The following is a 57,671-nucleotide window of genomic DNA, read 5'->3' on the forward strand; positions in this document are numbered from 1 at the left end:
TTAAACAGATACCATTCCTTATCTTTTGGAGTGCTATTAGTTAAATACCCAGATGGTGGGGGTCTTAACGCAAAACGAAGCTTAGAAAACGCATTGAAATCACAAATATTCGGCTTCACCGGACTTTTTTCTTATTTTTTTATTAAATATTGAGATTTCCTCTTGAATTTTTTTATGAAAACCGCTATAATTATCTTCGATGTCTGGGTGTAGCACAGTTTGGTAGCGCGCGTGAATGGGGTTCACGAGGCCGGAGGTTCGAATCCTCTCACTCAGACCATTTTTTTTATTCAAAATCAGGGATTTTTATAAAATAAGTAAACTAACAGGTGAATAAAATGAGTCAAGCTACACGGGAATGGAAGAGACGGGTCAATAAACGGAGAAAATTGATTATTGGCGTCGTTTTTTTTTAATTGCCGTCATAATCGTTGCAGGTATTTACCGGAATAATCAGCGGATGCTGTTGGAAACCTCTGAGTATACCAATGCCTATAAAACCAATTTTTTCTTTTTTAAAGACATTGATTATATTGAGCTGGATGATTTTTCCGCGGCAGATTTAACCCTGCCCGAGGGGGAAAAGACCAATGGCTATAAAACGCTGACACAGTCTCCAAAGGCAGTGAATCAGAATTTTCTGAAATATCAGACGGATACCATCGATCAGATTATGGCGGACAAGTATTATAACGACTGGCCTTCAGTCATTAATGAAATTACGGCAAATTATGTGGGAATGGCAAAAATCACCACGCAGTTTGGCCAGGCCGACCGGCAGCGAAAGGAATTTCTGGTGGATTCTGTCCAGTTTATGGGTGAAAACCAGGATGAGCTCAACCAGCAAAAAGCTATTTATGAGAGCCTGAACGACGGTCAGCCAAGAGACATTACATTAAGTGGTTTACAGATGATGGGCTCAGGGTATGTTTATACTACCCTCAATGCTATGGAAAAAGTTGTCAGTGAAAGTGCGCTGCCCTATATCAACACGAATTTTCTGAAAACTGCCAGTAAAATTGACAAAGAAAACCAGACCGCGCTCAAAATCATTAATAACGATCATATCTTTACGGCCTTTTCGATTCCTAAAAGCGAGGCGGTGGAAGGTGAAGAGGAAGCGCTTGCCAACAAGGAAGAATATATGGGAACCCGCGGCGCAGAAAAGAACACAGAATATTATAAATTTCTGGTCAAACGGGTTGATCAGCTCCGTTATTATCCAACCCTTTCCTTTGAAAGCGGACAGAATACTTACAAGGGCTATCTGGTTGATGTTATTGATGACGGCGATAACAAAATAATCGTCATGCTCGTCAAGGATTATGTCAATGTTTTTGCCAATGAAATCATGATTAATACCGACGTTAATATTGAGCGGTTCAGTTGTTTTCAGGTGCCCCAGAGCGCTATTATCAAAAAAGACGGCGCTACCTATGTAAAAACCCTTGAAAAAGGCTATTTTGAGGAACTGACTCCTGTAACAGTATATAAGTATGATAAAGGTATGGCTGTTTTAAAGCTGGATGACGAAAATAATAGGGCGTTGTCCTCTGGCACGACCATTAAGGTTTATCCATAAATTATCAGAGAAAGAAGTGAAATAAAATGGCAGATAGTGTCATTGCAGAAAATATTGCGGCAATTAAAAAAGATATTCCGGAAAATGTAACGCTGGTGGGGGTGACTAAACACCGCAGTGTGGAAGAAACCCAGGCAGTTGTTGACGCCGGCGTTTATGATCTTGGAGAAAATAAAGTTCAGGAATTTCTGGCTAAGGTCGATGAGATCAAAGGGCCGGTGCGCTGGCATTTCATTGGGCATCTGCAGCGCAATAAGGTTAAGTACCTGATGGGAAAGGTCAGCCTGATTCACTCGGTTCATTCTATTGAACTTTTAAAAACCATTGAAAAGGAAAGCGCCAAGCACGATGTTAAAACAAATGTCTTAATCCAGTTTAACCTTGCGGAAGAGGACAGTAAATCTGGTTTTATGGCTGAGGAATACAAGCTGGTTATGGAAAAAGCCGGAAATTGCCCGCATCTCGAGATACAGGGACTTATGTGTATTGGACCGATGACAAAAAAATCTGATGAAATTCATAAAGTTTTTAAGCATTTAAAAGAATTATATGATACAATAGAAAAAGAATACCATGGAGAAAATATTAAAATGCAATATCTATCTATGGGAATGACGGATGATTACCCCATCGCCATAGAAGAAGGGGCTACGATTGTAAGGATCGGAAGAAAAATATTTAATCGTTAGGAGAAACAGCATGGCAAACGAAAAATTCAAAGATAAAATCATAAAGGTTTTCGGTATGGAAATGGATGACGATGATCAATACTACGATGATGAATACTATGATGACGAAGTAGAAGAAGTCGTTGAAGAGCCGAGAAACACTTATGCGCCGCAGCCAAAGAAAACAGCGTCTGCCCCGAAACGTACAGGTCTTGTGGGTATTGGCGATGGTCCCGAAGTTTTGGTTTTAGATCCTGAACGTTTTGAAGACGCGCCTGGGATCGTCAATAAAATCAAAGCAGATAAGACGGTTGTTGTCAATCTTAAAAATACAGAATACGAAGATGGCCAGAAAATTTTTGATTTCCTTAACGGAGCAGTTTTCGCTCTGGAGGGCTCCATCAACCGTATAGCCGATAATGTTTTTATCCTTGCGCCAAAACAGGTTTCTGTTTCTACAAGCATGGAAAAAGACGAGAGTGACACAATTACCCCTATTTTAAATTGGGATGATGATAAATAGGAATGATCGAAAGTATTTTAATTGTCGCCGGTCATTATCTTGTCGAATTGATCACGCTCCTGATTGTAGCGAATATTCTGATGAGCTGGTTTAATCCCAGCCCAGATAATCCGATCGTAAAACTGATTTATGGCTTGACCGAGCCGATGTTATCACCACTGCGTCGTTTTGCAGTTATTGGCCCCATTGATTTTTCTGGAATTGCGGCCGTGGTGCTGCTTCAGTTTATCATTTATCCTTTGTATCAAATGCTGATTAAAGCGATTTTTTAGCTTGTGACCGTCTGCCGCCATGGACAGACGGTTTCATTTAAAGTTCGATGGAAAACGAATACATAAAAATCTTCTATTATACATGAAAGGAGGTGAACAAAATATGCGCTCAGGGCAATATGCTTTGTATCATGGAGAAACCTTTAAGTGTCAGGAGATCATGCCGGATACATTTAAATTAATCGTGGAAGGTAATAAGGCACCGCCGGGTTTCAGGCAGAGCAGCTATGGTAATTTTACCAAAATGGTCCGTTATGAAGATTTAGAAAAAGTAATGCAGATTAAAACAATGGTCGTTTACCGGAACGAAAATCTGACACTGCTGGACGAAGATGAGGGAAAGCTTACCGTCATGACAGCAGATAAACGTGTTGGCTTTCGTTTAGGAATGGCAGAGAATGAAAGGGGAGAATTCATTCTTGAGTTGTCAAAATCAGAACCCTATGAGATCCTCGAGTATATGGAGTGAGCTAAAGGAAGAAGGTTTAATATGAAAAGCCGGTGATAGAACGCCGGTTTTTTTGTTGTGCGTTTTAGCTTGTGAACATTTGCGTTTTTAGCTATAATAAAAAAGATTGTTTATAAATTCTTTGGGGGCAGACATTTGGAACAGCGGGTACAAAACCTGACAAAAGGAAATATTTATAAGACGCTGGCAGTTTTTGCGCTGCCTTATCTCATGGCCAATTTTATCCAGGCGCTTTATGGCGCGGTGGACATAATGGTTGTCGGCTGGTTTAACGACGCAGCCGTGGTTGCGTCTGAAAATGGGCGCGGCGGGAGCTGCCCTGGCGACAGCTGGTTCACAGGGGGTCAGTATGATTCTGGCAATTGTTTATCTGAACCGGAGAAGCTTTATTTTTGAGTTTAAAAGAGACAACTTCAGGATCTACAGAGATAAGGCAGTACTGCTTTTAAAGGTTGGAATACCGGTATCGCTGCAGGAGACTTTGCTGCAGATTTCCTTTTTATTTATTACAGCCATCATCAATACGATGGGTGTTGTTGCAGCTGCCGCAGTTGGTATTGCGGGAAAATTTGATGCTTTTGCCATGCTTCCAGCCAGCGCATTTTCGGGTGCCATTGCTGCCATTGCAGCTCAAAATATTGGAGCGGGACAGCCTGATCGCGCGAAGAAATCTCTTTTTGCCAGTATTATTTTGTCACTGGACTGTTCAATCCCGTTTTTTATCTGGGCTCAGGTTTCTCCAACGTCAATTTTGCAGATTTTTAGGGCAGAGCCGGCCGTTATTGCAGCTGGAACAGCGTATCTGAGAACCTTTAGTATTGATTTTATGCTTGTGGCGTTTGGTTTCTGTTTTCTGGGATTTTTTAACGGCTGTGGACGAACGGCTTTTTCAATGGTGAACGGTGTGGCCGCGTCTTTGTTTGTTCGTTTGCCGCTGGCATGGATTTTGAGTGTGACGCTGTCCGGCAGTCTGACGGCAATTGGCCTGGCGGCACCGGCGGCCACATTGGTTTCAGTTGTGGCAGAGATCGTTTATTTAAAGCTGGGGCATTGGAAAACCCCGGTGGTGTGAGGTGTAGAAATGGACAAAAAAGATGAGTTTTTGCTGGCCAGGGTGGAGGATGCCTGTCAGAATAATTACGCTCCCCAGTTTTTCGATTTTCAGGATGAAGCCATGCAGTTGAAGATGGAAAACATCCTAAAGCATTCTGGAGAGCCCTATCTTTTCTGGGGTGGAATGGAGAACGCTGGAAGAAAAATGCTGTGCATCTACCCGGATTACTTAGATGCCGGCGCCCTCGAATGGCCCATGCTGGCGGTTCTTTTTCCGAAGGAATTTCCAATGGATCACCGTAATGTGCTTGGAGAGCTGATGCATCTGGGTATTACGCGTGAATGTGTGGGGGATATTAATATGAACGATAAGGAGGTTCAGGTGATCTTTGCAGAGCGCCTGAGAGACTTCATTACCTTGAATTTTACAAAGGTGAAGGGCAGAAGCATCAAGCCTGAGATACTGGAGCCGGATCAGATCAAAACCTTTGAGCTGCGGTTTAAACGGCTGGAGCTGGTGGCGGCCTCAGACCGTCTGGACGGTGTTATCAACAAAATATGGGGCTTCTCGCGGCAGGATAGTATTACCTACATTAAGCAGCGCCGTGTCCGGGTCAATTATGAGGAGATCACCAAAAACGATTATCGGATCAGAACTGGGGATATTATTTCCCTCAGAGGTAAGGGAAAAGCAGTGGTTACGGAGCTCGGTGGTGTCACCAAAAAAGGAAACCTGCGCCTGATCGTTGATAAATATATTTAGAAGAAATTGAGGAATGATTAAATGGAAATTAAAGAGTACCATGTCCCAGAAAAAAGCGCGGGTGTGCGTCTGGATGCTTATTGTGCTGAACAGGAGCCGGATTTTTCCAGGGGATATATCAAAAATTTACTGGCCGAAGGCGCTGTAAAGGTGGATGGAAGCCAGAAAAAAGCCAGCTATAAGCTGAAAGGCAAAGAGATCATTACCATGGAGGTTCCTGAGCCGGTGGAGAGTGCCATTGAGCCGGAGAATATTCCTTTAGAGATTATTTATGAGGATGATGATGTGATTGTGGTTAACAAGCCAAAGGGGATGGTGGTGCATCCTGCCCCGGGCAGCCCATCCGGCACGCTGGTCAATGCACTGATGTATCATACCGGTGCCTTGTCAAATATCAACGGTGTTTTCCGTCCGGGGATCATCCACCGAATTGATAAGGATACCTCCGGTCTTTTAATGGTGGCAAAAAATAATGCAGCGCATCAGAATCTGACAGAGCAGCTGAAGGCGCACGCCATTACCCGTCAGTATAAGGCGCTGGTAAAAGGGATTATGGAAAATAATCGCGGCACCATTGATATGCCCATTGGCAGGCATCCAAAGGATCGAATTCGTATGGCGGTGGTTAAGGAAAATTCCAAGGAGGCGGTTACGCATTTCGAGACCCTTAAGCGCTATGCTGAAGGCTATACACTGATGCAGTTTCGGCTGGAAACCGGCAGAACGCACCAGATTCGCGTGCATATGCAGGCCATTGGCTATCCCATTGCCGGTGATCCCCTGTATAAAGGTGATAAAAAAAATCCCTTCAAAACAGAGGGGCAGTGCCTTCATGCCGAGCTGTTAGGCTTCAAACACCCACGCACCGGCGAATATATGGAGTTTTCAGCGCCCTTACCCGAAGCCTTTCAGGCGATTCTGGACGGGTTGAAGGAAATTGAGTAAAAGCTTTGGTTCTTAAAAAATATAAAATCTGAAAAATAAAGCCGTGCATTTTCATGTGACACATATGACAATGCGCGGGCAGTGTTAGCGGTCTGTTTCATTTTTAAGCAGACCGCTTTTGTTTTCTATAATACAACATGATAGTAAAATAAATAAACTATATTGAAAAATGCTTACTAGCCCCCCTTATTTTTTATGTCACATGACGCTGCGCTTTGACGTATGTGTCGTATGAAAGCTAGAGATGGTAAGATGCTTTTAACGCGCCTTATAAACTATATTTGCTCATTGCTGTTCAAAACCTGCTGGATTGCGGCGATTTTATCCTGATTGGGTGTAACATACATTGTGTTTTGGTTGGTGAAAATAACCATGCCCGGTTTTGATTTTTTGGGCTTTTTTAAATATTTGAACTCAACGTAGTCCACCGGGACATTCTCGGAGTTTTTGGCCTTGCTGTGCCAGGCTGCCAGCATTCCTGCCTCAAGAAGGGTATCCTCTGTGATGAAGCGTCCATTGGCTACGACCAGAACATGTGAGCCAGGAATATCTTTGACATGAAGCCAGCAGTCTTCGTCTACGCCCAGGCGTGTAGAAATATAATCATTCTGATAATTGTTTTTTCCAACATAGATGTCGAAGCCCTCAGAGGATATAAAGTGCAGTGGCTTGGAAGCTGCGATCTTTTTCTTTGCCTCCTTGGAGGTCAGGCCCTTCTTGTTAAATTCAGAATGCATGAATTCGTGGCGGATTTCGTCTAGCTCATTGAGCTCTGTAGACTGATCCAGGCCGCCTGTCAGGCTTTCGAGATAATAAACTTGTTCCTCGGTTGTTTTTATCTGTTCCGCCAGCTGGATTTGGGCCCGTTTGCCCTTATTGTATTTTTTATAGAAGCGCTGGGCATTTTGGGAAGGTGTTTCATTGACCTTGAGATGAACCCTGACAGTTTTCATTTCCGGGTCGGTATAATCTACCAGCGAAACCTCCTCCATGCCTTTTTCAATCATATAAATATTGGCGGTAATCAGGTCGCCGTAGAGCTTGTTCTTCTCATTTTTTTTGGAATTGTCCATATCCTGATGCAGGTTCTGGAGTTTTTTGTAATTTTTTTTCAGCAGTGTGTCCAGCTGATGCCTCAGATTGGCGCTTTTGGCCTTAAAACGGATTTTTTTATCCTTGATATAGTAGAAGGCCTCCAGCATTTTTGAGACGTTTGTATAGGCAGTGCATTCGTTATCCGTCATATGGTGGAGGTTGACCGTTGAAAAATCGATGATTTCACGCCGGAAGTAGTAAATACCGCAGTCGGGCCCCTTCTCAATTTCATCCATGACTTCGCTGAAAGCCTGATATAAATAGCCGAGCTGCTTTTTTGAAAATTCTTTGAGCTTGAGCTCGGGGTTAAGGCCTGCTCTGAAACAGAATTCCCGGGCGATAATGGGGCTCAGGCCCAGAAAACACTGTACCCAGAAGCGCTCGGTAACCGTTTCGGAGTTTTCTGCCACCATTTTATAATAACGATCCTCTGTCAGGGATAAAAAATTCTGGCGTCCGCTTTCGGGCGGATAAATATAGACCTTGCCAGGCAGAATCTGGCGGTAGCGGTTGGAACCGGAGCCCACCTTTTTCATGGAGTCGAGAATGATATCCTCACCCTCCTGCCTTTCGCCGGAGACGTCTGTTTTATCATCAATTAAAATAACGTTGCTGTTTCGGCCCATGATCTCGACTACCAGCTTTTTGATGACCACATCGTTGAATTCATTTTTGCCAGAAATACTGAACTCGATCACCCGGTCGGTTTCGTGCTGCACAATGTCTACAATGATGCCATTGAGAAGATGCTTTCTGAGCACCATGCAGAAGCTGGGGGGCGTGCCTGGGTTTTCCTTAAGCTTTTCGGCCAGATAGACGCGCGGATTATTCGCGTTGGCTGAGATCAAAAGGTTATAGTTTTCCTTTTCCCTGTTAATGGTCATACGGATTTCATCGCTCTCGGGCTGGTATATTTTGCGGATACGGCCGCCAACGATCGTCTCCTGTAATTCCTTTATTAAATGTTTGGTAGTAATGCCGTCAAATGCCATTGGTTTAATTCCCTTCATCTATTTTGGAGATTTTGAATTCTTTATTTAATCTTTTCAAATTATTCTAGCATTTCCTGTTGTTTTTTGGAAGTTTTTTGGATATGATAGAAGATAAATAATTCAAAATGGAAAGATAGGCTTAAGAATGAATTTTACAAAAATGCAGGGTGCCGGAAATGACTTTATCGTCATTAACAATATGGACAATTCCATCCAGCTTCCGGCACAGTTAATAGAGGCGATGTGCAGGCCGCACTTTGGAATCGGCGCAGATGGTTTGATTTTGGTTGAGCCTTCAGAGTCCTGTGATGTGCGAATGAATTATTACAACCAGGACGGCTCCATCGCGGAAATGTGTGGCAACGGCGTCCGCTGCCTCGCCAAATACGCCGCCGATGCGGGGATTGTGGATGCTTCGAAGCCTTTTGAGGTTGAAACCAGAGCCGGGAAAATCGGTGTCCAGGTTTTAGAATCCTATCGGGGGGTATCAACCATCAAAGTAAGCATGGGCAGTGTCAGCTTTGAGACAAAGGATATCCCGGTCATTTCAGATAAAGCGACACTCCTTGGCGAGAAGATCACCTATAAGAATCAGGAGCTTACCTATGGCTGCGCGTCTATGGGAAATCCGCATATGGCTGTTTTAGTTGAAAATGTGGACAGCTTCCCCATCGAGGAGGTTGGTCCTTACTTTGAGAAGCACGCCATGTTTCCCAACAAATGTAATATCAGCTTCGCGGAGGTGATCAGCCGCGACAGTATTGCCATGGATACATGGGAACGCGGCGTTGGCCGTACACTGGCCTGCGGTACTGGTACCTGTGCGACCGTTGCGGTGCTGCACCGCATGGGCCTGGTTGGCAGTAAGGTTCACGCCTGCTTATCTGGCGGGGACCTGGTGATTGAGCTTGACGGAAACGCTGTTTTTATGACAGGGCCGGCAAAGGTTGTTTTTACGGGTGCTTATGAAATGCAGGTTCCCAATGAAGAAGAAGCGTTATTTGCAGCTTTAAGAGAATTGTAAGCCTGAAAAGAACGGAGGCAACAAAAATGAAAAGTATGACAGGTTTTGGCCGCAAGGATTACAGAGACGAGGCATTGGAGATATCGATTGAAATAAAAACCATTAACCATCGTTTCAGAGATTTTTTTCTGAAGCTGCCGCGGTCGCTAAATCCTATTGAGGAAAACATCCGAAAGGCCATCAGTGAAAAGATCGCGCGCGGACGCATTGAGGTTTTTATCAAATATAACGAGATCGACGCCCAGAATAAGCGGATTGTGTTTAACCGCGATCTGGCTAAAGCGTATATCAATGTTCTGAATGAAATTAAAACGCTGGACTCCATGATCGACGATGATCTGAGCCCCGGGCTGATCGCCAAATTTCCGGATGTTGTAAGTCTTGAGGATGAGGGCGTAGACTACGAAGCGGTTTGGCGTAAAATGGCTCCTGTGCTGAATGAAGCGCTGGAACAGGTAGACACCAGCCGGAACCGCGAAGGGGAAGCCCTCAAAAAGGATGTTGCGGCCCGCTGCACCGCCATCGAAAAGGCTGTTTCAGCCATTGAGGCTAAAAGCCCCGAGATGTTGAAAAAATATCAGGAGGAGCTTCGTGCAAAAGTAGAAGCTTACACTGATTCCATGGAAGTGGATGAAAAGCGCGTTTTAACCGAGGTAGCCATTATGGCGGATAAGCTGGATATCAGCGAGGAACTGACACGGCTTAAAAGCCACACCGGGCGGCTTAAGGAGATTCTCGGAGAAGAGGATGAGCCGGTAGGCCGTAAGCTGGATTTTCTGGTTCAGGAACTAAACCGTGAAATTAATACTATCGGTTCAAAGGCCAACGACATCGGCATCGCCAATCTGGTAGTAGATGTTAAAAGTGAAATTGAAAAAATCCGCGAGCAGATACAGAATATCGAATAATTTTAAAAAATGTCAGCAAATTGGAGGAGTTTAAGTGAATATGAGCAATGAAGAAAAATTTTTTGAACGGGAAAAAGGAATTCTGATTGTTATCTCAGGGCCTTCCTGTGCCGGTAAGGGTACGGTGTGTAAAATTGTGCGTGAAAACCGCCCGGAGATACGGCTTTCCGTTTCCGAGACCACCCGTTCACCCAGAAATTATGAAGTGCCGGGGAAGGATTACTTCTTTGTCACCAAAGAAGCGTTCGAACAGCGTATTGAGCAGGGGAAATATCTGGAATACGCAACGGTATATGATAATTATTACGGAACTCCAAAGGATTATGTTGAAAATTTGCTCGAAGAAGGGTATGATGTTATATTGGAGATCGATATTCAGGGCGCCGCGAAGGTTCGGGAAAACTACAAGGAAGGTATTTATATCTTTATAGCGCCCCCGTCCATGAAGGAGCTGCGCAGAAGAATTGAAATGCGTGGAACAGAAAGTGCGGAGCAGATGGAAATGCGCCTGAGCTGTGCCTATGATGAGATGACCAACGCGGATGATTACAGCTATATTGTCATTAATCAGGATAAAAATGTGGCGGCGCATCAGGTCGAATCCATTATCACTGCTGAAAAATGCAGAACTGAACGTCTGAAAAACAAAGTAAATGATATTCTAGGGAGGTAGAAATGAAACCAAATATTACAGATAATTATACAAGTAAAGGGATGCGCTACCCAGCCATCAACGATTTAATTTCCAAAGCGAGCAATAAATATGAGCTGGTGCTGGCGACTGCTAAAAGAGCAAGAGAGATCATTGACGGTGACGAACCCCTGGTCAAGATTACCATTGATAATCCAGTTTCCATTGCCACTGCCGAAATCGCACAGGATCTTGTGCGTCCCGTACAGCCTGTGGAAGCCTCAGAAGTTGACGATGTTTTTGAAGATGCTGTTTTCCCGGAAGATGATCTTTTCAGCGAAGCGGAGACAACGGCTGACATGGCTGAAGATTTATAGGAACAGTTGTGAAATTTGCTGAGATTTATTTAAATCAGACCAATAAGCGAATTGATCATCCTTACGATTATAAAATACCGGAAAGGTTTGAGTCGGTCATTGTTCCCGGAGTGCGCGTCGCCGTAACCTTCGGGAACGGAAACCGTCAGCTTGAGGGCTTTGTGGTCCGTGTAAAAGAGGAAACCGCTTATCCGGATAAAATCAAAGAACTTGAAGCAGTTATTGATGAAAGCCCGATTTTAACAAAGGAACAGATCGCTTTATGTCTCTGGATGAAAAGCACCTACTGCGCTTTGTTTTATGAGGGCCTTTATCATTTTACAAACCCTGTGAAGGTTGTTAAACGGCTGGTAGTTTCAGCGGAAGATCCCCACGAGAACCGGATCGCCTTTGAGCCCTACGAGTCCATTGAAAAAGTCTACCGGCTTGTGCGAAAGGAACCGGTCCGCGGACCGGTTCAGAAAAAGATCCTTGAGCTGCTTGAGACAAGAGACTTCACCAGAAGAGAACTCTGTGAGCTTTTGGGAGCGGTTGGCAGCAGTCTTCGTACCCTGGAGAAAAAGGGACTGGTTATAGCTTATGAACGGGATACAAGCTGCGCAGTATCCGATGGAAAAGCAATGCCGGAAAAAATTGCACTCTCTGAGAGTAGTAAATTTTTATACCACCAGTTTTTGGAAAAACGGCAAAAGGGCCGCCCATGCTTTATTTTTGAGGAAAATTCAGATACCAGACTCATGCTTTACTGTAAAGCGGTAGAGGAATGCCTGAACAGTGGAAAGACTGCCCTGATGCTTTTCCCGGAAATTGGGCTTTCCCTTGAGATGCGGGCCCTGCTTTATCGATATTTTGGTAATGCTGTGGCAGTTTGTCATGGGAAGCTCAGTCAGAAGGAGCGATACCAGATTTTTAAACGGGTGAGCTGTGGCGAGATAAAAGTACTGGTGGGCTCGAGAGCCGCTTTGTTTATGCCTTTCAGAAAGCTTGGGCTCATCGTTGTCGATGAAGAGCGCGATCCATCTTATTACGCGGCTGCCATGCCCCGGTATAACACCATTACCATTGCCCAGAAATACGCAGCCCTCTGCGGCGCAGATTTGATTGTCAGTGACGAGATTCCGTCTGTTGCCGCCGTAAAAAACACAGAGAGCGGGGAGTGGACAGGAATCTATAATGCGCCCTGCTTTGTAAGAAAAAAGCCCGTGCCTGTTATCGTTGATATGCAGAGCGAAATGAAGTCGGGAAATTTTGATTTTATGAGCTGCCGCCTCAGGGAGAGTCTTGAAAAAACACTGGCCGAAAAAAAGACGGCTATGCTGCTGATCAATAAGCGGGGCTACGCCTCCTATGTGTTTTGCAGAAGCTGCGGTTATGTGGAAAAGTGTCCTGCCTGTGGGGTCAGTCTAAAATACTACGCGGGAAGCGATGTTTTAAAATGTCATTATTGCGGGTATACTAAAAAAAGAAACACGGTCTGTCCCGAATGCGGAGAGAAAAAAATCAAGGCGCTGGGGCTGGGCATTGATCAGGTTTATGAGCTGCTCAAAAATCGTTACCCAGACTGTAATATTTTAAAGCTGGACGGTGAGACCATTGCCTCTTATGATGATTTCAAAAGGGTCAATCAAGAGCTGGCGGAAAAACACTGGGATATTATTCTGGGTACGCGGATGCTGCTGAGAAATTTTAATTTTCAAAATATTGGATTAGCCGCGGCGCTGCTCATCGATGGCGACTTAAACCACGGGGATTACAGCTCATCGGAAAACGCCTATCAGCTTTACAGGCGCTTTTTCAACCGTATGACCGAGAATACGCCGTGCCTGATCCAGACCTATGAGCCGGATAATATAACGAACGAGGCGCTGGCCTCGGAAAATCCTTCGGATTTCTATCGACAGGAATTTGAATATCGGCGTCTCATGGGCTATCCGCCCGAAAAGCACCTTGTTCTGTTCAGTCTGTTTCATTCGGATGAAGTACAGGTGGCGGATGACAGCCGGGAGTTTTTTCGTTCGTTGCAAAAAGCCTGCGGATCTGGAGCGGATGTGGAAATATTTGAGCCCTTTTTATCTGGCGTGATTCGTGGAAATGGTCAGATTCGCTGGAAAATTTTGTTAAAAGCAAAGGATTTGGATGCCTTTAAACATATTATTGAAGAAATAACGGCGGCAGGAGAAATTGAGCGGTTGGCCTCAAAGGTGTCGATCGAGATTGATCCCCCTGCTACCTTGTAGAAAGGAGAATATAATGGCTATAAGAAAAATGCGGGTAAACGACGATCCGATTCTCAGAAAAAAGACCCGCGAGATTACGGAAATAAATGATCGGATCATTGAACTGCAAAAAGATATGCTGGATACAATGTATGCTGAGGAAGGTGTTGGACTGGCGGCGCCTCAGGTCGGGGTGCTGAAACAACTGATTGTGATTGATATCGGTGAAGGCCCGGTAACCTTGATTAATCCGGAGATTACAAAGCAGGAAGGCTCAGTTGTTGAGGAAGAAGCCTGTTTAAGCTTTCCGGACCGCTCCGGCAAAGTGGAACGGCCGGAATTCGTTACAGTTGAATATACCGATTTAAGCGGTAATCGCTATGAAATGGAATGCCAGGGGCTGATGGCCCGGGCTGTGTGCCATGAGGTTGATCATCTGAATGGCATAGTGTTTCTGGATAGGGTAATTAAATGACAAAATTACGCGTAGTATTGATGGGAACCACCGATTTTGCGGTTCCCGCCCTCAATAAGCTGGTGGAGGCCGGACATGATGTGGCGGCTGTGGTCGCTCAGCCTGACCGGCCAAACCAGCGGGGAAAAAAGATAAAATTTCTGCCGGTGAAGCAGCGCGCGCTGGAGCTGGGAATACCGGTCCTGCAGCCTGAAAAGATTAAAACGCCGGAAGCGGTCGAAGCACTGCGCTCGCTGAAAGCAGATGTCTTTGTGGTAGCTGCCTATGGTCAGATACTGTCTGAGGAGATCCTGTTTATGCCTCCTTTAGGCTCTGTGAACATTCACGGCTCACTGCTGCCCAAATACCGGGGCGCCGCTCCGGTGCATCACGCTATTCTCGACGGAGAAACAGAGTCGGGCGTCACCATCATGAAGATGGATATTGGCATGGATACAGGCGATATGCTCGCAAAGGTGAGTGTGCCCATCGATGCGAAAACGACCGTCGGTTTTCTTCATGACCTTTTGGCGGAAAAAGGAGCAGAGCTGTTGATCAACACGCTGGAATCTCTCGAAAACGGTACGGCGGTCCCTGAAAAACAGGACGAAGCCCAGGCAACCTATGCAGATAAGGTTGAAAAGACTACCGGAAAGCTTGACTGGAATCAAACGAGCTTTAAAATTCTACGGCGCATTAACGGTACCGATCCTTTCCCTGGCGCTTATACTGAATTAAACGGTGAAAAGATAAAATGCTTTGAGCCGGAAAGCTTAGACTATTCTGGAGAAGAACTTCCTGGAACAGTCCTGCGGGCAGATACAAAGCATGGATTAGTTGTAAAAACAGGTGACGGTGCACTGGCGGTTGGAGAAATTCAGATGCCGGGTAAGAAAAGAATGCCGTCAAAGGTTTATTTCAATGGAAATAGTATCGCTCCGGGCTCGCGGTTTGAATAGATTAAGCTTGATTTTAGAGAGCTTTTGTATAATGGATCACAAATAATTAAAATTGTGAGGAAAATAAAATGTTTTTAAGTTATTACAGTTCAATGCTGATTTTGATACCTGGGCTTATATTAGCGGCCTATGCGCAGTATCAGGTCAGCAGTGCCTATAAAACCTACAGCCGTGTGCGGACCAGGAACGGTCTGACCGGGGCCGAAGCAGCGCGGAAGCTGCTGGATATCAACGGACTTAGCAATGTCGGGATTGAGAGCATTGGCGGAGACCTGACAGACCACTATGACCCCAGACACAAGGTTATGCGCTTGTCTGGCGGTGTAGGCAGCCAGGACAGCATTGCGGCTGTCGGCGTCGCGGCGCATGAAACCGGCCACGCCATTCAGGACAAGGAGGGTTACTTCCCTCTGCGCTTCCGCAATGCCATCGTACCAGTCTGCAATTTCGCCTCAAATGCTGCGTGGCCTTTGTTTTTCATCGGCCTGATTTTTGGCAGAGGCAGTACTGGCTTTGGTGTGACACTGATGAACATTGGGATTATTTTGTTCTGTGTTTCACTCGTGTTTTATATTATCACACTGCCGGTAGAATTTAATGCGAGCCGGAGGGCCGTCGCGGCTCTGGAAGAGTATCAGCTCATTGCTCCAGGTGAAGAACAGGGCGTTAAAAAAGTACTTCGGGCGGCAGCGTTAACCTATGTTGCCAGTACCCTTATGGCTTTTTTAAACCTGCTGCGTCTGCTAGCGCTCCGGAACAGGAACTAGCCGCCTATGAGAATTCGTGAACAAGCCGTAAAAACGCTTCTCAGAGTCGGCAGGGAGGGCGCTTATTCCAATCTGGAAACTAAAAAGGTGCTTGGAGAAAATTATTATAAAGAAGAGGACCGTGGACTTTATCTTAATATTGTCTACGGGACTCTCCAAAATAAGCTGTATCTGGATTACCTTTTAAAAAAGCATATTAAAAAGGATCTGAATAAGCTGGACCCCGAGGTGTTGGAAATACTCCGGGTTGCGGTTTATCAGATTTATTTTTTGGATAAAATTCCGGCTTATGCTGCGGTCAATGAATCCGTTGAGATAGCTGGAAGGCTTAAGCCGAAGGCCAGAGGGTTTATCAACGGAGTGCTCAGAAACATACTCCGGAACAAGGCTGAGGATGAGACTTTTGATTTTTCTTCCTTCAGCAATGAGAAGGAGGCGCTGTCCATCCGTTATTCTATACCAGTCTGGATCATCCATAAATATTATGAAACCTTCGGTGCCAAAAAGGCGGAGGAAATTATTCCTCTGCTCAATGAAAAGCCTCCTTTTACCATAAGAGTAAACACGCTTAAAATTGACAGAGATACTCTGGAAGGAAAACTTTCAGATCAGGGGATTTGCTGTGAAAAGGGAGCGCTTGACGGTGATGCTCTCCATTTAAGCTGTCTGGGGAGCTTTGAGAATCAGGTGCAGCGTGACCCGCTGTTTACAGCTGGCTATTTTGTGGTTCAGGATCAGGGGGCTATGAAGGCCGCGCGGCTTTTGGGGCCTGAAAAGAAGGACCGTGTATTGGATATGTGTGCTGCGCCGGGGGGAAAAACGACCCATTTGAGCCAGTTAATGGAAAATGAAGGCGCTGTTGTCGCCCGCGATATTTTTGACAGCCGTCTAAGGCTGATCGAGGAAACCGCTGGCCGCCTGGGCATTCGTAATATTGAAACACAGAAAACAGACGGTTGTATTTTCAGACAAGAGGATCAGGAAGTTTTTGACAAGATATTGCTGGACGCGCCTTGCTCAGGCCTTGGCATCATCCGCAGAAAGCCTGAGATACGTTATACCATCACGAAAAAAGTCCGGAAAGAGCTGATCCGGATTCAGAGACAGCTTCTGGATCATGCGGTACAATACCTGAAGCCAGGTGGGACACTGGTCTACTGTACCTGTACGGTCAACAGCGATGAAAATGAAAAGCAGATTGAGCGGGTGCTGAAGGAGTACCCCTTTATGAGCATAGAAGCCGTCTCAGAAGAGGGGATCGGTCTTCATACCAGCCCCCTTGATGATGGCTGTGACTGCTTTTTTATGGCAAAATTGAAAAAAGATTGTTAATTTTGTTAGAATTTGTGTTATAATAAGTAAAAGTGTATTGACTCAATTAGAATCCGGCTTTATGCCGGATTTTTAATTGGATAGAAAGGTAATCCATTTTCTGATGGAAAATATATTTGGAAAAACATTAAATGAGTGTAAAAAGCTGATGGAAGAAGCCGGAGAGCCGTCCTTTAGAGGGAAACAGCTCTATCAATGGCTGTATGAAAAGAAGGCGGCGCATCTTGACGATTGCACGAATCTTTCGAAAGGCCTTCGGGAAAAGCTGAAAACCCGGTATGCTATCGAACATGGAAGCATTGAAAAAATACAGAAAGACCCTGTGGATGAAACCCGAAAATATCTGATCCGTCTGCCGGACGGCAACAGCATTGAGACAGTGCTGATGTCCTATCATCACGGGTATTCCCTGTGCGTTTCCAGTCAGGTCGGCTGCAGGATGGGCTGCGCGTTCTGCGCTTCCACAAGAGGCGGGAAAATCCGAGACCTTGAGGCAGGCGAGATTCTGGATCAAATTTATCTGACAGAGCAGGAAGCAGGAATCCGAGTTTCCAATGTTGTGATCATGGGGATTGGCGAGCCGCTGGATAATTACGAGAATATACTGAAATTTATAAACATCGCAAACGAGGGCTGGGGAATCGGACAGCGCAAAATCACCTTGTCTACCTGTGGCCTTGTCCCAAAGATTGAAGCGCTGGCAGAACTGGACCTTCAAATCAACCTTGCCATTTCACTGCATTCGCCTTTCCAGGAACGCCGGGAAACATTGATGCCTGTGGCAAAAAAATACCGGATTGAAGAACTTCTTAAGGTTTGTAACAATTATTTTACAAAAACAAAGAGAAGAATCACATTTGAATACGCATTGATCGAAGGATTTAATGACCGGCCCGAAGATGTAGCTGAGCTTGCTGAAATACTGGGAAAAATGCCTTGTCACATCAACTTAATCGGCCTGAATCCGGTTACGGAAAGTGTGTACAGGGGAAGCCAAAATGTAAATTTTTTTAGCAATGAGTTGAAAAAACGCGGTATTACTTGTACAATTAGAAGGAAAATAGGCGATAATATCGACGCGGCCTGTGGACAGCTGCGCCAGAAAGCAGACGGGATGAAGAGGTGATGAGATGAAGTGCGCGTATTCTTCAAACATAGGTGCCAAACGAAAAGTGAATCAGGACGCTTGTCTGGCAGCTACCATTGAAAACAGTGGAAGAAAATACTATGTCTTCGCAGTAGCCGATGGTCTTGGCGGTCACCGTTCCGGTGAAATCGCCAGTCAGATGGCTGTTGATTATATAAAAGAAAAGCTGTCAGATGTCGAAAATTATTTTGACTATGACGAAATGTACCATTTTGTCAATGCGATCAATCACGAGATTATTGATGTGAGCCGAAATTGTGAAGAGTGTCTTGGTATGGCGACGACTCTCACCATGTGCATATTGGATGGTAGCCGTTTAGGCGTTATTCATGTGGGCGACAGCCGGGCTTACCGCATTAACAAAGAAGGAATGGAGCAGTTAACAAAGGACCACTCATTGGTTCAGGTGCTGGTGGATGAGGGGAAAATCACTTCGGTGGAAGCTAGTGTCCATCCTCAGAAAAACGTCATTACCCGCGCGCTCGGAACAGACGATATTGTTCAGCCGGATCTGTATGATTATCAGGTAACCACGGAGGATGTCATTTTGATTTGCTCCGACGGTCTTTACAATATGGTTGACGAAGGGGCTATTCGGGAAATTGTCTTAACGCATTCTCTGGAAGACGCGACCAAGGAATTGATTAACTTAGCAAACCACAACGGTGGCAATGATAACATTACCGTTGTACTGTTTAACCCAAAGGAAGAGGTAACTGCCAATGATTAGTAAGGTCTTGAACAATCGCTACGAGATAATTGAATTGATCGGGCGCGGAGGCATGGCCTATGTTTACAAAGCAAAGGACCGTAAGCTTAACCGTTATGTAGCGGTTAAGGTTTTGCGTGAAGAGTACACAGAAAACGAACAATTCATCAAGAAATTTGACCGCGAGTCTCAGGCGGCTGCGGGTCTTTCCCATCCAAATATTGTCTCAGTTTACGATGTGGGTGTGGAAGGTGATATCTATTATATCATTATGGAGTATGTGGATGGCATTACCCTGAAGCAGTACTTGAATAAAAAAGGACATCTCGATTATAAAGAAGCTACCCGTTTTATCATTGATGTGGCGGCAGCGCTTAAATGTGCTCATGAGCATAAAATTATTCACAGGGATATAAAACCCCACAACATTCTTTTAACTCGCGATTTGGTGCCAAAGGTTGCGGATTTTGGTATTGCAAGAGCCATCACCAGCTCTACGGTAACCATGACCAACCAGACCATGGGCTCTGTTCATTATATTTCACCCGAACAGGCGAGAGGCGGCTTTGTGGATGAGCGTTCCGATCTTTATTCCCTCGGCATCATGTATTATGAGCTACTGACCGGACAGCTTCCTTTTGATGAGGAAAATACCGTTACCATTGCTATTAAGCATATTCAGGAGGAGCTGGTGCCTCCGAAGGAAATCATGCCGGATATACCGGCCAGTGTCAATGATATTGTGGTTAAGCTGACTCATAAAAAGCCTGAAGACCGCTATCAGAATATGGATGAGCTGATCGATGACCTTGAGAAAATTATGGTGGACGCGAATGCGGCAGTAGGTGATAACGGTGCTGCAGTCAGCGATGAAACACAGATTATCGGCGATGAAGGGCTTTTTAAAATTGAGCCGGTTACAGGTCCGATCGAAAGCGGTTATCATGAAGATGATGAGGAAGAAGAAGACGATCTGGTCCAGGCCCAGCGGAAGAAAAAGAAAAAAATTATAGCTTTTTCCATTGCTGGCGGTATTTTGGCGATTATCCTGATCGTTATCTTGGTGAATACATTGACGACAAAGGCGGTTATGGTTCCAAACGTTAAGAACATGACCCAGGAACAGGCAACGCAGGAGCTGGAAAAGGCAGGATTAAAGCTGGAGGTTGAAAACCAGGTATACAGCTCAGATGTTGAATCTGGCAAAATCGTTTCTCAAAATCCTGAAGAGGGAAGAGAAATGAAAAAAGGACAGACTGTCAAGGTAACAGTGAGCAAGGGAACTCAAAATGTTACGGTGCCAAAGGTCATCGGGCTGAGTGAGGCAGAAGCCACCGCGGCCATCGACAAACTGAAGCTGGTTAAGAATGTTAAGCGTGAGTACAACAGCGATGTTGCCACAGGCATTGTCTATTCGGTTGATCCTGGCGAAGGAGTCAGTGTTGCCGAAGGCACCAGCATTACCCTTTATGTCAGCAAGGGACAGGATCTCGTGACGGTTCCTGGAATCGTGGGGATGAGTGAGTCCGCCGCAGAGGCGCAGATTGAGGACAGCGGACTGAGCGTAGGCAGGGTAACGACCAGTGAAAGCGACACTGTGAGCGCTGGTCTCGTCATCAGCCAGTCACCGACAGAGGGAACTCAAACTGAGCGGGGCACGTCAATCAATTTTGTGGTCAGCAGCGGTAAGCCGACGCCGAGCCCAACTCCGACGCCGAGTCCAACTCCGACACCAACGCCAAAACCAGATCCTTCAACAGAGCCTGGAGAACAGTAAGTGATGCCGCATGAAACAAAATAGAATCTCAGGAAGAATTATCAAAGGAATCGGAGGGTTTTACTATGTAAGACCCAACGGTTCCACTTCTTTATTAGAATGTAAAGCCCGCGGCATTTTCAGACACCAGAAAATCAAGCCCATGGTCGGTGATTTTGTAGAGGTGGTCGAAAATGACAGGGACGAACTGGCAATTGATGAAATAAAACCAAGAAAAAACGAATTTGTACGCCCGCCTGTATCCAATGTAGACGTGGCGTTAATTGTGTTTGCCGGAGAAAATCCAAGCCCAAACCTTTTGCTTTTAGATAAACTGCTGATTGCCTCAGAAATGAAAGAGGTTGAACCAGTCATCTGTATTACAAAAACAGACCTTGTGGAGGCAGATGAGCTGCAGAGGATTATGGATATTTACGCGAAAACGCCTTATAAATGCTTTGCTTTTGATCAGGAAGACAACGATGCCCTGCGGGCGATTGAAAGCCAAATAGAGGGAAAAACGGCCTTTCTCGCTGGTCCGTCAGGAGTAGGTAAATCAACGTTGGCCAACAGGTTGTGTGAGGCAGGTGTCATGGAAACAGGAGAACTCAGCCAGAAGCTTAACCGCGGCAAGCATACGACACGTCATGTTGAACTGCTGGATTTAAAGGCCGGCGGATATTTGCTGGATACTCCGGGATTTTCATCCCTCAAGCTCGATGGCGAAATTGAGAAGGAGGATCTTCGGTTTTATTTTCCGGAGTTTGAGGAGGGCTCCTGCCGATTTGCGAGCTGCTTGCATCAGAGTGAGCCTGGGTGCGCAGTGAAAGAGCAGCTTGGAAAGGGTGAAATCAGCCCAGTGCGTTATGAGCATTACAGTTATCTTTTGGATGAAATAAAAAATAAGAGAAGTGACTATTAGAATGAAAGCAGTTGTTTTTACAAACGGGCAGTATGAAAATTTAGCTTTTTATAAAAATTATCTGGAGAACCAGGAGAATTTCCAGGTGATTTGTGCCGACGGCGGCGCAAACGCCGCTCATTCCCTGGGCATAACGCCACAACTGCTAGTTGGCGATATGGATTCGATCCATGCAGAGCTGCTTGCAGATTATTCAGAAAGGGGTGTGGTTATAGAACCCCATTCTACACATAAAGACGAAACGGATACTGAGCTGGCTATTGAGTACTGCGTAAAAAAAGGCTTTGATACTGTGGTAATCCTCGGCGCTCTGGGAAGCCGGTTTGATCACAGCTTTGGAAATCTTTATTTACTGAACCGTCTTTTAAAAGAAGGAATTCAGGGTGAGATTGTCAATGAAAGCAATCGGATTTTTCTGGTAAAAGACAGTGCTGTCCTGGATGTGCCGGTGGGAACGACCGTCTCAGTTCTGGCATTTACTGATCAGGCCAGCGGAATTAACCTTAAAGGATTTGAGTATCCGGTAAAAAATGGTGTGATGGCGCATTTTGCTCCAGGGTATGGCATCAGTAATGTAACAGTGGAAAAATGTCCTGAAATATCGGTAGAGCAGGGAATTTTGATGGTTGATATTATAAATGAGTAAAATAAAAACGTGCAAGTATTATACCTGCACGTTTTTATAAGTTAAAACGAGAACTATGCTCTTTCAACTTTACCGGAACGTAAACATCTGGTGCAAACATTAACTCTTTGTGGAGTACCATCAAGTACAATTTTAACTTTTTGTAAATTAGGTTTCCATACTCTTTTATTATGTTTATTAGAGTGAGTGACATTGTTGCCAGACACAACGCTTTTTTTACATACAAAACATTCTTTAGCCATTTGTCCAACCTCCCTTGCGCTATTCTTCTACTAAAACAGAGGTTATTATATCACAAAATTTAAAAATAATGCAATAAGAATTTTGACTTTCTTGAAATATTTATGTAAAATAGATATGATATAGTTGAGTAAAGAAGATAAAGGAGTATTTACCAATGAAAATAGAAAATGAATTAGGATATATTGATATCTCGCGTAAAGCGATTGCGGATATTGCCGGAAACGCTGCTATGGGATGCTACGGCTTAGTCGGTATGGCACATCAGCGCGGTAAGGACGGTTTGATTGAAATAATGTCGGGAGAGCAGGCCAGTAAGGGCGTCGGCGTCAAGATCGATGACGACGGAAAGCTGATTATCGATCTGTACGTGATCGTAGAGCAGGCAATAAAGATTTCTGTGGTGGCTGAAAATATTATTTCAGCTGTAAAATATAGCGTTGAAAAACAAACTTCACTGAAGGTAAAACGCATCAGTGTTAATGTCGTAAGCGTAAGAGTGTAGGTGGAGGAAGGCATGAAGACCCAAATTATTGATGGAAATTTGCTAAAAAAAATGTTCGAGTATGGTGCGAAAAATCTCGAAATCTATAAAAAAACAGTAGATGAGCTTAATGTGTTCCCAGTACCGGATGGCGATACAGGAACCAATATGTCTTTAACTTTCTCACATTCGGTAAGCGAGCTGGAAAAAATGACGGGCGTCAGCCTTTATAGTGTGGCAAAGACCGCATCCAGCGGTGCTTTGATCGGTGCGCGCGGCAACTCAGGCGTTATCCTGTCTCAGTTGCTCCGCGGCTTAGCCGAAGGTTGTAAAGATAAAGAAGAATTGGATATCAAGGGCCTTGGAATGGCGATTCGCGCCGCCGCAGACGCTGCTTATAAAGCTGTCATGAAGCCTACTGAAGGTACAATTCTGACAGTTGCGCGTGAAATGGCCGAATTTGCCATGGACAATTACGACCGTTACGATAATCTGGACGATTATCTTGAAAACATCATTTCCTATGGCAAAAAATCGTTGGCGAAAACACCAGAATTGCTGCCGGTATTAAAGGAAGCTGGTGTGGTAGACGCCGGTGGACAAGGCTTGATTTTTATTATGGAAGGCGCCTATAAAGGAATGACCAATCAGGAGCTGAGCCAGGAGGTGCATCTGAATATCAGCGACCGCGAGCGTTTTGTCGACGATTCAAATATGCGGCCTGAGGACATTACCTTTGGCTATTGTACGGAATTCATCGTTAAGGACGCTGCCGAAGCGGACGATAATGAGCTGCGTGAATATTTAAATACGATCGGGGACTGTGTGCTCGTCATTAAAGATGACGACATCATCAAAGTGCATGTGCACACTGACCACCCAGGCAAGGCTTTTGAAAAAGGTCTGACCTATGGCGCTCTGATCCGTATGAAGGTTGATAATATGCGTGAAATGCTCGGCGCACCTGAAGGGGAAGCCGAAGACAGTGAGCCAGCTAAGCCTTATGGTTTTGTAGCCGTATCCCCGGGAGCGGGCCTTACCAATTTGTTTAAGGATCTGGGGATTACCCGTGTGATTTCCGGTGGACAGACCATGAATCCAAGCACCCAGGATTTTCTGGATGAAATAGAAAAGACCAATGCGGAAGAAATTTTCCTTTTCCCGAATAACAGCAATATTATCATGGCTGCCAATCAGGCACAGGCCATTTCAGAAAAGCATGTGCATGTTATTCCAACCAAGACAATTCCACAGTGTGTCACAGCAATGTTGACTTTCCAGCCCGAGGTTGACTGGGAAGAAAATGAAAAAAACATGCTGGAAGTCATTCCGACGGTTAAAACCGGAGAGGTTACCTTTGCGGTTCGGGATACAAAGATTAATGGCCTGAAGATTGCCAAAAATGATATTATCGGTATTTTCGGCGGCGAAATCGTCGTGAAGGGCGATGAAGTAGCTGCGGTGACCAAAGAACTTCTGGATAAAATGGTTGACGAGGACAGCGAGCTGGTTTCTGTTTATTACGGCTCAGATGTGGCTGAGGACGATGCGGAAGCGCTGGTTGAAGATCTGGAAGAAAAATTTGAAGACTGCGATGTAGAAATTAACGAAGGCGGACAGCCGCTGTATTATTACATTGTGTCGGTAGAGTAAATTTAGAGGGGATAAGATGAAAGCATCGGATTCAATTAGAAACATATCGGGTATCGGTCCCAAAAGGGCTGAAGCTTTTGGAGAACACGGTATTACAACAATTGAAGAGCTGCTTGATTTTTATCCCCGAAAGTATCTGAATCGAAAAATAATGGGCTCGTTTCAAACAGAAACTGAGGAGTCTGTAACCATAAAGGCTGTTGCGGCGAAAAGAGGAACACTGCGGCGTATCCGGAAAAATATGTCTCTTTTTGTGCTGCCGGTTGTTGAAACGCTTGAAAATGGCGAACCGGTAAAAGGCGAGATCGTCTGGTTTAACCAGCCCTATCTCAGAGATATTTTTTCCGAAAATGAAACCTATTATTTTTTCGGAAAGGTTGTCATAAAGAATAATCGGCGTCAAATGTATAATCCCCAGTTTGCTCACGAGAGCAAGCTAGAGGATTTCTTTATTCTTACCCCTGTTTATCCCAAGATTGAGGGCGTTCCAGGGGAATCGCTAAAAAAATATATGGCTGCTGTTTTTAAGCAGCAGATGCTCATAAAAGACGATTTGCCAAAGCGTTACCAGAAAAAGTATCACTTGCTATCAAAAGAGCAGGCCCTTAAAAAAATACATTTTCCGGATACACCCGAGGATGTGGCTGAAGGAAAGGGACGGATAAAGTTTGAGGAAGCGCTGAAGATCAACATTGGCATTATGAACAGCCGGGCCTTAAACGGTGTGTCAAAGATTTGTCTTGACAATTTTGAGGTGCTCAGGCGTTTCACAAAAGGCCTGCCCTTTGAACTGACAGCCAGCCAGCTGAAGGTACTTGATGATATTGCGGACGATATGAAAAAGGGAATCGTTATGAACCGACTGGTTCAGGGGGATGTAGGCTCTGGAAAAACGATCATTGCGGTTGCATGCGCTTATCTCATGGCACTCAATGGTTACCAGACCGCATATATGGCGCCGACAGAGATACTGGCTAACCAGCACGCCGCGAATTTTAAACAGTATCTTGAACCCTACGGCATTCGTGTTGAGCTTCTGACGGGCTCACAGAAAGCAAAAGAACGAAACGCGGTGCTGGCGACCATTGCCAGCGGTGAGGCGCAAGTGATCATCGGTACGCATGCACTTATACAGGACAGCGTGGCCTATTATAATCTGGGCTTGGTCATCACCGATGAGCAGCACCGTTTTGGGGTTAAGCAGCGCGGGAGGCTCAGTCTAAAGGGAGAAACACCACACACACTGGTCATGAGCGCTACCCCAATTCCCAGAACACTGGCGTTAATTCTTTATGGCGATTTGGATGTTTCCTACATTGACGAACTGCCAAAAGGACGAAAAAAAATTAAGACCTATTTTTATAATGAGAAATCTTATCCGAAGATTTTGAATTTTATGGCAGATGAAATGAACAAGGGACGGCAGGCTTTTGTCATTTGCCCGTTCATTGAAGAGTCAGAGGAAATGAGTGAGGTTAAGGACATTCAAAGCGTATTTTCAGAGGTAAAACAGTTTTACGGAAGCCGTTACCGCATAGCCTGTCTTTACAGTCGTATGCCTGCTGAAGACAAAAAGCAGATCATTGATGCCTTTAACAGCTGTGAAATTGACCTTCTGGTCGCTACCAGTATTATTGAAGTTGGGATCGACGTGCCCAATGTTTCAGTGATCACGATTCTCAGCGCAGACCGTTTTGGTCTGTCCCAGCTCCATCAGCTCCGGGGGCGTGTGGGGCGGGGAATGCATCAATCCTATTGCTTTTTAGTCTCTAATTCCAGAAACGAACAGACCATTGAGCGGATGCGCGTGATTGTCAACAACCACAGTGGCAAGAAGATCGCAGATGAAGATTACCGTCTGCGCGGGCCGGGCGATTATTTTGGATTGAAGCAGCACGGATTCCCCGAATTCAAAGCGTTAAATCCTTATGAGGATTTTGATCTTATAAGTGAAACCAAAAGAGTGGCAACAGAAATTTACAATTCCAGCGATAAAGAGACAATGGCCTACAGGGCTCGGATTATTGAAACATTCTACAAAAATTTATCGGAAATTTCTATGAATTAGAGGGAGAATGAAATGCGTGTAATAGCAGGAGAAAAAAGAGGAACAAACCTTGTATCCATCTGCGGCGACTTTATAAGACCGACGACAGATAAGGTTAAGGGGGCTGTCTTTAACAGTATTCAGGTAGAACTGAGGGAAGCCCAGGTTTTTGTTGATCTTTTTGGCGGGAGCGGCGCCATGGGGATAGAAGCTCTCAGCCGCGGGGTTCCGCAGGCCTATTTTTTTGATATTTCCAGAGACAGCATTGGTATTATTAAGAAAAATTTAAAATTGACTGGTTTCGAAAGCAGAGCAATTGTAAAAAAATGTTCAGCAGAAGAAGGAATTGGTTTTTTATGCAAAAATTCAGTAAAATGTGATATGATGTACATGGATCCACCGTATAAGGATGGAATTAGCATGATTTCGATCGTGGAAAAAATCTGTGAGAAAAAAATCTTGAATTCTGATGGAATTATAATGATGGAACACGAAAAATCTGTTATAATGCCAATAACGATTAAATCATTTGCAAAATATAAAGAAAAAAAGTATGGAACGACATTAGTCAGTTTTTATAGTTGGGAGAATTTTGGTCAATGAGAAGTGCTGTGTATCCCGGAAGCTTTGACCCGGTTACCTTTGGTCATCTGGACATTATAGAAAGAGCCTCAAAGCATTTTGATAAGGTCATTGTGTGCGTAATGGTAAATTATAAAAAGAATTACCTGTTTTCCAGTGAGGAAAGGTGTGCGATGATCCGAGAGAGTGTGGCCCATTTGGAAAACGTAGAGGTTGATGTTTCGTCCTCTCTGCTGGTGGACTATGCAAAATCAAAAGGAGCCCAGGTAATCCTGAAGGGCCTTCGGACAGTACAGGACTTTGAATTTGAGCTGCAGATGGCCCTGACAAATAAAAAACTGGACAGTGATGTTGAAACTTTTTTTATGGTGACAAACAATCAATATTCCTACTTGAGCTCAAGCGTCGTGCGGGAGCTTATGGAATTCGATGGGGATGTGTCAGATTTCATACCTCCACATGTTGAAAAAGCGATACGGATAAAATATGGGAAGGATGCTAGAGAATGAAGGTTTTAGAACTGCTAACTGAATTGGAAGAACTTGTGGAAAAGGGAAATACCCTGCCATTTTCGTCAAAGGCTTTGGTCAGTCCCGAAGAAATAATGGAAATCATCGATGAAATACGGGAGGAACTGCCGGCAGAGCTGGTACAGGCCCGGGAAATAGTAGAGCAGAAGAAAAAAATAATGGTCGAAGCAGAAGGAGATGCAGAGCGGATCAAAAATGAAGCTGAGAAAAAGTTGAAGGAAATGATTGATACCAACGAAATTACCAGAACCGCCACGGCTCAGGCAGAAACGATCATAAAAAATGCTCAGGCAAGCGCTAAAGAGTTGCGTATTGGGACACAGCATTATTCGGATAAAATACTCTACAACCTCCAGGTACAGCTGAAAGAGCTGAACGATAAAATCGAAGCGAACCGAAAAGAAATTAAAGAAATTAAGTAATGGCTGAATAGGACTTTTTAAGTCCTATTTTTTGCAATAAGATAAATCTGTATACAAAATTTTAAAAAAGGAATAAGTGGAAAGTAAAGTGATCGAAATAGGAAAAATGCAGCATTTGACGGTTGACCGTCAGACATCAGTAGGTTTATATTTAACAGCAGGCGATAGTAGTGATAAAAAGAAGGACAGTGTTCTGCTGCCGCAAAAGGAAGCGCCTGAAAACTGTAAGGTTGGTGATGAAATTGAGGCGTTTGTTTACCGGGATTCCCAGGATCGTCTCATCGCGACGACAAGAAAGCCCAAAATTATGCTGGGCGAGTTTGCGCCTTTAAGGGTGGTGGACATCACTAAGGTCGGCGCCTTTTTGGACTGGGGCCTGGAGAAAGATCTCTTGCTGCCTTACCATGAGCAGATTACAAGAGTGCAGAAGGGGCGCGAATACCTTGTGAATCTTTATATTGACAAGAGCAACCGTCTGTGTGCGACCATGAAGGTTTATCCGCTGCTAAAGGCTCAGTCACCCTATAAGGACGGCGATTGGGTTGAAGGGTATATTTATCAGATCAATCCAGAGCTTGGAGCATTTGTCGCTGTAGACAACGCCTATCACGGCATGATCCTGAAAAAAGAAATGACCTCCGATTTTCACTGTGGCGATAAAATCAAGGCCAGAGTCACAGAGATTCGTAAGGATGGCAAGCTGGTTTTAAGCCCCAATAAAAAAGCTTATAAAGAAATACCGAAGGATGCGTTTTTAATTCTGGATAAGTTGAAGAAAAACGGCGGCATGCTGCCGTATAATGACAAAACGAATCCTTCAATCATCAGCAAGGAGTTTAAGATGAGCAAAAGCTCCTTTAAACGCGCATTGGGCAAGCTGATGAAAGAAAAGAAAATAAAACAGACGGCCAACGGCATCGAGCTGACTGGCAAATAAAGAGGTAAGGAATGTCTCAGGTAGCTTTAATTCAATGTGATTCCTATGACACAGAAGCTGTTTATAAAGCTCTAAAGAAGGGCGTATCAGCACTGGGGGGGATCGAGCGTTTTGTCCGCCCCGAGGAAAAGATTTTACTGAAGCCTAATCTGCTTCGCGGTAAGAAAAAGGAAAGTGCCGTAACGACTCATCCGGCAGTGTTTGAAGCAGTGGTTCGCATTCTGGAAGAGGCGGCGTGTAAGCATCTCTGCTATGGCGATTCTCCGGGAATCGGAAATCCTGAAAAGGTTGCAGAGGAAGCAGGAATCAAGGAAGTGGCCGACCGGCATGACATCTCACTTTTGGAGTTTTCAAAGGGAGAATCAGTCGCTTATCCTGAAGGGGTGACGACCAAGAAATTTGAACTGGCTGAGGGTGTCTTGGAAAGCGATGCCATTATCAGCATCTGTAAGATGAAAACTCACGGTCTCACACGGATTACCGGTGCGGTAAAAAACCAGCTTGGTTGTGTTTATGGATTTAATAAGGGAGCGTGCCACGCGCGTTATCCTGACAGCCTGCAATTTGGAAAAATGCTGGTCGATTTGAACCTCTGCATAAAGCCCCGTCTTTTTGTCATGGATGGGATTATCGCCATGGAGGGGAATGGCCCGGCGTCAGGCACACCCGTTGCCATGAATTTGCTGCTGGTTTCAGATGATCCTGTCGCTCTGGATGCTACCTTTGCCCGTTTGGTGGACCTGGAGCCGTCTTATGTGCCAACAATTGTTTCTGGTGAAGAGATGGGACTTGGCACAGGTGACGCTGGTAGAATTGAGATCCTCGGCGAAAAGCTGGAGGACCACGTCAACCGGAACTTTAATGTTGAGCGGATTCCAGTCCGGTCCGAGGTGAACAGCACCATTGGCCAGTTGTCTAAAATCAGAGGGTTGATTACCAGAAAACCCGTTATCATTGAGGAGCGCTGTGTGCGCTGTGGTATCTGTGTCGCGTCCTGTCCTCTGGAGGATAAAGCGCTGACCTGGAAGGAAACACACAAGGGCCGTGTGCCGCATTACAATTATCATAAATGCATTCGGTGCTACTGTTGTCAGGAAATGTGTCCTAAGAAGGCGATTACCGTTAAAACGCCGCTCTTAGGTAAATTGTTGATATATCGTTAAATTTTTATCTTTTAAAATAGTCTTGACAGTTTATTTTAAAAATAATATCATAGACTGAATTACTAAATTATACTAAAGTAAAGGGAGTGATTCCACTGTTAGCGGCAAAATTAATTTTAAAGTGTTTGGAGAAAGAGAATGTGGAGGTTGTCTTCGGTTATCCGGGCGGTGCGCTGCTGCCCTTATACGAAGCATTTCGTGAATCACCCATCCAGCATGTGCTGGTCCGGAATGAACAGGCAGGACCCCATTACGCCAGCGGTTATTCAAGAGAGTCTGGCAAGGTAGGTGTCTGCCTGGCAACCTCTGGTCCGGGGGCAACCAATATGGTCACTGGAATCGCTACCGCTTATTTAGACTCTATTCCGCTTGTTGCCATTACAGGACAGGTTAACAGAGATCTTATTGGAACGGATGCTTTTCAGGAAGCGGATATTACCGGTGCCACTGAACCATTTACAAAACATTCTTATCTGGTTCAGGACGCGGCAGATATTCCGCGGATTATAAGAGAAGCATTTCACATTGCCTCCACAGGCCGGCCAGGTCCTGTTTTGATTGATATTCCAAGAGATGTGCAGAATACGAATCTCAAAAGTATCAAATATTGTGAGAAGGTAGAAATACGGGGATATAAGCCAACCTACGAGGGACATACGGGTCAGATACGGAGAGCGATCAGAAAGATGAAAGCAGCTAAGCGTCCGATCATTTATGCCGGCGGTGGCGTGGTTTTAAGCTATGCCGAAAAAGAACTCCTTACCTTTGCAGAACAAAATGGGATTCCTGTTATCACTACACTGATGGGGATTGGGTGCTTTCCGGAAGACAATCCGTTGTACTGCGGGATTGCCGGCAGCCATGGCTTTGAGTATTCGAATAAAATTTTAGAGGCAGCAGATCTCTGTATCTGCGTAGGCGCCCGGATGTCTGACAGGGGAACCAATAACCTGATGGATATGATCAATGATATGGAGCTCATCCACATTGATATTGACCCTGCAGAAATCGGGAAAAACATTGATGATACCAATGTACCCATTGTAGGCGATGCACGTACGGTTTTACTGGATCTGATCCAGAAGGATTTGAAAAAGGATACCAGGGACTGGTTGAAAACCATTGAGATTATCAAGGAAAATCATCCGCTTTTGTATGATACACATCTGGAACTGGGCCTGGTGAATCCCAAGCTTCTGTTTGAAAAGTTAGGGGAGATTGCTTCGGATAATGCGACCGTCGTTGCAGATGTCGGGCTGAATCAAATTTGGTCTGCGCTGTATTTTAAGGTTTGCAAGGACCGGCATTATTTTACTTCAGGCGGCTTGGGGACTATGGGATACAGCATTCCAGCGGCCGGTGGCGTTGCCTTTGCGACACGGGAAAACCCGAAACAGATCTTTGCAATTTGCGGCGATGGCAGCTTTCAGATGTCCATGGGCGAGCTGGGGGTTATCGCAGAACATAACCTGAATATCAACATTATTATGATCAATAACCACAAGCTTGGAATGGTGCGTCAGCTTCAGCATGATAATTACGGAAAAAATCATTACAGTGGGACAGACATTAATTTCAGCATTGATTTTATGAAGTTGGCTGAGGCATATGGCATTAAAGGGTATCAGGCGAGCACCAATGCAGAGGCCGAAGCGGCCTTGAATGACGCCATTGCCCACAACGGGCCGACTCTGATTGAATGTCAGGTTCATGAAGACTTTATAAAGATTTAGGAGAGAAGCCATGGAAAACTATTGTTTATCCCTCTTAGTTGAAAATAACTTTGGGGTTTTAAGCCGTATTGCAGGGCTTTTTGCAAGGCGCGGCTATAATATTGACAGCCTGACTGTCGGCACAACAGAGGATGCTCAGGTGTCTCGCATTACCATAACGGTTACGGGCGATGAGCATATTCTTGCCCAGATAAAAAAACAGCTAAACAAACTTATCGACGTTATCAAGGTCATTGAGCTTAAACCGGAGGATTCAATTCGCAGGGAACTAGTGTTTATTAAGGTCAAAGCCAACGACGAAACCCGCTCCAACATTGTAGAAATTTCTAATTTATTCAGAGCCAATGTTGTAGATGTGGCACGCGAAAGCCTGGTACTTGAAATCACCGGTACCCGGGATAAGGTCGATGCGTTTTTTAATATGATTGAGCCATATGGAATTTTGGAATTTGTGCGCTCCGGCGATACTGGCCTTCAAAGAGGCCACCGGATGATTTAGGTGCTGCAGGGAATGAATTCAAAAAATAGAGGAGCATGCTTTATTTTACTGGCCGTCACGCTAATGAGCACAGGCGGCCTTTTGATTAAAAGCATTGAAGCGAGTGCAATTAGCATTGCTTTTGCAAGAAGTTTGATTGCAGGGTGTGTTTTTCTGCCGTTTATAAAATGGAAAGAAATCAAGTTTAGCAAAAATTATATCGGGCTTATTATTTCCTATACCTATCTAACCATCAGCTTTGTCATTGCCACTAAGCTGACAACTGCCGCCAATGCGATTATATTGCAGTGTACAGCGCCTTTGTGGCTGTATCTGGCTTATCTTATCGGCGGTAAAAAGAAGCTGGTCGCGTGGGAGTTTATTCCAAGGGTTACGATTCTGGCCGGTATTATTATTATTTTTTGCGACCCGTTGAATGCCTCGGGAAATGCGACTGCCATGGCAGGAAACCTTTTGGCCTTGTCGGCAGGTATTGCTTACGCGCTCGAACAGTATTTTATGGAGAAAAAGTATCCGATGAATGATATCACTATCATTGGATTTATCAATTTTATCATGGCTGGAGTAATGCTTGTGTTTATGCACAGCCAGATATCTTTTTCAGGCATCCCCACGGTAAACTGGTTATACCTTGTATTGCTCGGAGTCTTTCAAATTGGTATTTCTTACCTGTTTTTTCTCAAAGGGGTCCGGTTGGTATCTGCGTTTGAAGCGTCGATTCTATCGCTGCTGGAGCCAATACTTAACCCTGTTTTCGTCTTTTTCTTTGTGGGTGAGGTCCCGAGCTTTTATACGATTTGTGGCTTTGCGGCTATTTTGTGTGGGATTATACTGACCCTTATTCCCAGTAAAAAGGCAGCTGCAGCAACTCAGACAGGAGAAACCATTGAGATGAAGAACGAAAGAAAAATTTATTAGAATAAAAGTGAAAAAATTCGCAAGAAAGACTTGCAAATTTTAGAAATAGTAGTATAATAAAATCAATAAGGATTTATATTATAGAATAAGAAAATATTACCGCAAAACATTCCCGTTTTATCCTTAAAGCGGGAAAATTTCTTTAAAAAAATTGGATACATTGTGCAAGTGGAAGAAGTTGAGGAAGCCTGTTAAGTCAGGAAGAAAAAAGTAAGGAGTAATTATGAATCACGAACACCATCATGACCATCTCTGCGGCTGCGGCTGTCAGGATGAACCAAAATTTCCAGAATTAGATGCAGTTCTGGATGAGTATGCCAATGTAGCAGGGAGCCTGATTACCATCCTGCAGAAGGCGCAGGAAACCTACGGCTATCTCTCTCCGGATTTAATGCTGTATATTTCTCGTGAAACAGACATTCCAGTAGCGAAAATATACGGTGTTGCAACTTTTTATGCCCAGTTCCGTATGAATCCTGTCGGTAAGCATTTGATCATGCTCTGCCAGGGAACGGCCTGTCATGTTAATGGGTCTTCGATGATCGAGGAAGCTGTTGTCGAGCATCTCGGTATCAAAGAAGGGGAGACCACTGAGGACGGTCTTTTTACTTTAGAGAACGTCGCATGTCTGGGTTGCTGCTCTTTATCGCCGGTTATGATGATCGACGGTGAAACCTATGGTCAGCTCACAAAGGATAAAGTGGTTAACATCTTAACAGAACTGAAGGAACAGGAGGCGTAGGCGATGAAAAACTATAAAGTGATCATTGGGCAGGGAAGCTGCGGTATCGCTGCTGGCGCCGCAAAGGTGGAGGAAGCCTTTAAAGATCAGATGGCTGCAAAGAATCTGAGCATTGATCTCGAAAAAACCGGTTGTATCGGCACCTGTTATCTGGAGCCCATCGTGGATGTGGTCGATCCTTCTGGCAATAAGATTACTTATGTCAATGTAAACACCGGTGATGTCGAACGCATTGTAGATGAACATATTCTTGGACAGAAAAATATTACAGATCTGGAAATGGCAGCGCAGGATAAGGAAATGATCGCTAAACAAAAGCGTGTGGTGCTCCAGAACTGCGGCGTGATCGATCCGGAACGCATTGAGGATTATCTGGCTGTTGACGGTTATAAAGCAGCTGAAAAAGCGATTAATGAAATGACACCAGAAGAAATCATCGACACTGTTAAGGTGGCTGGACTGGCCGGCCGAGGCGGAGCAGGTTTCCCTACATGGTTTAAATGGAACGAAGCCCACAAGGCAAAAGGGGATGTCAAGTATTTAGTCTGTAACGCAGACGAAGGAGACCCTGGCGCTTTTATGGACCGGTCTGTGCTCGAAAGCGACCCCCACGCGCTCATTGAAGGAATGATCATTGCCGCTAAGGCCATTGGCGCCGCACAGGGTGTTGTCTATGTCCGTGCCGAGTATCCGCTGGCCATCAAGCGTCTTGAAAATGCCATCGGACAGGCTCGGGAAAAAGGGTATTTGGGCAAAAGCATTTTTGGCTCAGACTTCAGCTTTGATCTGAGAATTAAAGCAGGTGCCGGTGCTTTTGTCTGTGGTGAGGAAACCGCCTTAATCGCATCGCTTGAAGGTGAACGCGGAATGCCTCGTCTCAAACCGCCATTCCCGGCACAGAAAGGCTACTGGGCAAAGCCAACCAATATTAATAACGTTGAAACCTACGCAAATGTGCCGTGGATTTTCAGAAACTCCGGTGAAACCTATGGACAGCTCGGAAATGAAAACTCTAAGGGGACAAAAGTGTTTGCCTTAACCGGTAAAATCAAAAAAGGCGGTCTGGTGGAAATCCCAATGGGTTTAACTCTTCGTGATGTCATTTATGATATCGGCGGCGGGATTAAAAATGACAAGGCTTTTAAGGCTGTTCAGATGGGCGGGCCATCCGGCGGATGTGTTCCAGCTGAGCTGGTGGACACAGTTATCGACTACCCTTCTATTACTAAAACCGGCGCGATTATGGGCTCCGGTGGGATGGTTGTCATGGATGAGACCACCTGTATGGTTGATATGGCACGTTTCTTTCTGGATTTTACCCGCAAAGAATCCTGTGGTAAATGCAACTACTGTCGTATCGGAACCATGCGTATGCTTGAAATTCTGACACGTATCACAGAAGGCAATGGACGCGACGGCGATATCGAGCTTCTCGAAGAGCTCTGTCTCAAAGTTAAGGAAGGTTCTATGTGTGGCCTTGGCCAGACAGCGCCAAATCCGGTTCTTACCACGCTGCGTTATTTCAGAAACGAGTATGAAGATCATATTTACAGACATAAATGTACAGCTCACAGCTGTAAGGCCTTGATTACCTACAGCATTGATGAAGAAAAATGTGTCGGCTGTACCCGTTGCGCCAGGAACTGTCCTGTTGAGGCCATTTCGGGCGCGCCTAAGAAGGTTCACGTTATCGATCAGGAAAAATGTATTAAGTGCGGCAAATGTGCCAGCGTTTGTAAGTTCGATGCAGTAACTGTGGATTAGGAAGGAGAGAGGGACATGAAGAAATTAAGAATTAACATTAACGGAAAAGAAGTAACGGGTTTTGCGGAACAGACTATTTTAGACGTTGCCCGCGAAAACGGTATTGATATCCCGACTCTTTGCTATGATGAACGCACCGAAGTTTATGGCTCCTGTGGCCTCTGTATGGTAGAGGTGGAAGGCAATCCAAAACTGCTGAAGGCCTGCGCAACCCCCATCGCTGAGGGAATGGTCATCACGACCACATCTGACAGAGTGCTGGAATCCAGAAAAACAAACCTGGAGCTTCTGTTATCAAAGCATATCGGAGATTGTGTGGCACCCTGCCAGCTGGAATGTCCGGGACAGACAGACTGTCAGGGATACGTCGGCCTTATAGCCAACGGAGAATATGAGGAAGCCATTAAGCTGATCAAGGACCGTCTGCCTTTGCCTGCGTCTATCGGACGCGTCTGCCCACACCCCTGCGAAAAAGCCTGCCGCCGCGGTTTAGTGGATGAGCCTGTTTCCATTTTGTGGCTCAAGCGCTTTGTGGCGGATCTGGATATTGACAAGGGAATGTTTATGCCTGAAATTGCGCCGGATACTCACAAAAGTATCGGTGTTATCGGCGGCGGCCCCGGCGGCCTGACCGCAGCTTATTTTCTGAGAAAAGCGGGACATGCGGTCACTATTTACGAAGCGATGCCTAAAGCTGGTGGGATGCTACGCTATGGGATTCCTGAATACCGTCTGCCCAAAACCGTTCTGGACGAGGAAATTAAACTGATCGAAGATATGGGCGTTACCATTAAGACGGGTGTGCGCATTGGCGAGGATCTACCTTTTGAGAGCCTGAGAAAACAACACGACGCCATGTATGTTGCCATTGGCGCCTGGACCAGCAGCGGACTGCGCTGTGAGGGCGTTGACGCGGACGGCGTCATTGGCGGGATTGAGCTGCTTAGACAAATTGTCAACAATGAACCAACAAACCTGGGTGACAGGGTCGTCATTGTCGGCGGTGGAAATACTGCCATGGATGCCTGCAGAAGCGCTGTGCGTTTAGGTGCAAAGGAAGTCTACAACGTGTACCGCCGTACAGTAGCAGAAATGCCTGCTGAACAGGAAGAGATCGAGGAAGCGCAGGAAGAGGGCGTTATCTTTAAGAACCTGTGCAATCCAATTGAAATTATCAAGGATGAAAACGGCCATGTCAAGCAGATGCTGCTCCAGAAAATGGAGCTGGGTGAACCAGACGCCAGCGGCCGCCGACGCCCTGTTCCCATTGAAGGGGAAACGGAACTGATTGATGTGGATACGGTTATTCTGGCCATTGGCCAGGGGATTAACCCGGAAGGTATGGATGGGCTTGAGCTGACAAAGTTCAATACAATTATTGCAGACGAAGAAACCTTTACGACGAACCTTGAAGGCGTTTTTGCAGGCGGGGACTGCGCCAATGACGGCGCTTCCATTGCCATCCGCGCCATCGGAGAAGCTAAAAAGGCTGTCGGCTTCATTAACGAGTATCTGCAGGGACGTGAGATCCGCTACCGTAAGCCTTACTATGTGACCAGAGATGATATCGACGCAGATTACCTGGAAGGCAAAAAGAAATATAAACGGCCTCCAATGGCACATCTGACACCAGAGGAACGCAAAAATACCTTTGAAGAAATTGTCAAGGGCTACACGCCTGAGCAGGCGAAGGAAGAAGCCTCACGCTGTCTGGAATGTGGCTGTCACGATTACTTCGAATGTAAGCTGGTAGATTACGCTAACCAGTATGAAGTGGTGCCTGAACGCTTTGACGGTGAAAATGAAGAGCTGATTTTTGAGGACGATCATCCGTTTATTGTACGCAACCCCAATAAATGTATTCTCTGCGGACGCTGTGTACGTGCCTGTGATGAGGTGGTTGGTGTGACCGCCCTCGGCCTGATGAATCGAGGCTTTGATACGGTTGTGGTACCGGCCCTTGGAGGGAAACTGGCTGATTCCGGCTGTATTTCCTGTGGAACCTGTATTTCCGTATGCCCCACCGGTGCGCTGGGAGAACGGGCAAGAGGCTTCAAAAATGTACCGACCGATACGAAAAAGACACTGACAACCTGTGGATACTGTAGCGCTGGCTGTCAGATGGTGGTTGAAACCATGGGAGACACCATTGTGAAAGCAGTACCAACGGACATCAACGCTGCGAATAATGAGGGCGTGATGTGTGGCCGAGGCCGTTTTGGAACAAACCAGGTTCAGCTGGGCGACCGCCTGACCAAACCGTTAGTCCGTAATGCCAAAGGACAGCTGGAAGAAACAGACTGGTACGACGCTTTTGTCGCCATTGCCAAAAAAGCACAGACCATTTCTGCAAGAAATGGGACAGAAGCTTTAAAAGTCGCTGTTTCACCCAAATATACTACTGAAGAGATTGCCACGATCAAAAAGCTGGCAGACAGTCTGAGGGCAGAAACCTTCTCCTTCAGCAATACCGTGCACGGCGAAAATGACGTGCTGCCATGCAGTGGAGAAATCCACAGTATGGATGAAGTCCTTTCGGCAGACGCTATACTGGTTCTGGGATGCCTTCGGACAAACAATCCTGTTCTGCGTTATAAGCTCAGCCAGGCTTCTAAGCGCGGTGCTTCTATCTTCTTTATCAATGCTGCGGAAGATGGGATGAACCGCATCGGAGATGAGTTCACAACCGAATATGACGATTTGGATTTCCTGGGTGAAATCACAAAATATGTTCTTGAGAACCGTAAGGCAGCAGACACGCCTGATGGTTTAGAGGCTTTGAAGGATTCTCTGGCAGCGCTTGAGATCAGTGAAGAATCTGAAATGATCGGGAATGCACTGGTGAACGCAAAACATCCGATAGTGATCCTTGGCGGCAAGTATATCACAGAAGAGGCCTCTGCCTTGGCAGCAGATATCGCGGTTCTTTTAGGAAAGAGCGATGGACCAAGACGTGGTGTTTTCAGAGTTGAGCAAAAAAACAACAGCAAAGCGCTCAGCCTGTTAGGCGTTACTCAAACACCTGAAGTGCTGGACAATGCAAAAGGGATTATGATTTTTGGCGAAGACCCCAATGCGGATTTATCCGGCTATGATTTTATCATGGTTCAGGATACGCACCTGACTTTAGCGGCCCAGAAGGCAGACGTTGTTCTTCCGGCATTGGCTTTCCCTGAAATTGCAGGAACCTTTATCAATACCGAAGGCAGACTGCAGCGTGTCACACCCGCTGTCGGACGCCCGTTGCCTTATACCAACATTGGTATGGTGGTAGAAATCGGAAAAATCCTGGGTGAAAAACTGGGTTCTACCTGTACCGGTATGATCCGCAGAGTCCTTCAGACAGAGATCCCTGAACTGATGGATGTTGAAATTGGCGACCAGATCCAAAGCCGCAGATGTGAAAGCTCAGCCCATCTGGTACCAATGAAAAAGGATGGTTTCCTGTTTGAAGAAATCCCATATACGGACTTCCTGATGAATGAAATCACCGATGAAATTAAAAAGGTAACACGCAAATAAAAAAAGAGCTTCCTGTTTCAGGAAGCTCTTCGTATTTTTTGAGACCGTTTCTGGGGCCTGCGTCTGTACTTTGAATTAAGATCCTTTGCAAAGATCAAGCGAAGCGCCATCAGGATCATTATCAGTGTTAGAGGGGCATATAAAAGCTTTTCAATGGGATTGTCAGACATGAAGTTGCCGACGATATTCAGCAGATAATAGAGACTCATGATCCAAAGAATGCTGTCAGCGCTTTTCCGTAAGCCTTTTATGGGAAGATAATTTAGCTTAAGCAGTATGCCAAAGACAAAAAGTAGAATGAAGAAAATAGCAATCCATTCGGAAATAACGACGGACGCTTTATCAGTGATGGTGGTGTCCCAGATAATATCAGGTGATACCATTCCAAATAATACCAAAATATGAATAATCAGCAAAACCAAAAGGGCAATCAGCAAAACATTTCCAATTCCCCGTGAGTTAATCTTAAGTTTCATCAGATACCCCTTTATTATTTGAGAATTTGTGGTTACTCTCTAGTTTAATATAAATAGAGACGAAAAGCAAAAGCTTTTTTCAATTTGTGCAAAAGTCTTTCACTTGATATTATTCCCAATAGAAGATATAATACGCTAAGGAAAGTGAGGAATTAATGAAAAAGAAAAAATATCTGGCACTTTTTTTGGCCGCCATATCGGTTGCGCTCCTGTTTACCGGTTGCAACAAGGGAAAATATGGTGAGGACACTAAGGTGAAATCAGAAGAAATTACCCATTCATTGGTACAGGCGCTGGCTGAGGGAGCATACGAGAAGGCAGCTGATGATTTTTTGTATACGACCAAAGCAAAGGAAGAAATGGACGCTCAGGCACTCGAAAGGCTCTGGGAAAAATTGTCTGATGGAAAAGGTGATTTCAGAGAGATAGCTGGTCTTGAGGACGATAACTGGGATAAGGACTTGAAAATTACAGTGACGTGTTCCTTTGAAAAGGGAACGGCAGAGCTTGTGGTGGCGTTTGACCGTACGGTAAAAATAAAATCAATCTATCCCGGCTGAGAGTGAAAAAAACGGATATATTAGTCTGAGATATGAATAATTTTTAAGCACAGGGGTATACCTTTTACTAAGATATTCGATGATTTATGAACCGTTAAGGAGAACAATGATGAGAAAGAATGAAAATAATAAAAATATTGCTGTTATTTATTGGAGCAATAGTGAAAATACAGAGATTATGGCCGAAAAAATATCCAATGGAATCGACGAGACTGGGCAGAAAGCAGATCTTTACAATGTAAGCCAGTTCCCGATTGAACGGATTGAGGATTATGATAAAGTAGCCCTCGGGTGCCCGTCAATGGATGGTGAAGCCCTTGAAAAGAATACCTTCGAACCATTTTTTGAGGAAATTGAGTCCAGGCTCAAAGGAAAAAAGGTAGCGCTTTTTGGCTCCTATGGATGGGGAAACGGCGAATGGATGCGCGACTGGGAAGACCGGATTGGGCATACTGGAGCACGCCTGTTTGATGAAGGACTGATGATCAAAGAGTTCCCGGACGATGCCGGCCGCCATGCCTGCGTTGAGTTTGGAAAGGCTTTTGCAAGCTTTTAATAAAAAAGACAGGAAAATCAATTCCTGTCTTTTTTAAGTTCGGTTTTTTGAGCCGGATGGCATTGGCTGGCATGAGCGCATCCGCTGCAGCCACAGCCACATCCTGTCTGCCCGCTTCGGGCTTTTTTTATCTGGTTATAGATAATCAGCGCCATTGGAATAAAGACAATGGCAGCAATAATAAAGGTTGATAAATTCATATCGTCACTTCCTTATCGATTGGATTAAAAAAGTAAGTTTCATTTAACTTATGATTATAGTTTAAACGCTCCAACATATTTTGTCAAGGGGCAGGAAGGGATTTAAGCTAAGATTGATTTTGACAAGCAGTGAACAGTAGGCTATAATAAAGTGCAGAAGCAGCAAATTATTTGCGGACGCATGAAATTAAAGAGGTTGTTATGGATAAATTTGAGTCTTCAAGAAGTCTGATGAAGTGGATATCGGTGACAAACCATTTTACAGGAATGGCTTTGGACAGAGAATTGACCAGGATGGGGCTTAGCTCAAGCCAGCATTTTTTTGTGATAAAAATCTGCGAGGGGCCCGGGGGTCACTCAGGATAAGCTGCAGTCCCTGATTTATTTAAACCCCAGTAATATTACCAGGGGCATCGCGCAGCTGACCCAAAAAGGCTTTATAACCAAGGAGACAAACAGCCGCGACAAACGGACCAGCTGTCTGTACCCTACAGAAAAGGCAGAAGCCTGTTATCAGAAAATAAAAGCGATACAGGAAAACTGGATGAAGGTTCTGACCAGGGATTTTACAGATGAGGAGCGTGCGTTCCTATGTGCACTGACGGAAAGAACAGCGAAAAACGCTTTGGATTTTTTTAACGATGCGCAAGCATAGACGAAAGGCAATAGGATGGAAGAAATAAAACGTATTACAATCTATTTAGGACTGGAGGAGTATCCTCTGGAGTTTATAACACTGGCGTCCATGTCGCCGGATGAAGCAGATCTTATCACAGAAATGGGCGAAGGGTTTTTTAAAGATATTAACCCCGAAATGATAGATGAATATGTGATGGAGGACAAGTTGAACCGTTTCTATGATGAGGTGAGGTTGAGGACAGAGGTAGAGCTTTTCTGTCCCTTGTTTGAGAAAGAAACCATCGCGAATATTGAGCGATTGATCGAGACATATGAGGGTTAAAAAAAGACGGATATTTCCGTCTTTTTTATTGTGGACTATTGTAGTTGCCCTTGCCAGAGTGCTTAGCACAATAAAGAGCTTTATCGGCATGTTGCATGATCTCTGCGTAAGAGGTGCCATCGCCGGGATACTAGGCGATGCTAATGCTCAGTGAAATGGGTATGTTAGGACCGGCAACGGTAATATTGCAGCGCATCTCAGCCTTTTGCCTTATGACCTCCAGAGTTGGCAGATCCTTGATCCAAACGAAAAATTCGTCGCCGCCAAAGCGGGCAATAATATCGGTTTCCCGGAAGCAATGAAGAAGTATCTGAGCCAAAGAAAAGAGGACGTCATCACCGGTCTGATGTTCATAAGTGTTATTGATACCTGTGTTAACGCCGCAGAAAATAGCGATGGTGTCAAGCTTGCTGAAATAATTGTCGATGAGGCTGTTAGTCAGAATAATACCCTGGTCAGTGGATTTTTCATGTCAGCTTTTTAAGATATTTCGGATGTTGTTTTGATACAGGATGAAGCTGGCAACAGATAGTAAAATGAGTACGACCACGATAGCAATCAGTATTATATTGAAAGACGTCCTTTTCTTATTCATAATCCTTATCATCCCTTAATCGCAAAGGTTATCGACAAAAGCTGAAATGGTAAACAATAGCATACCATCTGGTCAGACCGCTTTTTTAGTGTTATTATTATGTATTATAAGATAAAAAACAAAAAAGAAATACTGAATTTGAAAGGTTTGCTAAAAATGGTTAAATTGATTTCGGCAGATATGGACGGTACGCTTTTAGACAGCAATAAAGAGCTTTCGCCAGAGCTTTTCCCACTGATCGAGTCGCTCGCAGAACAGGGCGTCCGCTTTGTGGCAGCCAGCGGCAGACAGTATTATAATCTGGAGCATATTTTTGAGCCGGTAAAAGACAAGATGATCTTTATCGCTGAGAATGGCTCGGTGGTTTTTGAGAATGATATGAATATCTTTGCCAGTGTCATTGCTAAAGAAAGGGTTCGGGAAATCGTTAAAGCGATACGTCAGATACCGGGCACCAGCCCTGTAATCTGTGGGTTGAAGAGTGCTTACGCTGAAAGTGATGAGCCGGAGCTCCTGAAAAATGCAGAGATGTACTACCACCATTATGACATAATGGAGGATATTCTGACAGCGGAGGATGACATCTGTAAAATTGCTGTTTATGACTATGTGAATGCAGAAACAAATAGTCATGCTCCTCTTTTGGAGGCATTTGGCGGACAGATGGAGATCGCTGTTTCGGGCGAGCACTGGGTGGATCTTTCTAACCCTGGCTGTAATAAAGGAACAGCCATCAACAAGATTCAGGAAAAATATGGGATTAGCTATGAGGAAACCATGCTCTTTGGAGATTACCTTAATGATTATGAGATGATGAAAACCGGAAGATACAGCTATGCCATGGAAAATGCCCACCCTCAGCTTAAGGAAATCTGCAGCTATACGGCAAAATCCAACGATGAAAACGGCGTAGTGGAAGCAATAAGAGCATATTTTAAGTAAAAAAGCCTGTGGCAGACGTTTTGAAAAGAGACGTACTGCCCTTTTTTATTGCAGCAAACCGTAGAAATTGGAAGAAAAATAATATAAAATGATTGCTTAAAAAGGAATAAAGACGTATAATAATGCATAAGGAAAACTAAATAAACAAATGCGGCATCCGGAAAGTGTTGGGAGCACTGTCCGGCTTGCGCAGGGTGACACTACCACCATACACAACGTCCCGTGGGGGCCGTACCGCATACTGATTATTATAGGCTATTTTTCTTCCAAAAACAAGAGAAGACCTATATTTTTTGGTAGGCTTATTTGTGTAAGCATTTTTTCGCTTTGATGACTTTTGGCTGTGTATGGGTGTCGTGCCCCTGCACGGCTTTTTTTATGATGTTTCCTGAGTTTTCGCCACCTGGTCAGCTACTGATTCGGCCGGGTGGTATTTTTTAGAAAGGCTCTCCGGGGTGGAGAGCAGGTAAGGGGGTGGACAGTATGCGTCGGAGTATATTAATTGTTGATGATATAAAACAAAACAGGGAAATTTTGGGAATGATGTTTCAGGACACCTTCGAGATTTTGGAAGCTGAAAATGGATATGAGGCCATGTGCTGTATGCGTGAAAACCGGGATGTGCTGGCAGCAGTGTTGCTGGATGTGATGATGCCGGTGATGGATGGCTTTGAGGTTCTTAAGCATATGCAGGACGAAGCCCTGACAGAGGCGCTACCCGTGGTGCTCATAACCGCAGAGGAGCCTGGAACAGCAGCGCGCAGGGGCTATGCGCTCGGCGCGCTGGACATTTTGACAAAACCCTTTGATCCTGTTGTAATAAAAAGACGGGTAAAGAACATTATTGAGCTGGGAAGCCGTAAGGAGGAATATATAAAGCTGAAAAACGAGGCGGAAAATGATGCTCTGACAGGGATTTTTAACCGAAAGGCCATGGAGGACAGGGTTGGGGAGCTGTTAAACAATCCAGAAACCCGGTGCGGGGCCCTCTGCTTTATCGATGTCGACAATTTTAAGACCATCAATGACAGCTTCGGACACCTGTACGGCGATGAAGTACTGAAGCAGATGGCTGAAAATTTAAAAAGCTGCGCTCTGCCAGGGGATGTGGTAGGTCGGATTGGCGGGGATGAGTTCATGATATTTTTTAGAAATTATCCTTCCGAGGAGCGTCTGGAACAGAAAATCACTGGTATCTGTGAGAATTTCAGGCGTTATACAGCCGAGCGACCGATTACCGGAAGTATCGGAGTGGCGCGGTATCCGGAGGACGGAGACTGCTATGGCGTCCTTTTCTGCAAAGCAGACCAAGCCCTCTATCACCTGAAACGTTCAGGAAAGGATGGGTACCAATTTTATAATGAAGACTGTACCAGCCTGCCCTTTCAGTCGATGCTGACCCGGGTCAAAGGCGAATAGAAATAAAAGAATCGGATAAAAAGCACAAAGCATTATATGTACAAAGCTTTGTGTTTTTTTGTTGGAGAAACAAAAAAATTTTGATTTAGTAGTATTTCGGCCATGAGAGAATGGCTATTTTGGTTTAGATTTGTTATAATTGGTGATATCTGTAAAATAATAATGAGCAAAGGGGATTTTCGATTGCCTTTAGGCAGCGAAGAGGCACCTGATAGATTCAAGGAGGAAATATGTTAGATATTAAATTACTGCGTACCGATCCAGAGCTTGTGAAGGAAAACATCCGAAAAAAGTTTCAGGATGAAAAACTGGTTTTGGTGGATGAAGTTGTCGAAATGGACAGAAAGTACCGTGACTCCAAAACTGAGGGAGATACCTTGAGAGCACAACGTAACACCATCAGCAAGCAAATCGGCGGCTTTATGTCCAAAGGACAGAAGGATGAAGCTGAAAAGGCAAAGGCACAGGTTGTAGAAATCAATAAGCAGCTGGAGGATCTGGAAGCTTTGGAGGCAAAGCTTGAAGGAGAAATCCGGGAAAGAATGCTGGTGATCCCAAATATCATTGATCCCTCTGTGCCAATTGGACGTGATGACAGCGAAAATGTAGAGGTCGAGCGTTTTGGGGAACCTGTGGTACCGGAATACGAAGTGCCCTACCATATTGACATTATGGAAAAATTCAACGGTGTAGATCTTGACAGCGCCCGCAAGACCAGCGGCAATGGCTTTTATTATCTGAGCGGCGACATTGCAAGACTGCACTCGGGTATTTTATCCTATGCCCGTGACTTTATGATCGACCGTGGATTTACCTACTACATCCCGCCGTTCATGATCCGCAGCGATGTGGTCACTGGAGTTATGAGCTTCTCTGAAATGGAGAATATGATGTATAAAATCGAGGGTGAGGATCTCTATTTGATCGGCACCAGCGAGCACTCCATGATCGGTAAATTCATCGATACCATTTTAGATGAAAACCAGCTGCCGCAGACCCTTACGAGCTATTCACCATGCTTTAGAAAGGAAGTTGGCTCACATGGGATTGAAGAGCGCGGCGTTTACCGTATCCACCAGTTTGAAAAACAGGAAATGATCGTGGTGTGCGAGCCTGAAGACAGCATGATGTGGTTTGAGAGACTGTATACCAATACAGTTGATTTCTTCCGTTCGCTGGACATTCCTGTACGTACGCTGGAATGCTGTTCGGGAGATCTGGCAGACCTGAAGGTTAAGAGCATTGACGTTGAGGCGTGGTCGCCGCGACAGCAGAAATACTTTGAAGTGGGCAGTTGCTCTAATCTTGGTGACGCGCAGGCACGGCGCTTGGGTATCCGTGTCCGCAGCAAGGAAAAGGGAAAATACTTTGCCCATACGCTGAACAATACGGTGGTTGCGCCGCCGCGTATGCTCATCGCATTCCTTGAAAATAATATTAACGAGGACGGCACCATTAATATTCCAGAACCGCTGCGGATGTATATGGGCGGTAAGGAAAAAATCCAATAGAATTAGATGGGAGGTGTGTTGCAAAAATACATCTCCTTTTATGATTTTTTTATAAGCCGATTGGGTAGATACAATGGTATCAATCTACGAAAGAGGAACCCGAAATGAAGCTAGCAAAAGAATACCAGGGCCACTATATGGATGTAATCTACAGTGACGAACGGATACAGGGCATTATCAACGAGACCGGCGAGGTGGTGGATGGCCTGACGGTCGGCGAGGTCATTGAAAAGTTTAAAAGCCAGGTGAAAGCAAAGAATCAGAGCTTTGCAGAATTTTAACAAAATTTTTAGGCTGTCTGGCTTGAATCTTAATGTGGAGGTGGTGTAAAATGTGCTTGTTTCCAAGAACATCGCCTCTTTTTTAGTAAATTAAGAGCGCTTAGCATTTTCCCCAAACGAACATCCCGGCTGCACCCCGGGATGTTTTTTGCATAAAAAAAGTCCGGCTGTGCCGGACTCGGTCAATCATTCGGAAATGGATGAGGCTGTCGCTTCAATAGCTTCTTCTGCTTTATCTCTCAGGCTTTCGCCGTCGGATGCTTTTTCAGCGCCTTTGTTTTTCAGCAGGCTGAAGATGAGAACAGCTGCGCCGATGGCGGCAGCTACGCGTAATATACGTACCATGGTTAATTCCTCCTTTATTTATGCTGTGGTCAGCTTTCTTTTCTTCCTAAACCAAGAATAAGGGATACAATGACAACGAGGATGATCGCTCCGATAATAGACGGGAAAACCGCCATACCGGCAACGTGTGGTCCCCAGTTGCCTAAAAGTAATTCGCCGAGATATGAACCGATGATCCCGGCAACGATATTGCCGACCCAGCCGGCTGGCAGTCTTCTGCTTGTTATAGCTCCGGCGATGGCACCGATGATGCCGCCGATAATTAAAACCCAAATGAGGTGGAACATAATTGTCACTCCTTTATAGTAATTTTATACATATATATACCTCTGCGCAGAATTTCTAAACATTTTATAGTTTTTTTATTTAAGCGCTAAAAAGGAATGGGAAAAATTTAAAATCTGCTTGCAATAATGTATTTTCGTGTTAAAATAGTATGTAACTAATTTGCAGACGATAGTCTTTATATTAAGGACAATCTAAATTGACAAACTTAGGAGAAAATATGAATACCTTTATGAATAGCCTAGCCAGTACGGCTTGGACCATTGTTCCGATCATCTTAATTCTGTTTTTGATGGCCGGAATTATGTTTGTTTTTTACTTTAAAGCGAAGATGGAAGAAATGATGACCTATGTGAAGAGCATCGCCATCTCGTTAGAAAAACTGTCTAACCGGCAAAATGATAACCAATATTTAAAATAAACAGAAAAAGAGCGTATGTGGAGGAGAAAGAATGAATTTTGAACACGTGAAAAGAGAAGACCCGGAGATCTATGAGTTTATGGAAAAAGAGCTCAAAAGGCAGCAAAGCCATATTGAGCTCATTGCTTCCGAAAACTTTGTTTCAGAGGCTGTGATGGAGGCCATGGGCAGCCATCTGACCAATAAATATGCCGAGGGCGTACCTGGCGCCCGCTATTATGGCGGCTGTGTGTATGTGGACGAGGTAGAACGGATCGCGAGAGAGCGGGCGAAAGCGCTGTTTGGCGCAGACCACGCCAATGTCCAGCCCCATTCCGGGGCTCAGGCCAATACGGCTGTGTACTTTGCCGTGCTGGAGCCTGGAGATCTGGTGCTAGGGATGCGTTTGGACCAAGGGGGGCATCTGACCCACGGCAGCAAGGTAAATCTTTCAGGAAAATATTTTAATTTTATATCCTACGGTGTCAGCCCAGATTCGGAAACCATCGACTATGAAGAGCTGGAGCGGCTGATCGTGGAAAAGAAACCAAAGCTGGTGGTAGTAGGAGCCAGCTCTTATCCAAGAGCCATTGACTTTGAACGTATTTCAAAGGTCTGTAAGGCCAATGATGCGCTGATGATGGTGGATATGGCGCACATCGCAGGGCTGGTGGCAGCGGGACTGCACCAGAACCCGGTACCCTACGCGGACTTTGTCACCACCACAACCCATAAAACACTGCGCGGCCCAAGGGGCGGCCTCATTTTGTGCAAGGCGGCCTTTGCGGAAAAAATTGACAAGGCTGTTTTCCCCGGTATACAGGGAGGGCCGTTGATGCACATTATTGCAGGAAAAGCAGTGGCCTTCAAAGAAGCCGCCAGTCCGGAATTCACAGAATACCAGAAGCAGATCATAAAGAATGCCAAGGCACTGTGCGATGCGCTCACCGAAAAAGGCTTCCGGATCGTGTCTGGCGGGACCGATAACCATTTGCTGTTAGTAGACGTCAGCGCTGTCGGCCTGACGGGCAAGGAGGCTGATGATATTCTGGGCAGTGTCAACATTACCGCCAATAAAAACGCTATCCCTTACGATAAGCAGAAACCGACTGTGACAAGCGGCGTGCGTGTGGGGACCCCGGCTGTCACTACCCGCGGCATGAAGGAAGAGGATATGTCGGTTATCGCAGACGCCTTCGAGGCAGCGCTGATCAAAAAAGACCTGGAGCTGGCAAAAGAAAAGGTAGCTTATCTGACCAGTAAATATCCTTTGTACGAATAAAAGAGAATTTATCAAGATGCTGTCCAACAGCATCTTTTTTTGTTATAATGGTCTGAGTATGACTAAGGAGTGATTCCCGGGATGAAGGAAATAATACAGAAGATCGATGAAGTCTATAAACGGTACGATTATGTTGAGAACAAGGGTGAGTTGCTACTTTTTCTCATTAAAATATTGACCCTGAAATTTTTGGTGGATAACGGTCGTGTGGTCCTAGACCGAAAAAACGCTCAAAAGCTGCGAACAGACTTTACCGTTGGCGGCATCATGCGGGTGTGGAGCCGCGGCGTCTCAAACTCCCATCACTGGACCGATGAGGGAAAACTGACACTCAGCGGGTTGATCTGGGAGGATGTGAAGCGTTTTATCGAGGATACCGACAGTTTTGAAAATAAGAACGCCAGCGTCATCGGGGAGCTGTACGAGGAGTGCCTGCACCGCAGCCATAAAAAGAGCCAGGGAATTTTTTACACGCCGGATGTTCTGGCAGAGTATATGGTTTCGCTTTGTGTGAGCGTTGTGAAGAAAGAAAAGATTCTAGACCCGGCCTGCGGCAGCGGATCGCTCCTCAGCGCTGCCTATGACTATATCCTGAAGAACACCAAGGATCTTGAAAAGGAGGCTGTGCACAAGCGGCTGCTCCAGAAATCATTATGTGGTGTGGATAAGGATCCTCTGGCTGTACTGGTAACCCGGATCACATTGGCGTTAAAGGGACCGAAATACTGCTATCCGGCAGGTATCATGGTGGGAGACTGTCTGGATAAGTCCACGGCTGACTTTAAGGACAGCTCCTTTGATGTGGTGATCGGCAACCCGCCCTACGTCGGGCACAAGGAAATTGACTCGGATTATATGAAGCGCTTAAAAGCCCTGTACAGCGATGTTTATCAGAACAAGGGGGATTTATCCTATTGCTTTTTTAAACGTGGATATGAGCTTCTGAAAGATAAAGGAAGGCTTCTATTCCTGACTTCCAGGTATTTTATGGAAGCCTACAATGCGCGGGCTCTCCGGCAGTTTATCCGCGAGCATTTTATGATCAGGCGGCTCATTGATTTTAATGGCCTGCGTGTTATAAGCGGCATTGGCATCGATCCGGCGCTGAGCCTTCTGATAAAGGGCAGGGCCCCTGCGCGGCATGCGGCACGGGTTTCCCGGTTTTTTGTACAGAAGGGTAAGCTGCGGGAAACGCCAGTTTACATTGAAGATCTGGAAAGCGGCCAGCCAAAGCTTCATGAGGACTTTGAGACGCGCCAGAGCCAGATGGATGACGCTTTGTGGCGGCTTTACGGCCCCATGACAAAAACGATCGTGGAAAAAATTGAGAAGCGCGCGCCCTTTACCTTGGAAAACCTGGTGGACAGCTTCCAGGGGATCATCACCGGCAATGATAAAGCCTTTATCTTTGACGACAATGAGCTGGATGCGTATAATTTCAATCTACAGTTTCTGCATCCCTGGATAAAAAACCGGAACGTGCACGCCTTTGAGATTACTCCGCCGGGAAAACAGATATTGTATACCAATGAGATTGACGCCATCGAGCGACATCCTTATGAGGAGGTCTACCTGAAGCAGTTCAGAGAAAAGCTAAGCGGCCGGCGGGAGTGCATGAGCGGGCGTCTGCCCTGGTATGCTATCCAGTGGGGCAGGAACCCCGAATGCTTTATGAAAAAAAAGATCGTTTTTCCATATAAGGCAAAGGACAACCGCTTTGCCATTGATGAGAACCGCTATTTCTTCAGCGCGGACATCTATGGTCTTACACTGAAGAACCGACTGTACAGTCAGGTGAACGAGGAATTTTTGGTGATGCTGCTTAACAGCCGCCTTTATAATTTTTATTTTAAGTCCTTTGCGAAAAAGCTTGGTGTTGATCTGTACGAGTATTATCCTAATACTGTGCTAAAGTTGAAAATTCCTGACGTAAGCATGGAAATTTCGGACAAATTTAAGGATTTTTATGATAAAATTATAAACTTGACTGAGACTACCCACAAAAAAGATCGGGAGGCCTTACTTTTGAAGGCGGACCGTTGGATTTATGGGTATTTTGACATAAATGAAGAAGAAATCAGCTGGATTGAAAACAATAAAAACGAATAATAGAAACGAGGTGAGGCATCGTGCAGGCATCTTTTTTTGACATGAACTATGAGAACCAGATTGAGGATAACGCGCCGCTGTCGGTGCGGATGCGTCCGACCACACTGGATGAGTTTGTCGGACAGTCCCATATTATCGGAAAGGGTAAGCTGCTTTACCGTCTTATCGAGGCGGACAAGCTTTCGTCAGTGGTTTTTTACGGTCCTCCGGGAACCGGTAAGACCACACTGGCCAAGATTATAGCTCACCGGACACAGGCTGCTTTTTACGAATTGAACGCCGTAACCTCCGGTAAAAAAGAAATTACAGAAATTTTAGACAAGGCGAAGGATAATTTGGGTATCTATAATCGTAAGTCGATTCTTTTCATCGATGAAATCCACCGATTTAACAAGGCACAGCAAGATGCGCTGCTGCCAAGCGTGGAAGGTGGACTGGTGGTGCTGATCGGCGCGACAACGGAGAACCCTTATTTTGAGATCAACTCGCCGCTTTTGTCACGGTCGACGATCTTTGAGTTTAAAACTTTAACAGACGATGAGATTAAGGGCCTGCTGCGACGAGCCGTTACCGATAAAAAGAAGGGCTATGGCAGTATGAAGCTCAAGGTGGACGAGGAAGCCCTGGATCACCTGACAGCCGTCTCGAACGGCGACGTACGGCGCGCGCTCAATGCGCTGGAGCTTGGGATACTGACCAAGGAGAAGGACGATCAGGGCTATATCCATATCGACCTTGAAACAGCTCAGGAGTGTATTCAGAAAAAGGCTGTACAGTATGATAAAAAGGGCGATAACCATTATGACACCATTTCGGCCTTTATCAAAAGTATACGAGGCTCAGATCCTGACGCGGCTCTTTACTGGCTGGCCAAGATGCTGGAAGCCGGGGAAGATCCTAAATTCATCGCAAGGCGGATTGTGATTTCCGCTTCCGAGGATATCGGAAACGCAGAGCCCATGGCGTTGCTGGTGGCTACAGCCGCAGCCCGGGCTGTTGAGATGATCGGACTGCCCGAGGCGCGCATCAACCTGGCTCAGGCGGTAACCTTTCTGGCCTCTGCGCCAAAAAGTAACGCCTCCTACGCTGGTTTGGACGCCGCAACATCCGCGGTGAGGCATCAGTCCAATTCTGAGGTGCCGGGGCATCTGAGAGACGCTCACTACCCAGGCAGTGAGAAGCTGGGCAGAGGGCTGAACTATGTTTACCCCCACAGCCATCCAGGCAACTATTATCCCCAGCAGTACCTGCCGGACGATCTTGCTGGAACACGGTTTTATAAGCCGACAGAAAACGGCTATGAGCAAAAGGTTAAAGAGCATCTGGAGCATCTGAAGAACTGGGAAGTAGAGACAAAATAAAAATAATATAGATAATGAATATGTGATGAACCGCATCAAAATACGAAAAATAAGGAGAAACAGATTGAAAGTACACGACAAACTACATGGATTCACCCTTTTGAGGGAAGAAAATATTGAAGAAGTAAACGGCGTCGCCCGGGTTTTTGAGCATGACAAAACCGGTGCCCGCCTTATCTATATATCTAACGATGACGATAACAAGGTGTTCCATATCGGGTTCAGAACACCCTCGGACAACAGTACAGGCGTGGCCCACATTATGGAGCATTCCGTTTTATGCGGCTCCAGAAAATACCCGGTTAAGGAGCCCTTTGTAGAGCTGGCCAAGGGGTCTATGAATACCTTCCTGAACGCAATGACCTACCCGGACAAAACCGTCTACCCCATAGCCAGCACCAATGACAAGGATTTTATGAACCTGATGGACGTTTATCTGGATGCAGTGTTTTATCCAGACATTTACAATACGCCGCATATCTTCCATCAGGAGGGATGGCACTACCATCTTGAAAACAAGGAAGACCCCATTACCTATAACGGCGTGGTCTATAATGAGATGAAGGGCGTTTATTCAAGCCCCGAGGAAGTGCTGCAGCGTAAAATTTTTCAGACTCTTTACCCAGATTCAATTTATGGCGAGGAGTCTGGCGGCTATCCGGAAAATATACCAGACCTTACCTTTGAGGACTTTGCAGCGTTCCACAAAAAGCTGTATCATCCTTCCAATTCTTATATTTATCTTTACGGCGACGGCGATATGGATGCCCATTTGAAATATCTGGATGAGGCCTATCTGAGCCAGTTTGACCGCGCAGCTATTGACAGTGAAATTCCGACCCAGTTACCCTTTGAGGAAATGGCGGTCGCCTCAGACAGTTACCCGATTCCGTCGGATGAGGACCAGAAGAACAAGGATTATCTTTCGCTGAGCTATGTGCTGGAGAACGAGCCGACCTTTGAGGATATACTGGCCTTTGACGTGCTGGGACACATCCTGCTTGGGGCAAACTCCGCACCGCTCAAAAAGGCGCTTTTAGATCTTAACATCTGTAAAGAGGTAGACTACGCTTATTCCAGCTCCATGAAGCAGCCCTACTTTTCTATTGTGCTCAAGCATACGGACGAAAAATATAAAGACCTTTTTATCGAGACCGTGGAAAAAACCCTGGAAGAGCTGGTGACAAGCGGGCTTGACAAGCGCAGCGTGGAAGCAGGTATTAACATCAATGAATTTATGCTCATCGAGGGTGAGTACGGCTCCTACCCCAAGGGCCTGATGTACGGCTTGGAAATGTTTGATACCTGGCTCTACGGCGGTGATCCGCTGTCACACCTGAAATATCGCGATGCGATTTCCAAGCTGCGTATGAGCAGTGAGAACCGCGGCTTCGAGGCTCTGATCGCGCGTTATCTCCTCGGCAACCCCCACCAGGCGTTTGTGAGCATTCATCCAGACAGCAGTCTGGCCGAAAAAAAAGAAAAAGCGCTCAGCGATAAGCTGGAAGCCTATAAAAAATCGTTGTCGCCAGAAGAACTGGATGCCTTGGTGGCTGATACTCAGGCCCTTTTGGAACGCCAGAACACCGAGGACAGCCCTGAGGCTCTCGAGAGCATTCCGAAGCTGAGCCTTGACGAAATTAATAAAAAGGCCCGTGAGGTGGTTCTCTATGAAGAAGAATTTAAAGGGCATAAGCTGCTTTATCATCCTGGCTATACCGGAGGCATCGCCTATGTCAAGTTCTATTTTGACACACACACAGTCCCTCAGGAGGATCTGAAATATCTGTCTCTGGTCAATAAGATCATTGGCCGGGTCAGCACAGAGGATTATGATTATGAGAGACTGAACCAGGAAATTGAGATCAGCACTGGCGGTATCTCCTCCAGTGTTGAAACCTATGATAACATCAAGGAGAGCGGACGCTACGAGAGCAAATTTGCCATCAAGGGCAAGGCTGTTGGCGCCAATGTCAAGCGCCTGCTGGAGCTTATCGAATCCACAATTTTAAGAAGCCGTTTTGACGAACGCCATCTGATCGAGGATATCGTTGGTGAAATCCGTATGAACAAGGAGAACCAGTTCCTGATGGGCGGTCACACGGTGAGTGTACAGCGTCTCCAGTCCTATTATTCCCAGTCTGCCAGAATGTTTGAGGAGCTCGGCGGTATTGAGTTTTACCAGTTCCTTTCAGATCTCGACGATCATTTTGACGAGCGCTGGGAAGAGTTGTCCGCTAAGCTTAAGGAAATTGCAAATAGGGTCTTTAATAAAAAAGGTCTGATCATCAGCGTCACTGGAGACAAGGATTTGAAGGAGCCAGTGCTCGAAGCTGTGGGCGGATTTTTAGAAAACCTGCCAGACAGAGATATGGAAACCTATCGCTATCATTTTGACCTGGAGGTCAAGGATGAGGGCTTTATGACAGCCGCTAAGATTCAGTACGTTTCCAAGGGCTTTAATATCCGTGAGCTGGGTTACAGCTACAACGGGAGTATGCTGGTACTCAAATCCATTTTGGCCATGGACTACCTCTGGAACCGGATCCGTGTTCAGGGAGGAGCCTACGGTGCGCATTTCGGCATCAACCGGGCTGGAGAGCTTTCCTTTGCCTCCTTCCGTGACCCCAATCTGTCCAAAACTCTAGACGCCTACAACGAGGCCTTTGAGTACGTCGAAAATCTGGATATTTCCAGACGTGAAATGGAAAAATATATTATCGGGACCATCAGCAGTAAAGATGTGCCTTTGTCAACAGCCCTGAAAGCAGACGCGGCGGATACCATGTATTTTAACAGGACTACTCAGGAGGACCTTCAGAAAGAACGTGATGAAATTCTGGGTACGACGAATGACAGCCTGCGCAAAACAGCGGACATGATTCGTGAGGCCATGGATAAAAACGTGCTCTGTGTCATCGGGAGCGAGGAAGCAGTGAAGGCAGCCGAGGACGAATTTAAAGAAATAAAATACATTAAATAATGTGGCGGGGATCAATGAAGAGGAAAATTATTTCAGTTTTAGGGGCTTTGCTGCTGGCGTTTGGGGTCTTTGGCAGCGGTGCGTGGGCGGCGATGCCATCTTTTGGCCCCGACGAGGGAGTTGTTGTCTTTGAGGTAAACAGCGGCGATATTCTGGTAGAGCAAAACGCAGACGAACGCTACTACCCGGCCAGCACAACAAAGCTTATGACCGCTTTAACGGCTCTGGATTATGTGGGCTCAAGCCTGAATGACAAGATAACCGTTGGCGATGAGGTTAAGCTCATCGGCTACGAGAGCAGCGTGGCTCATCTGGAGGTTGGAGAAATCTATACCTGGGAGCAGCTGCTGTACGCGCTGCTGCTGCCGTCAGGCAACGACGCAGCCAACGTGATCGCAGCCAACATCGGGCGTAAGATCAGTGGAAATGAAAAGATGGACTACAATCAGGCCATGTCGGTCTTCGTGGATCAAATGAATGCCAAAGCGCAGCAGATGGGGCTTAAGAATACACATTTTAAAAATGCCCACGGTCTTCACGATCCTGACCATTACACCACACCAGCCGATATGGCGGTGATCGGGAAGACGGCCTTCTCTAATGAGACCATCTCAAAGGTGGAGGGTACCAAGGTCTATGAGATGACCACCAACCGCGGCGAGCCGCAGAAGTGGAAAAATACGGATATGCTTCTCTACAAGGATGCTGCCGACTACGGCGGAACCATCGAGGAGGGAAGAACTGATAATCCTTACTACAACGCCAAGGCAAAGGGCGGTAAGACTGGTAATACTGATGAAGCTGGCCGCTGCTTTGTCTACAATGCCGAGGATGGTGACGCGAAGATCGTCGGAGTGATTATGAAGGGCGATGAGAAGGGTATTTTTGCCGAGGCCAGCAGTACCATCAACGCCGCCTTTGATGACAACCGCCTGCTGGACTGGACGGATGATTCCGGTCATTATAAAGATTTTACAGTGATTAATGCCCATTACAAGGATGGCAAAAACCTGTCGGTCAAGACAAAGGAAGCCTACAGCTCCATGATCCCCAAGGGGCAGGAGGATAAATACACCGCCAAGGTCTCCTGGGATACCAGCCTTTTGGCTGATACCGAAAAAGGGCTTAAGGTAGTGGGTGATATTGAGCCCGACGCTCAGGTAGGGACATTGACCATCTACGAGGGCACCGACTCAGTGAAATCAACGCCGTTGTACGCCCAGAACCAGATCCGTCCCAGAAATTTCTGGGATTATCTGAGAATCGCGGCCTTTATCGGCATTCCATTGCTGGTGATCCTGTTTATCTTTTTCCGCTTTTATGTTTACCGCAAACGGAAAATCATGCGGGCAAAACAGGCCAGAGCTCGGAGAAGGGCTAAACAGAAACTCTATGAATCGCAGGGCTATACCGGGTCAGGGACGCCTCCGCGTAAAACCACCACCGGTGAGCCGCAGCACAGGCCTCAGCAGAAACGTCCATCCGGCAGTCCACCAAGAAGAAAGCCCTCAGGTTCAGCTTCGCAGGGAAGACCTGTGGAGCGCAATGCCACTGCACGGCCAGTACAAAAGAAAAAACGTCCATCCTCCGGGCAGTCGGGCAGCCGCCAGCGGACAGGCCCGCGTCCAACCGGAACGAAGAAGCGATAAAAACTGAATAAATACATAATAAAGCCCCGGACTGCTTTTGTCCGGGGCTTTTGTATGAGATCGGTATTGTAGGATTGTGCCCGGAGATTGATGGATTTCATGGAAAAAGCTGCTTCTTTACGCCTCAAAGGGCTCTCTCTCATTATGTTTTAGCCAGGCATTAAAGTAAAGACCCGGGCAAAAGTTTTGTGATTTATTGATTCTGTTCATGATTACATATTTTGTTTTATGGTTAAAAAGGTTATAATAGACCAATGGTTCATAGGATAATAAAGGAGGCGGGGACAATGTACAAAATACCTGAGCTGCT

At 45.5% G+C, this 57,671-nt stretch carries 58 protein-coding genes and 1 tRNA gene (1 of these 59 running past the window's edge); 53 read left to right on the forward strand and 6 right to left on the reverse strand.

Annotation, left to right across the window (positions count from 1 at the left end; translation table 11 throughout):
* Positions 1–203 precede the first annotated feature (203 nt).
* The 10 genes from DW091_RS05320 to DW091_RS05360 all read left to right on the forward strand — a co-directional run bounded on the left by DW091_RS05320 (position 204) and on the right by DW091_RS05360 (position 6,275).
* A tRNA-Pro gene (locus tag DW091_RS05320) sits at positions 204–280 on the forward strand.
* A 180-nt stretch (positions 281–460) separates the two neighbouring features.
* On the forward strand, positions 461–1,582 hold the full coding sequence (locus DW091_RS05325; RefSeq protein WP_058696350.1) for a hypothetical protein: 1,122 nt from the start codon (positions 461–463) through the stop codon (positions 1,580–1,582).
* Positions 1,583–1,608: 26 nt separating this feature from the next.
* Positions 1,609–2,271, forward strand: coding sequence for a YggS family pyridoxal phosphate-dependent enzyme (locus DW091_RS05330; RefSeq protein WP_118517571.1), 663 nt, complete (start codon positions 1,609–1,611; stop codon positions 2,269–2,271).
* A gap of 10 nt (positions 2,272–2,281) precedes the next feature.
* Positions 2,282–2,773 carry a cell division protein SepF gene (locus DW091_RS05335; protein WP_058693932.1) on the forward strand — a complete coding sequence of 164 codons (492 nt, stop codon included), beginning with the start codon at positions 2,282–2,284 and terminating at the stop codon, positions 2,771–2,773.
* Between the two features lie 2 nt (positions 2,774–2,775).
* Entirely contained in the window at positions 2,776–3,045 is a 270-nt protein-coding gene (locus DW091_RS05340; protein ID WP_058693933.1) for a YggT family protein, read from the forward strand.
* Positions 3,046–3,148: 103 nt separating this feature from the next.
* On the forward strand, positions 3,149–3,514 hold the full coding sequence (locus DW091_RS05345; protein ID WP_118517572.1) for a hypothetical protein: 366 nt from the start codon (positions 3,149–3,151) through the stop codon (positions 3,512–3,514).
* Between the two features lie 135 nt (positions 3,515–3,649).
* Positions 3,650–3,910, forward strand: coding sequence for a hypothetical protein (locus tag DW091_RS20495; protein WP_058693935.1), 261 nt, complete (start codon positions 3,650–3,652; stop codon positions 3,908–3,910).
* The gene (locus DW091_RS05350; RefSeq protein ID WP_224168749.1) at positions 3,864–4,586 is read left to right on the forward strand and encodes an MATE family efflux transporter; all 723 of its coding nucleotides are present in this window, start codon (positions 3,864–3,866) and stop codon (positions 4,584–4,586) included. The genes DW091_RS20495 and DW091_RS05350 overlap by 47 nt, the downstream gene beginning before the upstream one ends.
* 9 nt (positions 4,587–4,595) lie before the next feature.
* On the forward strand, positions 4,596–5,330 hold the full coding sequence (locus DW091_RS05355; protein ID WP_058693937.1) for a YlmH/Sll1252 family protein: 735 nt from the start codon (positions 4,596–4,598) through the stop codon (positions 5,328–5,330).
* Between the two features lie 21 nt (positions 5,331–5,351).
* Positions 5,352–6,275 carry an RluA family pseudouridine synthase gene (locus DW091_RS05360; RefSeq protein WP_118517573.1) on the forward strand — a complete coding sequence of 308 codons (924 nt, stop codon included), beginning with the start codon at positions 5,352–5,354 and terminating at the stop codon, positions 6,273–6,275.
* Between the two features lie 275 nt (positions 6,276–6,550).
* Here the strand turns inward: DW091_RS05360 and DW091_RS05365 are convergent, their stop codons facing one another.
* On the reverse strand, positions 6,551–8,380 hold the full coding sequence (locus DW091_RS05365) for an NFACT RNA binding domain-containing protein (protein ID WP_118517574.1): 1,830 nt from the start codon (positions 8,378–8,380) through the stop codon (positions 6,551–6,553).
* Between the two features lie 127 nt (positions 8,381–8,507).
* Between DW091_RS05365 and dapF the strand changes: the two genes are divergently transcribed.
* The 14 genes from dapF to DW091_RS05435 all read left to right on the forward strand — a co-directional run bounded on the left by dapF (position 8,508) and on the right by DW091_RS05435 (position 22,210).
* Positions 8,508–9,386, forward strand: a complete 879-nt coding sequence (gene dapF, locus DW091_RS05370; RefSeq protein WP_074617244.1) for a diaminopimelate epimerase — start codon at positions 8,508–8,510, stop codon at positions 9,384–9,386.
* 26 nt (positions 9,387–9,412) lie between these two features.
* Positions 9,413–10,294, forward strand: coding sequence for a YicC/YloC family endoribonuclease (locus tag DW091_RS05375; protein WP_058693941.1), 882 nt, complete (start codon positions 9,413–9,415; stop codon positions 10,292–10,294).
* A 40-nt stretch (positions 10,295–10,334) separates the two neighbouring features.
* Entirely contained in the window at positions 10,335–10,967 is a 633-nt protein-coding gene (gene gmk / locus DW091_RS05380; protein WP_058693942.1) for a guanylate kinase, read from the forward strand.
* Positions 10,968–10,969: 2 nt separating this feature from the next.
* Complete coding sequence (gene rpoZ / locus DW091_RS05385; RefSeq protein WP_118517575.1) at positions 10,970–11,302, forward strand: DNA-directed RNA polymerase subunit omega; 333 nt, start codon at positions 10,970–10,972, stop codon at positions 11,300–11,302.
* Between the two features lie 8 nt (positions 11,303–11,310).
* Positions 11,311–13,539 (forward strand): primosomal protein N', encoded by a 2,229-nt coding sequence (priA, locus tag DW091_RS05390; protein WP_118517576.1) that lies wholly within the window; start codon positions 11,311–11,313, stop codon positions 13,537–13,539.
* Positions 13,540–13,552: 13 nt separating this feature from the next.
* Positions 13,553–13,993 (forward strand): peptide deformylase, encoded by a 441-nt coding sequence (def, locus tag DW091_RS05395; protein WP_118517577.1) that lies wholly within the window; start codon positions 13,553–13,555, stop codon positions 13,991–13,993.
* A complete protein-coding gene (fmt, locus tag DW091_RS05400) occupies positions 13,990–14,931 on the forward strand; it encodes a methionyl-tRNA formyltransferase (protein WP_118517578.1) in 942 nt (313 codons plus the stop codon). The genes def and fmt overlap by 4 nt, the downstream gene beginning before the upstream one ends.
* A gap of 68 nt (positions 14,932–14,999) precedes the next feature.
* The gene (locus DW091_RS05405; protein WP_118517579.1) at positions 15,000–15,698 is read left to right on the forward strand and encodes a zinc metallopeptidase; all 699 of its coding nucleotides are present in this window, start codon (positions 15,000–15,002) and stop codon (positions 15,696–15,698) included.
* A gap of 6 nt (positions 15,699–15,704) precedes the next feature.
* The gene (rsmB, locus tag DW091_RS05410) at positions 15,705–17,030 is read left to right on the forward strand and encodes a 16S rRNA (cytosine(967)-C(5))-methyltransferase RsmB (RefSeq protein WP_118517580.1); all 1,326 of its coding nucleotides are present in this window, start codon (positions 15,705–15,707) and stop codon (positions 17,028–17,030) included.
* A 103-nt stretch (positions 17,031–17,133) separates the two neighbouring features.
* On the forward strand, positions 17,134–18,156 hold the full coding sequence (gene rlmN, locus DW091_RS05415) for a 23S rRNA (adenine(2503)-C(2))-methyltransferase RlmN (protein ID WP_118517581.1): 1,023 nt from the start codon (positions 17,134–17,136) through the stop codon (positions 18,154–18,156).
* A 4-nt stretch (positions 18,157–18,160) separates the two neighbouring features.
* Entirely contained in the window at positions 18,161–18,907 is a 747-nt protein-coding gene (locus DW091_RS05420; RefSeq protein ID WP_058693950.1) for a Stp1/IreP family PP2C-type Ser/Thr phosphatase, read from the forward strand.
* Positions 18,900–20,663 (forward strand): Stk1 family PASTA domain-containing Ser/Thr kinase, encoded by a 1,764-nt coding sequence (pknB, locus tag DW091_RS05425; protein WP_074617250.1) that lies wholly within the window; start codon positions 18,900–18,902, stop codon positions 20,661–20,663. The genes DW091_RS05420 and pknB overlap by 8 nt, the downstream gene beginning before the upstream one ends.
* Positions 20,664–20,673: 10 nt before the next feature.
* The gene (gene rsgA, locus DW091_RS05430) at positions 20,674–21,564 is read left to right on the forward strand and encodes a ribosome small subunit-dependent GTPase A (protein ID WP_187368455.1); all 891 of its coding nucleotides are present in this window, start codon (positions 20,674–20,676) and stop codon (positions 21,562–21,564) included.
* Between the two features lies 1 nt (position 21,565).
* Positions 21,566–22,210: a thiamine diphosphokinase gene (locus tag DW091_RS05435; protein ID WP_096919976.1), complete on the forward strand. Its 645-nt coding sequence runs from the start codon at positions 21,566–21,568 to the stop codon at positions 22,208–22,210.
* Between the two features lie 53 nt (positions 22,211–22,263).
* Here DW091_RS05435 and rpmB read toward each other — a convergent pair whose 3' ends face one another.
* Entirely contained in the window at positions 22,264–22,452 is a 189-nt protein-coding gene (gene rpmB / locus DW091_RS05440; RefSeq protein WP_073382339.1) for a 50S ribosomal protein L28, read from the reverse strand.
* A 155-nt stretch (positions 22,453–22,607) separates the two neighbouring features.
* Here rpmB and DW091_RS05445 point away from each other — a divergent pair, with 155 nt between their 5' ends.
* The 14 genes from DW091_RS05445 (at position 22,608) to DW091_RS05510 (ending at position 39,446) form a co-directional block, all read left to right on the forward strand.
* Entirely contained in the window at positions 22,608–22,955 is a 348-nt protein-coding gene (locus DW091_RS05445) for an Asp23/Gls24 family envelope stress response protein (protein ID WP_058693955.1), read from the forward strand.
* Positions 22,956–22,967: 12 nt separating this feature from the next.
* A complete protein-coding gene (locus tag DW091_RS05450) occupies positions 22,968–24,587 on the forward strand; it encodes a DAK2 domain-containing protein (protein WP_058693956.1) in 1,620 nt (539 codons plus the stop codon).
* Positions 24,588–24,603: 16 nt separating this feature from the next.
* Positions 24,604–26,655 carry an ATP-dependent DNA helicase RecG gene (gene recG / locus DW091_RS05455; protein WP_118517582.1) on the forward strand — a complete coding sequence of 684 codons (2,052 nt, stop codon included), beginning with the start codon at positions 24,604–24,606 and terminating at the stop codon, positions 26,653–26,655.
* 12 nt (positions 26,656–26,667) lie between these two features.
* Entirely contained in the window at positions 26,668–27,237 is a 570-nt protein-coding gene (rsmD, locus tag DW091_RS05460) for a 16S rRNA (guanine(966)-N(2))-methyltransferase RsmD (RefSeq protein ID WP_058693958.1), read from the forward strand.
* Positions 27,234–27,725, forward strand: coding sequence for a pantetheine-phosphate adenylyltransferase (coaD, locus tag DW091_RS05465; RefSeq protein WP_118517583.1), 492 nt, complete (start codon positions 27,234–27,236; stop codon positions 27,723–27,725). The genes rsmD and coaD overlap by 4 nt, the downstream gene beginning before the upstream one ends.
* Positions 27,722–28,168 carry a hypothetical protein gene (locus tag DW091_RS05470; RefSeq protein ID WP_013381586.1) on the forward strand — a complete coding sequence of 149 codons (447 nt, stop codon included), beginning with the start codon at positions 27,722–27,724 and terminating at the stop codon, positions 28,166–28,168. Before coaD ends, DW091_RS05470 begins: the two co-directional genes overlap by 4 nt.
* A gap of 88 nt (positions 28,169–28,256) precedes the next feature.
* Complete coding sequence (locus tag DW091_RS05475) at positions 28,257–29,105, forward strand: S1-like domain-containing RNA-binding protein (protein WP_074617255.1); 849 nt, start codon at positions 28,257–28,259, stop codon at positions 29,103–29,105.
* A gap of 11 nt (positions 29,106–29,116) precedes the next feature.
* Positions 29,117–30,268, forward strand: a complete 1,152-nt coding sequence (locus tag DW091_RS05480; RefSeq protein ID WP_058693961.1) for a DUF362 domain-containing protein — start codon at positions 29,117–29,119, stop codon at positions 30,266–30,268.
* Positions 30,269–30,354: 86 nt separating this feature from the next.
* On the forward strand, positions 30,355–32,001 hold the full coding sequence (ilvB, locus tag DW091_RS05485) for a biosynthetic-type acetolactate synthase large subunit (RefSeq protein WP_317985596.1): 1,647 nt from the start codon (positions 30,355–30,357) through the stop codon (positions 31,999–32,001).
* Between the two features lie 10 nt (positions 32,002–32,011).
* A complete protein-coding gene (gene ilvN, locus DW091_RS05490) occupies positions 32,012–32,500 on the forward strand; it encodes an acetolactate synthase small subunit (RefSeq protein WP_074617256.1) in 489 nt (162 codons plus the stop codon).
* A 12-nt stretch (positions 32,501–32,512) separates the two neighbouring features.
* Positions 32,513–33,418, forward strand: a complete 906-nt coding sequence (locus tag DW091_RS05495; protein ID WP_058696352.1) for a DMT family transporter — start codon at positions 32,513–32,515, stop codon at positions 33,416–33,418.
* Between the two features lie 223 nt (positions 33,419–33,641).
* Positions 33,642–34,160 carry an NADH-quinone oxidoreductase subunit NuoE gene (gene nuoE, locus DW091_RS05500; RefSeq protein ID WP_058693963.1) on the forward strand — a complete coding sequence of 173 codons (519 nt, stop codon included), beginning with the start codon at positions 33,642–33,644 and terminating at the stop codon, positions 34,158–34,160.
* 3 nt (positions 34,161–34,163) lie between these two features.
* Positions 34,164–35,924 (forward strand): NADH-quinone oxidoreductase subunit NuoF, encoded by a 1,761-nt coding sequence (locus DW091_RS05505; protein WP_118517584.1) that lies wholly within the window; start codon positions 34,164–34,166, stop codon positions 35,922–35,924.
* A gap of 15 nt (positions 35,925–35,939) precedes the next feature.
* Positions 35,940–39,446, forward strand: coding sequence for an FAD-dependent oxidoreductase (locus DW091_RS05510; RefSeq protein WP_118517585.1), 3,507 nt, complete (start codon positions 35,940–35,942; stop codon positions 39,444–39,446).
* A gap of 17 nt (positions 39,447–39,463) precedes the next feature.
* Here DW091_RS05510 and DW091_RS05515 read toward each other — a convergent pair whose 3' ends face one another.
* On the reverse strand, positions 39,464–39,922 hold the full coding sequence (locus DW091_RS05515; protein ID WP_118517586.1) for a hypothetical protein: 459 nt from the start codon (positions 39,920–39,922) through the stop codon (positions 39,464–39,466).
* Positions 39,923–40,077: 155 nt separating this feature from the next.
* Between DW091_RS05515 and DW091_RS05520 the strand changes: the two genes are divergently transcribed.
* A complete protein-coding gene (locus DW091_RS05520; protein ID WP_118517587.1) occupies positions 40,078–40,482 on the forward strand; it encodes a DUF3887 domain-containing protein in 405 nt (134 codons plus the stop codon).
* 109 nt (positions 40,483–40,591) lie between these two features.
* Positions 40,592–41,038, forward strand: coding sequence for a flavodoxin (locus DW091_RS05525; RefSeq protein ID WP_058693968.1), 447 nt, complete (start codon positions 40,592–40,594; stop codon positions 41,036–41,038).
* Positions 41,039–41,055: 17 nt separating this feature from the next.
* Here the strand turns inward: DW091_RS05525 and DW091_RS05530 are convergent, their stop codons facing one another.
* Entirely contained in the window at positions 41,056–41,238 is a 183-nt protein-coding gene (locus tag DW091_RS05530) for a FeoB-associated Cys-rich membrane protein (RefSeq protein WP_074617261.1), read from the reverse strand.
* Between the two features lie 670 nt (positions 41,239–41,908).
* Between DW091_RS05530 and DW091_RS05540 the strand changes: the two genes are divergently transcribed.
* The 6 genes from DW091_RS05540 (at position 41,909) to DW091_RS20285 (ending at position 46,947) form a co-directional block, all read left to right on the forward strand.
* Positions 41,909–42,199 (forward strand): hypothetical protein, encoded by a 291-nt coding sequence (locus DW091_RS05540; RefSeq protein ID WP_074617262.1) that lies wholly within the window; start codon positions 41,909–41,911, stop codon positions 42,197–42,199.
* Between the two features lie 205 nt (positions 42,200–42,404).
* Positions 42,405–42,683, forward strand: a complete 279-nt coding sequence (locus DW091_RS20500) for a hypothetical protein (protein ID WP_243092194.1) — start codon at positions 42,405–42,407, stop codon at positions 42,681–42,683.
* 267 nt (positions 42,684–42,950) lie between these two features.
* Positions 42,951–43,736: an HAD family hydrolase gene (locus DW091_RS05550; protein WP_224168750.1), complete on the forward strand. Its 786-nt coding sequence runs from the start codon at positions 42,951–42,953 to the stop codon at positions 43,734–43,736.
* A 483-nt stretch (positions 43,737–44,219) separates the two neighbouring features.
* Positions 44,220–45,155 carry a diguanylate cyclase gene (locus DW091_RS05555; protein WP_118517590.1) on the forward strand — a complete coding sequence of 312 codons (936 nt, stop codon included), beginning with the start codon at positions 44,220–44,222 and terminating at the stop codon, positions 45,153–45,155.
* Between the two features lie 230 nt (positions 45,156–45,385).
* A complete protein-coding gene (serS, locus tag DW091_RS05560) occupies positions 45,386–46,666 on the forward strand; it encodes a serine--tRNA ligase (RefSeq protein ID WP_058693973.1) in 1,281 nt (426 codons plus the stop codon).
* A gap of 104 nt (positions 46,667–46,770) precedes the next feature.
* Entirely contained in the window at positions 46,771–46,947 is a 177-nt protein-coding gene (locus DW091_RS20285; protein ID WP_167495183.1) for a hypothetical protein, read from the forward strand.
* 186 nt (positions 46,948–47,133) lie between these two features.
* On the opposite strand, the gene DW091_RS20045 is transcribed toward DW091_RS20285, so the two are convergent.
* Together DW091_RS20045 and DW091_RS05565 are read right to left on the reverse strand one after the other, a co-directional pair.
* The gene (locus tag DW091_RS20045) at positions 47,134–47,292 is read right to left on the reverse strand and encodes a hypothetical protein (protein WP_158577832.1); all 159 of its coding nucleotides are present in this window, start codon (positions 47,290–47,292) and stop codon (positions 47,134–47,136) included.
* Positions 47,293–47,321: 29 nt separating this feature from the next.
* Positions 47,322–47,579 (reverse strand): GlsB/YeaQ/YmgE family stress response membrane protein, encoded by a 258-nt coding sequence (locus DW091_RS05565; RefSeq protein ID WP_058693974.1) that lies wholly within the window; start codon positions 47,577–47,579, stop codon positions 47,322–47,324.
* 230 nt (positions 47,580–47,809) lie between these two features.
* Between DW091_RS05565 and DW091_RS05570 the strand changes: the two genes are divergently transcribed.
* From DW091_RS05570 to DW091_RS05600, 7 genes are all read left to right on the forward strand, one after another.
* The gene (locus DW091_RS05570) at positions 47,810–47,998 is read left to right on the forward strand and encodes a hypothetical protein (RefSeq protein WP_158577833.1); all 189 of its coding nucleotides are present in this window, start codon (positions 47,810–47,812) and stop codon (positions 47,996–47,998) included.
* A gap of 31 nt (positions 47,999–48,029) precedes the next feature.
* A complete protein-coding gene (glyA, locus tag DW091_RS05575) occupies positions 48,030–49,259 on the forward strand; it encodes a serine hydroxymethyltransferase (protein ID WP_058693976.1) in 1,230 nt (409 codons plus the stop codon).
* Between the two features lie 81 nt (positions 49,260–49,340).
* Positions 49,341–51,368, forward strand: a complete 2,028-nt coding sequence (locus tag DW091_RS05580; protein ID WP_118517591.1) for an N-6 DNA methylase — start codon at positions 49,341–49,343, stop codon at positions 51,366–51,368.
* 41 nt (positions 51,369–51,409) lie between these two features.
* Positions 51,410–52,729: a replication-associated recombination protein A gene (locus DW091_RS05585; protein WP_058696354.1), complete on the forward strand. Its 1,320-nt coding sequence runs from the start codon at positions 51,410–51,412 to the stop codon at positions 52,727–52,729.
* Between the two features lie 64 nt (positions 52,730–52,793).
* Entirely contained in the window at positions 52,794–55,712 is a 2,919-nt protein-coding gene (locus DW091_RS05590) for an insulinase family protein (RefSeq protein WP_118517592.1), read from the forward strand.
* 14 nt (positions 55,713–55,726) lie between these two features.
* Positions 55,727–57,361 carry a serine hydrolase gene (locus DW091_RS05595; RefSeq protein ID WP_158577834.1) on the forward strand — a complete coding sequence of 545 codons (1,635 nt, stop codon included), beginning with the start codon at positions 55,727–55,729 and terminating at the stop codon, positions 57,359–57,361.
* A 287-nt stretch (positions 57,362–57,648) separates the two neighbouring features.
* Positions 57,649–57,671: the 5' end (the start) of a U32 family peptidase gene (locus DW091_RS05600; RefSeq protein ID WP_158577835.1), read on the forward strand. Its footprint extends 2,380 nt past the window's final position; the window shows 23 of its 2,403 coding nt (coding positions 1–23); the start codon lies at positions 57,649–57,651; its stop codon lies beyond the right edge, outside the window.

Source organism: Eubacterium sp. AM05-23, assembly GCF_003477535.1.
GTDB classification, from domain to species: domain Bacteria; phylum Bacillota; class Clostridia; order Eubacteriales; family Eubacteriaceae; genus Eubacterium; species Eubacterium maltosivorans.

Coding starts and splice junctions, on each gene's coding strand:
- DW091_RS05325 (WP_058696350.1), top strand. CDS start 461: ATGCTGTTGGAAACCTCTGAGTATACCAATGCCTATAAAACCAATTTT.
- DW091_RS05330 (WP_118517571.1), top strand. CDS start 1,609: ATGGCAGATAGTGTCATTGCAGAAAATATTGCGGCAATTAAAAAAGAT.
- DW091_RS05335 (WP_058693932.1), top strand. CDS start 2,282: ATGGCAAACGAAAAATTCAAAGATAAAATCATAAAGGTTTTCGGTATG.
- DW091_RS05340 (WP_058693933.1), top strand. CDS start 2,776: ATGATCGAAAGTATTTTAATTGTCGCCGGTCATTATCTTGTCGAATTG.
- DW091_RS05345 (WP_118517572.1), top strand. CDS start 3,149: ATGCGCTCAGGGCAATATGCTTTGTATCATGGAGAAACCTTTAAGTGT.
- DW091_RS05350 (WP_224168749.1), top strand. CDS start 3,864: ATGATTCTGGCAATTGTTTATCTGAACCGGAGAAGCTTTATTTTTGAG.
- DW091_RS05355 (WP_058693937.1), top strand. CDS start 4,596: ATGGACAAAAAAGATGAGTTTTTGCTGGCCAGGGTGGAGGATGCCTGT.
- DW091_RS05360 (WP_118517573.1), top strand. CDS start 5,352: ATGGAAATTAAAGAGTACCATGTCCCAGAAAAAAGCGCGGGTGTGCGT.
- DW091_RS05365 (WP_118517574.1), bottom strand. CDS start 8,380: ATGAAGGGAATTAAACCAATGGCATTTGACGGCATTACTACCAAACAT.
- dapF (WP_074617244.1), top strand. CDS start 8,508: ATGAATTTTACAAAAATGCAGGGTGCCGGAAATGACTTTATCGTCATT.
- DW091_RS05375 (WP_058693941.1), top strand. CDS start 9,413: ATGAAAAGTATGACAGGTTTTGGCCGCAAGGATTACAGAGACGAGGCA.
- gmk (WP_058693942.1), top strand. CDS start 10,335: ATGAGCAATGAAGAAAAATTTTTTGAACGGGAAAAAGGAATTCTGATT.
- rpoZ (WP_118517575.1), top strand. CDS start 10,970: ATGAAACCAAATATTACAGATAATTATACAAGTAAAGGGATGCGCTAC.
- def (WP_118517577.1), top strand. CDS start 13,553: ATGGCTATAAGAAAAATGCGGGTAAACGACGATCCGATTCTCAGAAAA.
- fmt (WP_118517578.1), top strand. CDS start 13,990: ATGACAAAATTACGCGTAGTATTGATGGGAACCACCGATTTTGCGGTT.
- DW091_RS05405 (WP_118517579.1), top strand. CDS start 15,000: ATGTTTTTAAGTTATTACAGTTCAATGCTGATTTTGATACCTGGGCTT.
- rsmB (WP_118517580.1), top strand. CDS start 15,705: ATGAGAATTCGTGAACAAGCCGTAAAAACGCTTCTCAGAGTCGGCAGG.
- rlmN (WP_118517581.1), top strand. CDS start 17,134: ATGGAAAATATATTTGGAAAAACATTAAATGAGTGTAAAAAGCTGATG.
- DW091_RS05420 (WP_058693950.1), top strand. CDS start 18,161: ATGAAGTGCGCGTATTCTTCAAACATAGGTGCCAAACGAAAAGTGAAT.
- pknB (WP_074617250.1), top strand. CDS start 18,900: ATGATTAGTAAGGTCTTGAACAATCGCTACGAGATAATTGAATTGATC.
- rsgA (WP_187368455.1), top strand. CDS start 20,674: ATGAAACAAAATAGAATCTCAGGAAGAATTATCAAAGGAATCGGAGGG.
- DW091_RS05435 (WP_096919976.1), top strand. CDS start 21,566: ATGAAAGCAGTTGTTTTTACAAACGGGCAGTATGAAAATTTAGCTTTT.
- rpmB (WP_073382339.1), bottom strand. CDS start 22,452: ATGGCTAAAGAATGTTTTGTATGTAAAAAAAGCGTTGTGTCTGGCAAC.
- DW091_RS05445 (WP_058693955.1), top strand. CDS start 22,608: ATGAAAATAGAAAATGAATTAGGATATATTGATATCTCGCGTAAAGCG.
- DW091_RS05450 (WP_058693956.1), top strand. CDS start 22,968: ATGAAGACCCAAATTATTGATGGAAATTTGCTAAAAAAAATGTTCGAG.
- recG (WP_118517582.1), top strand. CDS start 24,604: ATGAAAGCATCGGATTCAATTAGAAACATATCGGGTATCGGTCCCAAA.
- rsmD (WP_058693958.1), top strand. CDS start 26,668: ATGCGTGTAATAGCAGGAGAAAAAAGAGGAACAAACCTTGTATCCATC.
- coaD (WP_118517583.1), top strand. CDS start 27,234: ATGAGAAGTGCTGTGTATCCCGGAAGCTTTGACCCGGTTACCTTTGGT.
- DW091_RS05470 (WP_013381586.1), top strand. CDS start 27,722: ATGAAGGTTTTAGAACTGCTAACTGAATTGGAAGAACTTGTGGAAAAG.
- DW091_RS05480 (WP_058693961.1), top strand. CDS start 29,117: ATGTCTCAGGTAGCTTTAATTCAATGTGATTCCTATGACACAGAAGCT.
- ilvN (WP_074617256.1), top strand. CDS start 32,012: ATGGAAAACTATTGTTTATCCCTCTTAGTTGAAAATAACTTTGGGGTT.
- DW091_RS05495 (WP_058696352.1), top strand. CDS start 32,513: ATGAATTCAAAAAATAGAGGAGCATGCTTTATTTTACTGGCCGTCACG.
- nuoE (WP_058693963.1), top strand. CDS start 33,642: ATGAATCACGAACACCATCATGACCATCTCTGCGGCTGCGGCTGTCAG.
- DW091_RS05505 (WP_118517584.1), top strand. CDS start 34,164: ATGAAAAACTATAAAGTGATCATTGGGCAGGGAAGCTGCGGTATCGCT.
- DW091_RS05510 (WP_118517585.1), top strand. CDS start 35,940: ATGAAGAAATTAAGAATTAACATTAACGGAAAAGAAGTAACGGGTTTT.
- DW091_RS05515 (WP_118517586.1), bottom strand. CDS start 39,922: ATGAAACTTAAGATTAACTCACGGGGAATTGGAAATGTTTTGCTGATT.
- DW091_RS05520 (WP_118517587.1), top strand. CDS start 40,078: ATGAAAAAGAAAAAATATCTGGCACTTTTTTTGGCCGCCATATCGGTT.
- DW091_RS05525 (WP_058693968.1), top strand. CDS start 40,592: ATGAGAAAGAATGAAAATAATAAAAATATTGCTGTTATTTATTGGAGC.
- DW091_RS05530 (WP_074617261.1), bottom strand. CDS start 41,238: ATGAATTTATCAACCTTTATTATTGCTGCCATTGTCTTTATTCCAATG.
- DW091_RS05540 (WP_074617262.1), top strand. CDS start 41,909: ATGGAAGAAATAAAACGTATTACAATCTATTTAGGACTGGAGGAGTAT.
- DW091_RS05550 (WP_224168750.1), top strand. CDS start 42,951: ATGGTTAAATTGATTTCGGCAGATATGGACGGTACGCTTTTAGACAGC.
- DW091_RS05555 (WP_118517590.1), top strand. CDS start 44,220: ATGCGTCGGAGTATATTAATTGTTGATGATATAAAACAAAACAGGGAA.
- serS (WP_058693973.1), top strand. CDS start 45,386: ATGTTAGATATTAAATTACTGCGTACCGATCCAGAGCTTGTGAAGGAA.
- DW091_RS20285 (WP_167495183.1), top strand. CDS start 46,771: ATGAAGCTAGCAAAAGAATACCAGGGCCACTATATGGATGTAATCTAC.
- DW091_RS20045 (WP_158577832.1), bottom strand. CDS start 47,292: ATGGTACGTATATTACGCGTAGCTGCCGCCATCGGCGCAGCTGTTCTC.
- DW091_RS05565 (WP_058693974.1), bottom strand. CDS start 47,579: ATGTTCCACCTCATTTGGGTTTTAATTATCGGCGGCATCATCGGTGCC.
- DW091_RS05570 (WP_158577833.1), top strand. CDS start 47,810: ATGAATAGCCTAGCCAGTACGGCTTGGACCATTGTTCCGATCATCTTA.
- glyA (WP_058693976.1), top strand. CDS start 48,030: ATGAATTTTGAACACGTGAAAAGAGAAGACCCGGAGATCTATGAGTTT.
- DW091_RS05580 (WP_118517591.1), top strand. CDS start 49,341: ATGAAGGAAATAATACAGAAGATCGATGAAGTCTATAAACGGTACGAT.
- DW091_RS05585 (WP_058696354.1), top strand. CDS start 51,410: ATGAACTATGAGAACCAGATTGAGGATAACGCGCCGCTGTCGGTGCGG.
- DW091_RS05595 (WP_158577834.1), top strand. CDS start 55,727: ATGAAGAGGAAAATTATTTCAGTTTTAGGGGCTTTGCTGCTGGCGTTT.